Source organism: Vulcaniibacterium gelatinicum (assembly GCF_008033445.1).
Classification (GTDB): Bacteria; Pseudomonadota; Gammaproteobacteria; order Xanthomonadales; family Xanthomonadaceae; genus Vulcaniibacterium_B; species Vulcaniibacterium_B gelatinicum.
This window is the reverse complement of record NZ_VNKO01000022.1, coordinates 1-45,697: the sequence shown is the minus strand read 5'-3', so window position 1 is coordinate 45,697 and position 45,697 is coordinate 1. Positions and strand designations below refer to the sequence as shown.

The 45,697-nt window shown below is 72.8% G+C and carries 49 protein-coding genes, 1 tRNA gene and 1 pseudogene; 21 read left to right on the top strand and 30 right to left on the bottom strand.

Annotation, left to right across the window (positions count from 1 at the left end; all coding sequences use genetic code 11):
• Positions 1-765 (top strand): dihydrolipoamide acetyltransferase family protein (locus tag FPV26_RS11760; RefSeq protein ID WP_147654070.1); only part of this gene is annotated, 765 nt, incomplete at its 5' end.
• A gap of 3 nt (positions 766-768) precedes the next feature.
• Here the strand turns inward: FPV26_RS11760 and FPV26_RS11755 are convergent.
• Complete coding sequence (locus tag FPV26_RS11755; protein WP_147654069.1) at positions 769-2,097, bottom strand: tryptophan--tRNA ligase; 1,329 nt, start codon at positions 2,095-2,097, stop codon at positions 769-771.
• A 104-nt stretch (positions 2,098-2,201) separates the two neighbouring features.
• On the opposite strand from FPV26_RS11755, the gene FPV26_RS11750 reads away from it, so the two are divergent.
• Positions 2,202-2,993, top strand: a complete 792-nt coding sequence (locus tag FPV26_RS11750) for a hypothetical protein (protein WP_147654068.1) — start codon at positions 2,202-2,204, stop codon at positions 2,991-2,993.
• Between the two features lie 73 nt (positions 2,994-3,066).
• Here the strand turns inward: FPV26_RS11750 and FPV26_RS11745 are convergent, their stop codons facing one another.
• The 6 genes from FPV26_RS11745 to birA form a co-directional block, all read right to left on the bottom strand.
• On the bottom strand, positions 3,067-3,204 hold the full coding sequence (locus tag FPV26_RS11745; protein WP_425473099.1) for an entericidin A/B family lipoprotein: 138 nt from the start codon (positions 3,202-3,204) through the stop codon (positions 3,067-3,069).
• 141 nt (positions 3,205-3,345) lie between these two features.
• On the bottom strand, positions 3,346-4,269 hold the full coding sequence (rocF, locus tag FPV26_RS11740; protein ID WP_147654066.1) for an arginase: 924 nt from the start codon (positions 4,267-4,269) through the stop codon (positions 3,346-3,348).
• A 17-nt stretch (positions 4,270-4,286) separates the two neighbouring features.
• Positions 4,287-4,362: transfer RNA gene (locus tag FPV26_RS11735), tRNA-Thr, on the bottom strand.
• A 37-nt stretch (positions 4,363-4,399) separates the two neighbouring features.
• Positions 4,400-5,029: an SPOR domain-containing protein gene (locus FPV26_RS11730; protein ID WP_147654065.1), complete on the bottom strand. Its 630-nt coding sequence runs from the start codon at positions 5,027-5,029 to the stop codon at positions 4,400-4,402.
• 9 nt (positions 5,030-5,038) lie between these two features.
• Positions 5,039-5,785: a type III pantothenate kinase gene (locus FPV26_RS11725; protein WP_147654064.1), complete on the bottom strand. Its 747-nt coding sequence runs from the start codon at positions 5,783-5,785 to the stop codon at positions 5,039-5,041.
• Complete coding sequence (gene birA / locus FPV26_RS11720; RefSeq protein WP_147654063.1) at positions 5,782-6,759, bottom strand: bifunctional biotin--[acetyl-CoA-carboxylase] ligase/biotin operon repressor BirA; 978 nt, start codon at positions 6,757-6,759, stop codon at positions 5,782-5,784. The genes FPV26_RS11725 and birA overlap by 4 nt, the downstream gene beginning before the upstream one ends.
• Before the next feature lie 180 nt (positions 6,760-6,939).
• On the opposite strand from birA, the gene FPV26_RS11715 reads away from it, so the two are divergent.
• A complete protein-coding gene (locus FPV26_RS11715; protein ID WP_147654074.1) occupies positions 6,940-7,236 on the top strand; it encodes a hypothetical protein in 297 nt (98 codons plus the stop codon).
• Positions 7,203-8,003, top strand: a complete 801-nt coding sequence (locus FPV26_RS11710) for a M90 family metallopeptidase (RefSeq protein ID WP_147654073.1) — start codon at positions 7,203-7,205, stop codon at positions 8,001-8,003. The genes FPV26_RS11715 and FPV26_RS11710 overlap by 34 nt, the downstream gene beginning before the upstream one ends.
• A gap of 3 nt (positions 8,004-8,006) precedes the next feature.
• Here FPV26_RS11710 and FPV26_RS11705 read toward each other — a convergent pair whose 3' ends face one another.
• The 6 genes from FPV26_RS11705 to FPV26_RS11680 form a co-directional block, all read right to left on the bottom strand.
• A complete protein-coding gene (locus tag FPV26_RS11705) occupies positions 8,007-9,377 on the bottom strand; it encodes an ATP-binding protein (RefSeq protein ID WP_181952651.1) in 1,371 nt (456 codons plus the stop codon).
• A gap of 81 nt (positions 9,378-9,458) precedes the next feature.
• Positions 9,459-10,142 (bottom strand): response regulator transcription factor, encoded by a 684-nt coding sequence (locus FPV26_RS11700; protein ID WP_147654061.1) that lies wholly within the window; start codon positions 10,140-10,142, stop codon positions 9,459-9,461.
• A gap of 38 nt (positions 10,143-10,180) precedes the next feature.
• Complete coding sequence (locus FPV26_RS11695) at positions 10,181-10,570, bottom strand: PepSY domain-containing protein (RefSeq protein ID WP_147654060.1); 390 nt, start codon at positions 10,568-10,570, stop codon at positions 10,181-10,183.
• Between the two features lie 160 nt (positions 10,571-10,730).
• Positions 10,731-11,657 (bottom strand): arginine deiminase-related protein, encoded by a 927-nt coding sequence (locus tag FPV26_RS11690; protein WP_147654059.1) that lies wholly within the window; start codon positions 11,655-11,657, stop codon positions 10,731-10,733.
• Entirely contained in the window at positions 11,654-12,655 is a 1,002-nt protein-coding gene (gene dusA / locus FPV26_RS11685) for a tRNA dihydrouridine(20/20a) synthase DusA (protein WP_246109281.1), read from the bottom strand. Before dusA ends, FPV26_RS11690 begins: the two co-directional genes overlap by 4 nt.
• A gap of 45 nt (positions 12,656-12,700) precedes the next feature.
• Positions 12,701-13,180 (bottom strand): GNAT family N-acetyltransferase, encoded by a 480-nt coding sequence (locus tag FPV26_RS11680; protein WP_147654057.1) that lies wholly within the window; start codon positions 13,178-13,180, stop codon positions 12,701-12,703.
• Between the two features lie 115 nt (positions 13,181-13,295).
• Between FPV26_RS11680 and FPV26_RS11675 the strand changes: the two genes are divergently transcribed.
• Entirely contained in the window at positions 13,296-14,873 is a 1,578-nt protein-coding gene (locus FPV26_RS11675; RefSeq protein ID WP_147654056.1) for a GGDEF domain-containing protein, read from the top strand.
• A 51-nt stretch (positions 14,874-14,924) separates the two neighbouring features.
• Here FPV26_RS11675 and FPV26_RS11670 read toward each other — a convergent pair whose 3' ends face one another.
• Complete coding sequence (locus FPV26_RS11670) at positions 14,925-15,554, bottom strand: hypothetical protein (RefSeq protein ID WP_147654055.1); 630 nt, start codon at positions 15,552-15,554, stop codon at positions 14,925-14,927.
• Between the two features lie 102 nt (positions 15,555-15,656).
• Positions 15,657-16,091, bottom strand: coding sequence for a copper resistance protein NlpE N-terminal domain-containing protein (locus tag FPV26_RS11665; RefSeq protein ID WP_147654054.1), 435 nt, complete (start codon positions 16,089-16,091; stop codon positions 15,657-15,659).
• A gap of 80 nt (positions 16,092-16,171) precedes the next feature.
• On the opposite strand from FPV26_RS11665, the gene FPV26_RS11660 reads away from it, so the two are divergent.
• Positions 16,172-16,366, top strand: a complete 195-nt coding sequence (locus FPV26_RS11660) for a hypothetical protein (RefSeq protein WP_147654053.1) — start codon at positions 16,172-16,174, stop codon at positions 16,364-16,366.
• A gap of 7 nt (positions 16,367-16,373) precedes the next feature.
• On the opposite strand, the gene FPV26_RS11655 is transcribed toward FPV26_RS11660, so the two are convergent.
• The 10 genes from FPV26_RS11655 to FPV26_RS11610 all read right to left on the bottom strand — a co-directional run bounded on the left by FPV26_RS11655 (position 16,374) and on the right by FPV26_RS11610 (position 26,826).
• Positions 16,374-16,799, bottom strand: coding sequence for a hypothetical protein (locus tag FPV26_RS11655; protein WP_425473101.1), 426 nt, complete (start codon positions 16,797-16,799; stop codon positions 16,374-16,376).
• A gap of 88 nt (positions 16,800-16,887) precedes the next feature.
• Positions 16,888-17,373, bottom strand: coding sequence for a hypothetical protein (locus FPV26_RS11650; protein ID WP_147654051.1), 486 nt, complete (start codon positions 17,371-17,373; stop codon positions 16,888-16,890).
• Between the two features lie 112 nt (positions 17,374-17,485).
• Positions 17,486-19,336 carry an ATP-dependent zinc metalloprotease FtsH gene (ftsH, locus tag FPV26_RS11645; RefSeq protein WP_147654050.1) on the bottom strand — a complete coding sequence of 617 codons (1,851 nt, stop codon included), beginning with the start codon at positions 19,334-19,336 and terminating at the stop codon, positions 17,486-17,488.
• A gap of 189 nt (positions 19,337-19,525) precedes the next feature.
• Positions 19,526-20,251 carry an HAD family hydrolase gene (locus FPV26_RS11640; protein WP_147654049.1) on the bottom strand — a complete coding sequence of 242 codons (726 nt, stop codon included), beginning with the start codon at positions 20,249-20,251 and terminating at the stop codon, positions 19,526-19,528.
• Positions 20,252-20,336: 85 nt separating this feature from the next.
• Positions 20,337-20,819 (bottom strand): EF-hand domain-containing protein, encoded by a 483-nt coding sequence (locus tag FPV26_RS11635; protein WP_147654048.1) that lies wholly within the window; start codon positions 20,817-20,819, stop codon positions 20,337-20,339.
• Positions 20,820-20,980: 161 nt separating this feature from the next.
• Positions 20,981-21,517 carry a YbjN domain-containing protein gene (locus FPV26_RS11630; RefSeq protein ID WP_181952650.1) on the bottom strand — a complete coding sequence of 179 codons (537 nt, stop codon included), beginning with the start codon at positions 21,515-21,517 and terminating at the stop codon, positions 20,981-20,983.
• 110 nt (positions 21,518-21,627) lie between these two features.
• The gene (locus FPV26_RS11625) at positions 21,628-22,074 is read right to left on the bottom strand and encodes a hypothetical protein (RefSeq protein ID WP_181952649.1); all 447 of its coding nucleotides are present in this window, start codon (positions 22,072-22,074) and stop codon (positions 21,628-21,630) included.
• Between the two features lie 52 nt (positions 22,075-22,126).
• On the bottom strand, positions 22,127-22,909 hold the full coding sequence (locus tag FPV26_RS11620) for a TSCPD domain-containing protein (RefSeq protein WP_147654045.1): 783 nt from the start codon (positions 22,907-22,909) through the stop codon (positions 22,127-22,129).
• A 94-nt stretch (positions 22,910-23,003) separates the two neighbouring features.
• The gene (locus FPV26_RS11615) at positions 23,004-23,489 is read right to left on the bottom strand and encodes a hypothetical protein (protein ID WP_147654044.1); all 486 of its coding nucleotides are present in this window, start codon (positions 23,487-23,489) and stop codon (positions 23,004-23,006) included.
• A gap of 67 nt (positions 23,490-23,556) precedes the next feature.
• Positions 23,557-26,826 (bottom strand): LAGLIDADG family homing endonuclease, encoded by a 3,270-nt coding sequence (locus tag FPV26_RS11610; RefSeq protein ID WP_147654043.1) that lies wholly within the window; start codon positions 26,824-26,826, stop codon positions 23,557-23,559.
• Positions 26,827-27,247: 421 nt separating this feature from the next.
• On the opposite strand from FPV26_RS11610, the gene FPV26_RS11605 reads away from it, so the two are divergent.
• From FPV26_RS11605 to FPV26_RS11545, 13 genes are all read left to right on the top strand, one after another.
• Positions 27,248-28,678: a Do family serine endopeptidase gene (locus tag FPV26_RS11605; protein WP_147654042.1), complete on the top strand. Its 1,431-nt coding sequence runs from the start codon at positions 27,248-27,250 to the stop codon at positions 28,676-28,678.
• A 116-nt stretch (positions 28,679-28,794) separates the two neighbouring features.
• The gene (locus tag FPV26_RS11600) at positions 28,795-29,163 is read left to right on the top strand and encodes a hypothetical protein (RefSeq protein ID WP_147654072.1); all 369 of its coding nucleotides are present in this window, start codon (positions 28,795-28,797) and stop codon (positions 29,161-29,163) included.
• A 55-nt stretch (positions 29,164-29,218) separates the two neighbouring features.
• Positions 29,219-29,710, top strand: a complete 492-nt coding sequence (locus tag FPV26_RS11595; RefSeq protein ID WP_147654041.1) for a phage holin family protein — start codon at positions 29,219-29,221, stop codon at positions 29,708-29,710.
• 7 nt (positions 29,711-29,717) lie between these two features.
• Positions 29,718-30,080 carry a hypothetical protein gene (locus FPV26_RS11590; protein WP_147654040.1) on the top strand — a complete coding sequence of 121 codons (363 nt, stop codon included), beginning with the start codon at positions 29,718-29,720 and terminating at the stop codon, positions 30,078-30,080.
• Positions 30,077-31,195 carry an AI-2E family transporter gene (locus FPV26_RS11585; protein ID WP_147654039.1) on the top strand — a complete coding sequence of 373 codons (1,119 nt, stop codon included), beginning with the start codon at positions 30,077-30,079 and terminating at the stop codon, positions 31,193-31,195. The genes FPV26_RS11590 and FPV26_RS11585 overlap by 4 nt, the downstream gene beginning before the upstream one ends.
• Positions 31,196-31,250: 55 nt before the next feature.
• Positions 31,251-31,967 carry an HAD family hydrolase gene (locus tag FPV26_RS11580; RefSeq protein ID WP_147654038.1) on the top strand — a complete coding sequence of 239 codons (717 nt, stop codon included), beginning with the start codon at positions 31,251-31,253 and terminating at the stop codon, positions 31,965-31,967.
• Positions 31,964-33,337 carry a leucyl aminopeptidase family protein gene (locus FPV26_RS11575; RefSeq protein WP_147654037.1) on the top strand — a complete coding sequence of 458 codons (1,374 nt, stop codon included), beginning with the start codon at positions 31,964-31,966 and terminating at the stop codon, positions 33,335-33,337. The genes FPV26_RS11580 and FPV26_RS11575 overlap by 4 nt, the downstream gene beginning before the upstream one ends.
• Positions 33,338-33,485: 148 nt before the next feature.
• The gene (locus FPV26_RS11570) at positions 33,486-34,064 is read left to right on the top strand and encodes a hypothetical protein (RefSeq protein ID WP_147654036.1); all 579 of its coding nucleotides are present in this window, start codon (positions 33,486-33,488) and stop codon (positions 34,062-34,064) included.
• Positions 34,061-34,360, top strand: coding sequence for a winged helix-turn-helix domain-containing protein (locus FPV26_RS11565; RefSeq protein WP_147654035.1), 300 nt, complete (start codon positions 34,061-34,063; stop codon positions 34,358-34,360). Before FPV26_RS11570 ends, FPV26_RS11565 begins: the two co-directional genes overlap by 4 nt.
• A gap of 97 nt (positions 34,361-34,457) precedes the next feature.
• Positions 34,458-35,717 carry an efflux RND transporter periplasmic adaptor subunit gene (locus FPV26_RS11560; protein WP_147654034.1) on the top strand — a complete coding sequence of 420 codons (1,260 nt, stop codon included), beginning with the start codon at positions 34,458-34,460 and terminating at the stop codon, positions 35,715-35,717.
• A 40-nt stretch (positions 35,718-35,757) separates the two neighbouring features.
• Positions 35,758-36,450 carry an ABC transporter ATP-binding protein gene (locus FPV26_RS11555; RefSeq protein WP_147654071.1) on the top strand — a complete coding sequence of 231 codons (693 nt, stop codon included), beginning with the start codon at positions 35,758-35,760 and terminating at the stop codon, positions 36,448-36,450.
• A gap of 19 nt (positions 36,451-36,469) precedes the next feature.
• Positions 36,470-37,627, top strand: a complete 1,158-nt coding sequence (locus FPV26_RS11550) for an ABC transporter permease (RefSeq protein WP_147654033.1) — start codon at positions 36,470-36,472, stop codon at positions 37,625-37,627.
• 12 nt (positions 37,628-37,639) lie between these two features.
• Positions 37,640-38,956, top strand: a complete 1,317-nt coding sequence (locus tag FPV26_RS11545) for an ABC transporter permease (RefSeq protein ID WP_147654032.1) — start codon at positions 37,640-37,642, stop codon at positions 38,954-38,956.
• 13 nt (positions 38,957-38,969) lie between these two features.
• Here FPV26_RS11545 and yedA read toward each other — a convergent pair whose 3' ends face one another.
• From yedA to FPV26_RS11520, 5 genes are all read right to left on the bottom strand, one after another.
• Positions 38,970-39,908 (bottom strand): drug/metabolite exporter YedA, encoded by a 939-nt coding sequence (gene yedA, locus FPV26_RS11540; protein WP_147654031.1) that lies wholly within the window; start codon positions 39,906-39,908, stop codon positions 38,970-38,972.
• A gap of 133 nt (positions 39,909-40,041) precedes the next feature.
• Positions 40,042-42,222: a carboxy terminal-processing peptidase gene (locus FPV26_RS11535; RefSeq protein ID WP_147654030.1), complete on the bottom strand. Its 2,181-nt coding sequence runs from the start codon at positions 42,220-42,222 to the stop codon at positions 40,042-40,044.
• A 199-nt stretch (positions 42,223-42,421) separates the two neighbouring features.
• The gene (gene lipA / locus FPV26_RS11530; RefSeq protein WP_147654029.1) at positions 42,422-43,426 is read right to left on the bottom strand and encodes a lipoyl synthase; all 1,005 of its coding nucleotides are present in this window, start codon (positions 43,424-43,426) and stop codon (positions 42,422-42,424) included.
• Between the two features lie 79 nt (positions 43,427-43,505).
• Positions 43,506-44,225 carry a lipoyl(octanoyl) transferase LipB gene (lipB, locus tag FPV26_RS11525; protein WP_425473100.1) on the bottom strand — a complete coding sequence of 240 codons (720 nt, stop codon included), beginning with the start codon at positions 44,223-44,225 and terminating at the stop codon, positions 43,506-43,508.
• Entirely contained in the window at positions 44,222-44,500 is a 279-nt protein-coding gene (locus FPV26_RS11520) for a DUF493 family protein (protein WP_147654027.1), read from the bottom strand. Before FPV26_RS11520 ends, lipB begins: the two co-directional genes overlap by 4 nt.
• A 308-nt stretch (positions 44,501-44,808) precedes the next feature.
• On the opposite strand from FPV26_RS11520, the gene FPV26_RS11515 reads away from it, so the two are divergent.
• Complete coding sequence (locus FPV26_RS11515) at positions 44,809-45,408, top strand: hypothetical protein (protein ID WP_147654026.1); 600 nt, start codon at positions 44,809-44,811, stop codon at positions 45,406-45,408.
• Positions 45,405-45,697: pseudogene (locus FPV26_RS11510) on the top strand (XVIPCD domain-containing protein); the annotation flags it as partial. The gene FPV26_RS11515 and the pseudogene FPV26_RS11510, both read left to right, overlap by 4 nt.

Genomic DNA, 45,697 nt, shown 5'->3' with positions numbered 1-45,697 from the left:
GGCGCCGCGCCGGCGCCGCGCGTGGCCGCCGTTGCCAACGCGCCCGCGCCCGCCGCGGCGCCGCAGCGCAGCACGCTGTCGCAGGCCGGCCGGCCGATGCGCACCCAGCCGCCGGGCGTGGCCGCCAGCGGCCAGCCCGAGCAGCTCAAGGGCGTGCGCCGCAACATGGCGCGGGTGATGGCCGACGCGCACAGCAAGGTGGTGCCGACCACGCTGGTGGACGACGCCGACCTGCACGCCTGGCTCGGCAAGCAGGACATCACCGCGCGCCTGGTGCGCGCGATCGTCGCCGCGTGCAAGGCCGAGCCGGCGCTGAATGCCTGGTTCGACGGCGAGACCCTGACCCGCACCCTGCACCCGCACGTGGACCTCGGCATCGCCGTGGACACCGAGGACGGCCTGTTCGTGCCCGCGCTGCGCAACGCCGACATGCTCGACGCGCGCGGCATCCGCGAGGGCATCAACCGCCTGCGCGCGCAGGTCCAGGACCGCAGCATCCCGATGTCGGAGCTGTCCGGCTACACCATCTCGCTGTCCAACTTCGGCATGTTCGCCGGCCGCTACGCCACCCCGGTGGTGGTGCCGCCGTGCGTGGCGATCGTCGGCGCGGGCAAGCTCTCGCACGACGTGGTGGCGGTGATCGGCGGCATCGAGGTGCACCGCCGCCTGCCGATCTCGCTCACCTTCGACCACCGCGCCTGCACCGGCGGCGAGGCCGCGCGCTTCCTCAAGGCGCTGCTCGACGACATGGCGCTGCCGACGTAGGCCTCACTCCGCCTCGGCCAGCCGCGCCAGCGCCTGCGCCACCTCGTCCAGCGCCGCGTCCGCCGCGAGTTCGCCGAGCAGGGCCTCGCCCAGGCGCAGGCCCGCGCCGGCCTCGTGCCGCAGCTGCGCGGCCTCGCGCTTGAGCCGGGCGATGAGCTGGCCGGCCTCGCGCGGGGAGTCGAAGCCCACGCTCTGCAGCAGCACGCGCTCGCCCTGCACCAGCTTGAAGTAGAAGCGGCCGTCGGCCTCGCGGTACTGCTTGATCGCCGGCGCGCTCGGCTTCTCCTTCTTCCCGTCCCGGGCCGCGGGCGCGTGCGAAAGGTCGCGCAGGCCCACCGCCTCGCGCAGCCGCGCCAGCAACGGCGTGGCGTAGCGCTCGCGCACCCGGCGCGCGCCCTCGCGCAGGATCGCCTCGATCTGCGCCGGCTGCGCGATCAGCGCCTCGTAGCGCTCGCGCATCGGCGCGATCTCGCGATCGATGCGCTCGAACAGGCGCGCCTTGACCTCGCTCCAGGCGATGCCCTCGGCGTAGGCCCGGCGCATCGCCGCGGTCTCCTCCGCGCTGGCGAAGGCCTGGTAGAGCTGGAACAGGGCCGAGCCTTCGGTGTCCTTGGGCTCGCCCGGCGCGCGCGAATCGGTGACGATGCCGAAGATGAGCTTGCGCAGCTGCTCGCGCGGGGCGAACAGCGGGATCACGTTGTCGTAGCTCTTGCTCATCTTGCGCCCGTCCAGGCCGGGCAGGGTCGCCACGTGCTCCTCGATCGCCGCCTCCGGCAGCACGAAATGCTCGCCGTAGAGGTGGTTGAAGCGCTGGCCGAAGTCGCGCGCCATCTCGATGTGCTGCACCTGGTCGCGGCCCACCGGCACCTTGTGCGCGTTGAACAGCAGGATGTCGGCGGCCATCAGCACCGGGTACATGTACAGCCCGGCGGTGACGCCGGCGTCCTCGTCCTCGCCCGCCTCGCGGTTGCGGTCCACCGCGGCCTTGTAGGCGTGGGCGCGGTTGAGGATGCCCTTGCCGGCCACGCAGGCGAGCAGCCAGGTCAGCTCCGGGATCTCCGGCACGTCGCTCTGGCGGTAGAACCAGACCTTGTCCGGGTCCAGGCCGCAGGCCAGCCAGCTCGCGGCGATCTCCAGGGTCGAGCGCTGCACCCGCGCCGGCTCCTGCACCTTGATCAGGGCGTGGTAGTCGGCCAGGAAGTAGAAGCTCTCCACGCCCGGGTCGCGGCTGGCGGCGATCGCCGGGCGGATCGCGCCGACGTAGTTGCCGAGGTGCGGCGTGCCGGAGGTGGTGATGCCGGTGAGGACGCGGACGCGGGCTTGGGCGGTCATTGCGCTGACGCGGAGCTGAACTGCGGCGGACAAGTGTACCTGCTGCGCCAACCCCGCCCGGGCGCGCGGCGCGTTCACCGGCCCACCCAACGAGGAGAACCGCCATGCTGCGCACCCTGCTGTTCGCCCTGGCCGTGGCCGTGGGCGCCCCCGCCATCGCCAGTCCGCTGGTGGAGCTGGACGTGGTGGACCGCGACACCGGGCAGTGGCTGCCCGAATACCGCCACCGCGGCCGCACCTGGATCGCCGGCACCCCCGGCCACCGCTACGCGGTGCGCCTGACCAACCGCAGCGCCGAGCGCGTGCTGGTGGTGCTGTCGGTGGACGGCGTCAACGCCGTCACCGGCGAAACCGCGCACCCGTCCCAGACCGGCTACGTGCTCGCACCGTGGCAGAGCACCGAGATCACCGGCTGGCGCAAGTCGTACGACGACGTGGCCCAGTTCGTGTTCACCGACCTGCCCGATTCGTACGCCGCGCGCACCGGCCGTCCGGACGATGTCGGGGTGATCGGCATCGCCGTGTTCCGCGAGGCGCGCCCGGCCTACGCGCCGTCGCCGGCGCCGCCGATCGCGCGCGCGGAGTCGCGGCAGGCGCAGGGCGCGGCCAAGGCCGCCGCGCCGGCCGCGGAGGCCTCCGCGGCCGATGCCGTCAGCCACGAGCACGACGCGCAGCGCCTGGGCACCGGCCATGGCGAACGCGAGTGGTCGCCGGTCGGCCGCACCCACTTCGTGCGCGCCAGCCGGCATCCAACCCAGGTCACCCAGCTGCGCTACGACGCACCGGAGCGGCTGATGGCGCTGGGCGTGCTGCCGCGGCCGTGGTTCCCGCGCTGGCCGCGCGAGGACGCACCGCGCGCGTTCCCCGGCGGCTTCGTGCCCGATCCGCGCTGGTGAGACGGCTGCCGATGCGACGACGGGCCGGCGCGCAACCGCCGGCCCGTCGCCTCGGGCCTGCCGGCCCGGGGAATCAGCACTTGCCGTCCTTGCAGTCCTCGGCCTTGTCCTCGATCTTGTCGCCGGCCGCCTCGATGTCGCGGCCGACGCCGGCCATCGTGTTGCACGCGGTCAGCGCGCCGGCGTACAGCACCAGCAAGAGCAAAGCCATCACTCGCTTCATCAGCCTCTCCTTCAGGATCCGGCGCGACGGCGCCGTCGGTGCGGCCATGTCAGCAGGGCGCGGGTGAATCCCGCGTGCAACGCCCCTGCGCGCGCTGGCGACGGTTCAGCGAGGTGTGGCGCGCGTGAATCAGTCGCGCATCAAGGTCGACTTGCCGAACAGGCTCTCGACCAGGTCCACGGCGAGGACCGCGGTCTCGTTGCGGTTGTCGAGCAGCGGATTGAGCTCGACGATGTCGAGCGAGGCCATGCGGCCGGTGTCGGCGATCATCTCCATCACCAGCTGCGCCTCGCGGTAGTTCGGCCCGCCCGGCACGGTGGTGCCCACGCCGGGCGCGATGCCGGGATCGAGGAAATCCACGTCGAAGCTCACGTGCAGGTGGGTGTCCTCGTCCACGCCGTCGAGCGCTTCCTCCATCGCGCGCTTCATCCCGACCTCGTCGATGTAGCGCATGTCGTAGATGTCCAGGCCGTGCTCCTTGACCAGGCGTTTCTCGCCCGGGTCCACCGAACGGATGCCGATCTGGCGGATCTGGTCCGGCCGCAGCACCGGCGCATCGCCGCCGAGGTGGGTCAGCGCGCGCGGGCCCAGGCCGCACAGGCACGCCACCGGCATGCCGTGCACGTTGCCGGACGGGGTGACCTCGCTGGTGTTGAAGTCGGCGTGCGCGTCCAGCCACAGCACGCGCAGGCGCTTGCCGGTGTCGCGGCAGTGGCGCGCGACCGCGGTGATCGAGCCGATGCCCAGGCAATGGTCGCCGCCGAGCAGGATCGGCATGCGCCCGGCGCGCAGTTCGGCCAGCACCGCCTCCATCACCGCGCGGTTCCAGGCCGCGACCTCGGGCAGGTGCCGGTAGCCGTCCTGCGGCGGCTGCCAGGGATTGCGCGGGCCGTCGAGGTTGCCGCGGTCGGCCACCTCGACGCCGCGTGCGGCCAGCGCCTCGGCCAGGCCGGCGATGCGCAGCGCCTCCGGCCCCAGGCGCGCGCCGCGATGGCCGGCACCGATGTCGGTGGGCGCGCCGATCAGGGACACGGGCGGTTGGCGGCGGCTCATGCGGGTGCGGTCTCCGGTGGTGCCGGCTGCCAGACTCGAACTGGCGACCTACCGCTTACAAGGCGGTTGCTCTACCAACTGAGCTAAGCCGGCATGGGCGGGATTCTAGCCTGTGCCGTGCCGGCGCCGGTCAGCGCAGCGTGGCGCAGTCCAGCGCGTGCAGTTCCAGCGCGCGCAGCTCGCCGCGCAGGCGCGCGGCGTCGCTGCCGGGAGGCAGCTGCGCCGCCAGCCAGCGCCGCGGTTCGCCGCCGCCCACCGGCAGCAACTGCGCGTCGAAGCCGGCCGCGCGCAGCGCCTGCTGGCGCCGGCGTGCCGCCGCTTCGCTGCCATAGCGGCCGAGCGCGATGCCGTTGGCCTCCTCGCCGGCGGCGATCACCACCACGTCGTCGAAGCCGGCCGCGCCGATGCGCCCGGCCAGCGCCTGCGCCGCGGCCGCGTCCGCCTGCGGCGGCAGCAGCACGCGCCAGGCCGCCGGCGCGGCCTCGGTGGTCTCCACGCGCACCTGGCGCGCGCGTGCTTCGAGCAGCGTGCGCGCCTGCGCCAGCGCGGGCTCGCTCGCGAACGGACCGAAGCGGAAACACTGCGGCGGCGGGGCCGCCGGCGCGACCGGCGGCGGCGCCTCGTGCAACAGCTTCAGCCGCGCCACGCCGGCGGGCAGTTCCGCTGCCGCCGGCGCAGGCGGCGGCGCGCGCAGCCACCACCAGGCGGCGACGCCGAGATTGAGGGCGGCGAGCAGGACGATCAGCGCGCGGATCAGCATGCGGCGATTCTAGGGGCTGTGCACGGGCGCGCCCCGGCCGTCGAGACGGGCCCAGTGCGCCAGCCCTTCCAGCACCAGCGACGGCGCCGCCTCGGCGCCGTCCAGATGCGGCAGCAACGCCTCGCCGCCGCCGCCGTGCAGCAGCAGGCGCGGACGCACGCCGAGCAGGCGCTGCGCCTGCGCCAGGCTGCGCTCGACCAGCGCCACCGCCGCGCCCTCGCAGCCCGAGGCCAGCGCCGGCTCGGTGTCGTCGGCGAACTCGACGTACTCGCCGCCGACCATCGGCAGGTGCGGCGCACGCGCGTGCAGCGCCTCGCGCATCAGTTGCGGCGACGGCGCGATGCGGCCGCCCAGATGGCGGCCGTCGGCGGCGAGCAGGTCGAGGGTGAGCGCGGTTCCGACGCCGACGATCAGCGCCGGCGCACGCTGCGCGGCATGCACGGCGAGCAGGGCCAGGAAGCGGTCCACGCCGAGCTTGCGCGGGTCGGCATAGGCGATGCGCAAGCCGTCGAGCGCGCGCTCGGTGCGCGCCAGCGAGATCCGCTTGAAGCGCCGGGTGAGCGCCTCCAGCAGCTCGCTGCGCAGCGCCGGGCCGGCGACGCTGGCGACGTAGGCCGCCTCGCCGCGCGGCAGCGCGTCGAACCAGGCGCCGTCCTCGGTGTGCGCGATCGCGCGCACCGCGCCGATGCCGCCGTCGGGCGCGAGCGGCGCGCACTTGAGCCGGGTGTTGCCGAGATCGAACAGCCATGCGCTCATGCGCGCCTCACGCTGACTTCGCCGGAATGGACCTCGCGCTCGCGGCCATCGGCCAGGCGCACGCGCAGCGCACCGTCGGCGGCGAGCCCGAGCGCGGTCGCGGCCACCGCGCCGTCGTGTCCGTGCAGCGTCACCGCCCGTCCGGCGAGCGCGTCGAAGGCGGCGTAGCGCGGCAGCATCGCGGCCAGGCCGTCGCGGTCGAACGCCTCCAGCGCCGGCAGCAGCCGCGCCAGCACCGCGGCGGCGAGCCGGTTGCGGTCGGTCTCGGCGCCGAGAGTGGCCAGGTCGGTCCACGGCTGGTCGATCGCGGCCGCGAACGCCGCCGGCATGCGCACGTTCAGGCCCAGGCCGATCACCGCCCGCACCGGCCCGGCGTGCTCGCCGCCGCCTTCGACCAGCAGCCCGCCGAGCTTGTGCAGCACGCCGCCCTGTTCGACCACCAGGTCGTTGGGCCATTTCAGCCGGATCCGGGCCAGGCCCAGGTCGTGCAGCGCCTCGGCCACGGCCAGGCCGGCCACCAGGCTCAGCCCGCCCAGCCGCGCCAGGCCGCCGCCGAAGCGCCGCGCCAGCGACAGGTACAGGTGCGCCGCCAGCGGCGAGGCCCAGGCGCGCCCCTGGCGGCCGCGGCCGCCGGTCTGGCGCTCGGCCAGCAGCACCGCGCAGCCCTGCGCCGGCGCCGGCCGCCGCAACAGCTCGCTGTTGGTCGAATCCAGGCTCCAGACGACCTCGAGCGCAGCCAGCCGCGCCCGCACGTCCGGGGCCAGCGCGGCCGCGATCGCCTCGGCATCGAGCAGCACCGGCGCATGGCGCAGGACATAGCCCTGGCCCGGCCGCGCCTCGACCTCGACCCCGGCCGCGCGCAGGGCCTGGATCCGCTTCCACACCGCGGCCCGGGTCAGGCCGGCCTCACGGGCCAGGCTATCCCCGGACACCGGGCCGGCACCCAGCCGTCGCAGCAGTTCGTTTTCATTCATGTTGGTGAGTGGGCCCCTGGGCCGCCGCTCCGGCGCGGAATCCCCGGCGCCACGCGAAGTTAGGCGCCGGAAACGGGCATGGTCGCGATTGCGCCGCAACATGCAACCGTCTGCCGGCCTTCGGCATCTCAGGCTATAGTCCGCGCTCGCCGTCCGGGCCACATCCGAAGGGGACCCGCCATGCTCCGACTCGCCTGCCTGCTGTTGCTGGTTCTCGCCAGCGCTGCGTTGCACGCGCGCGAGGTGCGCCTGTCCGGCGCCGGTGGCGACAGCGGCGGCACCTGCCCCGACCTCACCGCGGCGGTGGCCGAGGCCAATGCCCGTACGCCGCGTGCGAGGCCGCAAGCGCAGTCCACCGCGCCGGTGCGCGCCAAGCCGGCCGCCAAGCCGGCGGCCGCGCGCGGCAGCGGCGGCGACGACGACGGGCGCATGCCGGCCCCGCGCTGGCACAGCTTCCTCCCGGGCATGTTCCGCTGATCCGATTGCGGCTGGCACGCCTGTTCGGACGCCTGCGGCGTCCGCCTCCCGACCTCGATCCCGCGCTGTGGCGCCGCGCGCACGACGCGCTGCCGTGGCTGCGTGCGCTCGACCCCGGGCGCCAGGCGCGGCTGCGCGCGCTCGCCGCGCGCTTCCTGCAGGACAAAACCATCACCCCGGTGGCGGGGCTGACGCTCGACGACGCGCAGCGGGTGCAGCTGGCCGCGCTGTGCTGCCTGCCCCTGCTCGAGTTCGGCGCGGAAGGGCTGCACGGCTGGTCGCAACTGATCGTGTACCCGGGCGCGTTCCGGGTCAGCCGCAGCCACATGGACGCCGCCGGCGTGCTGCACGAGTGGGACGACGAACTGATCGGCGAGGCCTGGGAGAGCGGCCCGGTGATCCTGTCCTGGGCCGACGTGCAGGCCGACATCGCTGCGCCGCGCGAAGGTTACTGCGTGGCCGCGCACGAGATCGCGCACAAGCTCGACGCGCTCGACGGCGTGCTCGACGGCACCCCGCCGCTGCCACGCGCCTGGCAGCGGCAGTGGGCGCGCGATTTCCAGCAGGCCTTCGACGCGCTCGCCGCCGCGGTGGATGCCGGGCGCGAGACCGCGATCGACGGCTATGCCGCCGAGGCACCCGAGGAATTCTTCGCCGTGTGCAGCGAATACCACTTCAGCGACCCGGCGCTGCTGCGCGCGGCGATGCCGGCGGTGGCCGCACACCTCGCCCGCTTCTACGGCCCCTCCCCGTTCGCCACCGGCTAGGCGCTACAGGCCCGGCGGCAGCCGCACCTCGAACCGCGCGCCGCCCAGCTCCGGCGCGCGGCCCACCTGCAGCTCGCCGCGATAGCCGCGCACCAGGTCCTGGACGATGGCCAGGCCGATGCCGTGGCCCTGCACCCGCTCGTCGCCGCGCACCCCGCGCTGCAGCAGCAGGCCAACCTTCTCCGGCGGGATGCCGGGGCCGTCGTCGTCCACCGCCAGCCACAGCCCCGGACGCCGGTTTGGCGCGGTCTCGCCCACCCGCACCGTGAGCAGCACCCGCGAGCGCGCCCACTTGAACGCGTTCTCGAGCAGGTTGCCGAGCAGCTCGTGCAGGTCGCCGACCTCGCCGTGGAAGCGCGCCTCGGGCTCGATGTCGAACTCGCACAGCACGCCCTTGGCGGCGTACACCTTCTCCAGCCCGCGCACGATCTGCTCGGCGTGCGGCTCGATCTCGACCGGCGCGGCGAACAACTGGTGGCCGCTGGAAGCGGCGCGTGCCAACTGGTAGGACACCAGGTCGGTCATGCGCTGCACCTGCGTGGCGACCTCCTCGCGCAGCTCCTGCTCGGAGGCGTGGTTGTCCAGGCGCGCGCGCAGCACCGCGAGCGGCGTCTTCAGGCTGTGGGCGAGGTCGGCCAGGGTGTTGCGCTGGCGTTCGAGGTTCTCGCGCTCGCTCTCGATGAAGGCGTTGATGCTCTCGGTCAGCGGCTCGAGCTCGCGCGGATGGCGTTCGCTCATGCGCGCGAGCTGGCCGCGCTGCACGCGCTTGAGCTCGGCGATCACCTGCCGCAGCGGGCGCAGGCTCCAGCGCAGGATCAGCGCCTGCAGCAGCAGCAGCACCAGGCCGGCGCCGCCGAGGTAGCCCCACAGCGCGCGCCGGAACACGCGGATCTGGGCCGCCAGCGCGCCGGCGTCCTCGGCGATGTGGATCGTGTACGGGAACTCGCGCGTGCCGCCCTCCTCGTCCCAGACCAGGCCCAGGCCGTAGCGGTAGATCTCGCCCGGCGCGCCGTTGATCTGGCGGATCGGCAGCGGCCCCTCGAAGCGTTCCTCGCCCGGGGCGAGCATGGCGCCCTCGGGCAGGCGCGGCCCGTGGGCGGAGGGCGAGTCCCAGTGTTCGCCGGGCCGCACCACCTGGGCGTACAGGCCGCTGCCAGGGCGCTCGAAGCGCGGGTCGGGCAGCATCTCCGGCACGTACAGGCTGCCGTCGCGCAGGAACTCGATGTTGTCGGCGTAGGCCAGGGCGTAGCTGCGCAGGCGCTGGCGCAGGCTGTCCTCGGCGGTCTCGAGGAAGGCGCGGTCGAGCGCGTAGCCGGCCAGGGCCAGGAACGCGAGCAGGCCCAGGCTGGCGGCCAGCAGCTGCCGCGTCTGCAGCGAACGCGGGCGCCATCGCAGCGTCCGGCGCGCGGTCGGCATGCGTTCCCCCTCGGCGGCGCGCGGCGCGGGCGGAGGCGCTCAGCCCCCGCTGCGCGGGATCGCGAAGCGGTAGCCGCGGCCGCGCACGGTCTCGATCGGCTTGAGCGTGCCGTCCGGGTCGAGCTTCTTGCGCAGGCGGCCGATGAACACCTCGAGCACGTTCGAGTCGCGGTCGAAATCCTGCTGGTAGATGTGCTCGGTCAGGTCGGCCTTCGACACCAGCTCGCCGGCGTGCATCATCAGGTACTCGAGCACCTTGTACTCGTAGCTGGTCAGGTCCACGTTCTGGCCGCGCACGCTCACGGTCTGCGCGGCGAGGTCGAGCGTGACCGGGCCGCACTCGAGCGTGGGCTTGCTCCAGCCGGCGGCGCGCCGCAGCAGGGCGTTGATGCGGGCGAGCAGCTCCTCGACGTGGAACGGCTTGACCAGGTAGTCGTCGGCGCCGGTCTTCAGGCCCTCGACCTTGTCCTGCCAGCTCGAGCGGGCGGTCAGGATCAGCACCGGGAACTTCTTGCCCTCGTCGCGCAGGGCCTTGATCAGCTCCATGCCCGACATCTTGGGCAGGCCGAGGTCGATGATGCCCACGTCGAACGGCACCTCGCGGCCCATGTACAGCCCTTCCTCGCCATCCTGCGCGGTGTCCACCGCGAAGCCTTCCCGCTTCAGGCGGGCGGCGAGGGTTTCGCGCAGGGGCGCTTCGTCTTCGACCAGGAGTATGCGCATGGGGTCTCCGTCGGCGGCGGCCGCATGCGGCCGGTGGCTCAGAGGGTGGGGTCGTCCCCGTCGTCGTCGCGTGTACGCGGCGGACGCGGCGGCTCGCGTGTCTCGTCGTCCCAGTACATCACACGGACGCGGCCGCGGTCGTCGAGGACCTTCACCCGATTGACGTCGCGGCCATCGTACTGGATGCGCTCGGCGCTGAGCACCTGGCCGCGGGTGGCACGCTCGGCGCGGCGCACCGCGTCGGACAGGCCCCGCGCGTCGTCACGGCGGTGGCCTTCCTCGCGCCGCGGCTCGGGCAGGGTGCGTTCCACCGGCGGCGCCACGTCCCGCACCGGCGGGCCGAGCAGCGCCTGCGCCCACGCCTCGGCCGCGCCGCCGGCGAGCGGCAGAGCCAGGACCAGGGCGAGGGCGGAGCGGAAACGGGGCATCGGTGATCCCGGAACACGAGGGCGCGCCCGGAAGGGCGGCAGCGAGGGGCCATTGTTGGAACCGGGCAGTGAATCCGTTCTGAACCCTTCCTTCACGTTTTTGGCCTCGATTCAGTCCCGGGGGCCGTGGCAGGCGCGCATTGTCGCCGCTTTGCCGCGCTCAGAACACCTCGCCCACGCAGCAGCGCAGGGAGCCCCCGCCGGCCTCGATCGCGTCCAGCTCGACCGCGCGCACGGCAAAGCCCGCGGCGGCGAGCGCGGCGCGGGTGGCCGGGGTGAGCGCCCGTTCCGCGCCCGCGCTCATCCACACCGCGTCCGCCGAGAGCGCGATCGCATTGCCGGCGAAGGCGGCGTGCTCGGCGTCGGAGAGCCGGATCGCGTGCGGGGCGTACAGCGCGGCGAGCGTGTCCACGACGGCCGGGTCGGCGAAGCCGCGCGGACAGACCAGCGCCGCGCGCCCGGCCAGTACCGTCAGCACCACGTTGGTGTGGTACTCGCCCGGCGCCAGCTCGAACAGCAGGGTCGCGCGCAGGCCGAAGGCCGCGTGCATCAGGCGCGCGCCGGCCTCGTCGCAACGCTCGGACAGGCCGCAGAAGCCCAGGCCGCGGGCGCGGTCCAGGACCAACGCGCCGGTCAGCTCGCAGGGGTGTTCCTGCCGCGACAGGTCCGTCTCGGCGTAGCCCAGCACGTCACGGAAGAAGGCGCGGATGTCGGCGCGCTCGGCCTCGCGCCGGCGCACCGGGTGGCGCATGCGGCCGACGATGACGCGCCCGGCGCCGTCCGGGCCGCGCGCGGTGGCGAAGACGTTGTTCGGGTACAGCGCGTCGGGGGTGTCCGGATCGCCGGCGAAGCAGATCGTCGGCAGGTCCTGCGCCAGCGCCCGGTGCAGGGCGCGGTGCTGGCGCGCGGCGCGCTCCGGATCGAAGGCCCCGGCGCCGGCCATGTAGCGGTTGTCCTGCGCCGACTGCGCCGCATGCGCGAAGCCGTCCGGCGCGACCAGGAACGCCGCGCGCGCGGTGGCCGGGCCGAAGTCCGGCGCGAGCGTGCGCGCGTGGGCGAGGAACGCGGCGGGGTCGCGGGTGATCATGCGGCGTCCCGTGTCGGCTCGACGCAGGCCAGCGCGCGCTCGACCAGCGCCCAGCCGGCATCGGCGCGGTGCGCGCCTTCGCTGAGCACCTGGCGGAACGCGCGCCCGCCACGCTCGCCGGCGAACAGGCCGAGCACGTGGCGGACGATGTGCTTGAGCGCCACCCCCTGCGCGAGTTGCGCCTCGACGTAGGGCCGCAGCGCGCGCAGCAGCTCGGTGCGCGGGCGCAGTTCGCCGCCGAACCAGGCCACGTCCAGCCGGTGCAGCAGGTACGGCGTGTGGTAGGCGGCGCGGCCGAGCATGGCGCCGTCGGCATGGGCCAGGTGCGCGGTCGCCTCCTCCAGCGTGGCGATGCCGCCGTTGACGATCACCTGCAGCTGCGGGCGCTCGCGCTTGAGCCGGTAGGCCCAGTCGTAGCGCAGCGGCGGCACCTCGCGGTTCTCCTTCGGCGACAGCCCCTGCAGCCAGGCGTTGCGGGCGTGGATCACGAACATGCGGCAGCCCGCCGCCGCCACGGTGTCGATGAAGCCGACGAAACGCTCCCAGTCGTGGTCGTCGTCCACCCCGAGCCGGCACTTCACCGTCACCGGCACGTGCGCCGGCACCGCCGCGAGCATCGCCGCCACGCTCTCGGCCACGAGTGCCGGTTCGCGCATCAGGCAGGCGCCGAAGCGCCCCGCCTGCACCCGGTCGGACGGGCAGCCGCAGTTGAGGTTGATCTCGTCGAAGCCGTGCTCGGCGCCGATCCGCGCCGCCTGCGCCAGCAACGCCGGCTCGCTGCCGCCGAGCTGCAGCGCCACCGGATGCTCGACCGGATCCAGCGCCAGCAGCTTGGCCCGCTCCCCGTGCAGCACCGCGTTGGCGTGCACCATCTCGGTATACAGCCGCGCGTGCGGCGCGAGCAGGCGATGGAACACGCGGCAATGCGTGTCGGTCCAGTCCATCATCGGGGCGACGGACAGGCGCAATTGCGCGGCGGGGACGAGGGGCGCGGCCATGGGAGGGCGCATTGTACGGGCCGGCCGGATCCGGGCCGGCGATGCTCAGGCGTCGGGTTCGTACACCATGTACACGTCGGCGCGGGCGTAGTGCGAGCCGGGACGCGGGGCGGAACGGTGGCGGAAGCCGGCGCTTTCGTACAGCGCCAGGGCCGGGCCGAGCTTGCGGCTGGACTCCAGGAACAGCTCGCGGCCGCCGAGCGCGTGCCAGGCGTCCACCGCCGCCTGCAGCAGCTGCCGGCCGATGCCGCGGCCGCGCGCCTGCGGGTCCACCGCCATCTTGGTCAGCTCGTACACGCCCTGGCCCTCGTGCCGCAGCGCGACCGTGCCCAGCGCGCGGCCCGCCGCATCCACGGCGAACAGCACCCGGCCGCCGTCGGCCAGGATGTGCCGCTCGGGATCGCCCAGCACCTCGCGGTCCACCGGCTCGACCGTGAACCAGCGCTCCAGCCATTCGAGGTTGAGGCGGGCGAAATCGGCGCGCCAGCGGGGATCGTAGGGGACGATGCGGATCGGCTCGGGCATGGCGGCAGGATAGCCGGAGGACTCGGGCCGCCGCGCCATGCCGGGCATGCACGAGCCGTTCACGCCCGCCGTGCCCGACTGCGCGCCGGATGCGGCTCCGCAAGGGACGAGGCCGATGAGCGAACCGCCAGGCAGCGCTGCGACATCCACGGACGGAGCCGCCCCCTGCTCCGTCGCGGATGCCGGCCCCGACCACGCCCGCCCGACGGCGCTGCCCGACCCGCGCCTGCAGGCCGCCCGCCGCGCCGCGCTGCTGTTCGCCGTGGCCGGGGCGCTGGCGATCGTGCAGTCGCTGTTCCTGCCCAGTGCCGACGTAGGCCCCGAATACATCCTGCTCGGGCTGCTCGACCTGGCGGTCGCGGCCGCGATCGCGGCCCTGCCCTGGCAGCGCTGGCCGGCCGGCGCGCTGGCCGCGGTGATCCCGGTGGCGCTGGCGATGGTGGCCTCGTTCGAACTGTTCGCGCCGGGCATGCCGCCCGAACTGGCGCTGCTGTTCTACCTGGTGGTCGCGCTCTGGATCGGGCTGTCGCTGCCGCGCTGGACCGTGCTCAAGGCCGCGCCGCTGTTCCTCGCCGCCGATCTGGCGCCCGAGGCCTGGCACGGCACCCTCGCCGACGGCGTGAGCGCGGCGGTGACCCACGTGGTGATCGTGGTGACGACCGGCGAGGTGGTGGCGCGCGTGATCGCCGACCTGCGCCGCGCCCAGGCCGAATCCGAGCGCCGCGCGCGGATCCTGCGCACCCTCGTGCTCGCGGCACACGGCTTCAACACCCTGCGCTCGGGCGAGGTGGTGGCGCAGGTGGTGCAGAGCGTGCGCGAGCTCGGCTTCGACGCCGCTGCGCTGAGTTTCGTGGAGCCGGAGCGCAACGCCTACCGGGTCGCGTTCGTCAGCGGTTTCCCCGAGGCCTTCGCCAGCGGCGTGCACCCGCTCGACCAGGGCATCACCGGGATGGTCTGGCGTGAACCGCGGACCACGGTGATCGAGCGCTACCGCGAACATCCCGCCGCGGTGCCCAGCCTGCGCGAGAGCGGCTTCGACTATTTCGTCGCCACCCCGGTGCGCGAGGACGGCCGCACGCGGGCGGTGCTGGTGGCGGCGCGGCGCACGCCGATGGCGCTCACCGACGAGGTCCGCGACGCGTTCGAGCTGCTGGCTTCGCACGCCGCGATCGCGCTGCGCAACGCGCGCAGCTTCGAGGCGGAGGAGGCCCGCGCCCGCACGTTCCTGGAACGCGCGCTGCACGACGAACTGACCGGGCTGGGCAACCGCCGCCACGCCGACGCGCTGCTCACCGCACTGGGCGATGGCGACGGCCTGCTGCTGCTCGACCTGGACCACTTCAAGCAGGTCAACGACGCCGACGGCCATGCCGCAGGCGACGCCCTGCTGCGCGAACTCGGCGAGTTCCTGCGCCAGTCGCTGCGCGACGGCGACGCGGCGGCGCGCTACGGCGGCGAGGAGTTCCTGGTCGTGGTCCCCTGCGGCGGCCCGGCCGCGGCGCAGGTGGCCGAGCGCCTGCTCGCGGCCTGGCGGGCGCGCCGGCCGCGCACGACCATGAGCATCGGCTGGGCGGTGCACCGTGGCGGCGAGCCGTGGCAACGCACCTTCGACCGCGCCGATGCGGCGCTGTACCGGAGCAAGCGCGAGGGGCGCGACCGGGTCAGCGGCGAATCGGCGATGGATCCCGCGTGAGGCGCAGGCGCCGCGCACTCCCGCGGTGGCTGCGCCAGCGCCGCGGCACGCTCAATCCTTGCCGCCGTGCTTGCCCTTGCCCTTGGCTTGCTCGCCGCCCTTGCCCTTGCCGCCGCCGGGGTGGTCGTCGTGGCCGTGGTGCGCGGGCCGGTCCGGCCCGCCCTGGGCCTTGGGCGGGCCGCCCCTGCCTTTGCCGCGGCCGGGGAAGGCGCGCTCGAGCTCGGCATCGAGCACGATCGGACGGCCCCAGCGGTCATAGGTGGGCACGAAGCCCTGCTTGAGGCGGTGGAACTCGGGTGAACCCGGCTTGATCCCGAGCCGCTTGGCGACCTCGCCCCAGCCAAGGCCGCGGTCGCGTTCCCAGATGTCCACCACGTAGCGGCACGGGCGGCCGACGATCCGGGCCAGCGCACAGGCGAAATAGACATCGCCCGGGGCCCAGCGGCGGTCCACCAGCAGTTCCACCACCAGGTCGCGCGGGGCGCCGTGGTAGCGCACCAGCTCGTCCACGAACGGATCGCGGTAGCGCGACCCGTAGCGGTTCATGTCGCCGAGCCAGGTGTCCACCCAGACGTCGCCGGTGCGCGGGTTCCAGCCCACGGTGACATCCTGCGCCGCGGCGCCGCCCGCACATGCCAGCGCGAGGGCGAGGACGAAGGTCTTGAGCGTCGTGCGTGACATCGGTGTGCCCCCTCGGAAACGGGATGGGTCGGTGCCGGGATGGCAGTGTCGGAAATCGGGGTGAACGGCTTCTGAAACCGGCGTCACGCTTCGACGCGGCGTTCAGTCGGGAGCCGGCGCCGGCAGCAGCCGCGGAGCGCCGTCGGCGGGCAGGCGGCCGGTGCGGTCGCGCAGGGACAGCGCGCCGTCCGGCTCGAGTGCGAACACGCGCTCGCCGCCGTGCTCGGAGCGCAGCCGCAGCAGGCGGCCGTCGCGCCGCCACCGCCCCCGCTCCTCGAAATGCTCGCCGCTGCGGCCGGTGAGATACACCTCGATCAGGCGGTAGCGCGCGGGGTCGCCGTCGCGCTCGAGCAGCAGGCGCATGCGGATGCCGTCGCAATCGGCGCAGGCCAGCAGTCCTTCCCACACCGCGACCTGCGCGTCGGGCGCGCCGACCGGCGGCAGATCCGCGTCGGCGGACGGCGCGCCTTCGCGCCGGCAGGCAGCCAGCATCAGCAAGGCGGCGAGCACCACGATCTGGCGCGCGAGCGGAGGCATGCCGCGATTGTGCCGCAAGCGCCCGCACGCCGCGCACGCGCCATGGCCGCCACCACCCTCGCCGGTGCGTTTGTTCGGGCATGGACACCCTGCACGACGCCCCGCACCCTTCCCGCCGCCGGACGCGGCGCTGGCTGATCGCCGGCGCGGCGATCGCGATCCTGCTCGCGGCCTACGCCGCCGGCCTGCGCTGGGCCGCCGAGCGCCTGGCCACCGACCTGACCGCCACCATCCGCCCCGCGGAGACGCAGGACACCCGCCACCGCACGCCGTGAGCGTGGCTCAGCGCGGCTCGATCACGAACTTGCCGAAGGCCACGCCGACGTCCCAGCCGCGGCCGGTGCCGGCGAGCGCGAGCGAGACCTCGCCCTTGGTCATCACCTGCGCCTTGCTCGAGCGCACCGCGCCGGCGTGGGCCTCGGCGGTGGCGTAGGTGCCGAGCACCTCGCGGATGTGGTGCACGCCGGAGAACTCGCCGGTGCCGTTCTCGATCCTGGACTTGCCGAAGCTCAGGCCGCCGCCCTTGGCGCGGATCCGCACCGCCATGCGCTGGCCGTTGTCGCAGCTCACGGTGCCGGTGCCGGAGGCGGTCTTGTAGAACGCCGACCAGCCCGACATGGTGAACGTGAGCCGGCAATCGATCGGCCCGCCGGCCCGGGCCGGCAGCGAGGCGGCGATGAGCGCGCAGGCGGCAAGGAAGGGGGTGATCCGGCGCATCGTCGGGGTCCTCCGTGGAATCCGGAATGCAGGCTAGCCAGTGCGAGCGCCGCCGACAACGGCGCCGCTGCGGCCGCGGTCAGTCGTCGCAGTCGCCGCGCCAGCGCCGGCCGTCCCACCAGCACCGGTCGTGGTCACGCCAGCGGCGGTCGTCCCAGCGGCGATGGTCGTCGTAGCGTGTCGAGTAGTGGCGGCGGTCGTAACGCGGATCGTAGTAGCGCACGGTGCAGTTGCCGCGCGCGTCGCAGCGCACCACGCGGCTGCCCGGGCCATTGCGCCAGTAGCCGTAGGCCTTGCCGTAGGGCGGGCCGGAGTAGGCGCGCGGCACCAGCCGGTAATACACCGGGCGGCCCCAGCGGTCGTATTCCACGACCAGGCGATCGCGTGGACCGAACGAGCCGTGGCGGTAATAGGGTTGACCGCCGTGGATCACCACGTCGGCGATGTCCACCAGCACGCGCACCAGGTCGTCGTCGGCCCGGGCCGGGGCCGGTGCGGCCATCGCGCCGAGGCCGACACCACAGGCGAGCGCGACAGGGGCGAGCCAGCGGGTCAGGGTGTTCATGTCGTCCTCCTTCTCGGCCCGCCTCTGCGCGGGTCACGGGCGGACGATGCGCCGGCCGCGGTGAACCGGTTTTTAATCCGGCCGACGGGCGGGCGCGGAGTTCAGGCGGCGCTTAGGACGCCGCCGCAACCGGCGCACAGGCCGGCGTCGGCTCGGGCTGCAGGTCGCGCACCAGTGCGCGCAGCGCCTCCTCTTCCAGGGTCTCGCGCTCGAGCAGCGTGCGGGCACTGCGTTCGAGCACCTGCCGGTTGCGCTGCAGGATGGCGCAGGCGCGGTCGAAGGCGCGATGCACGATGCGCCGGATCGCCTCGTCGATGCGCGCCTGGGTGGCCTCCGACACGCGGCAACCGCCGCGCGCCATCTCCGGCACGTCGAGGAAGCGCGGACGCTGCGGCTCGAACGCGATGTAACCCAGCTCCTCGTCCATGCCGTAGCGGGTGATCATGTCGCGGGCGATGTCGGTGGCCTTGGCCAGGTCGTCGGCGGCGCCGGTGGACAGGTGGCCGAACACCAGCTTCTCCGCCGCGCGCCCGCCGAGCAGCACCGCGATCTTGTTCTCCAGTTCCTCGCGCGTCATCAGGTAGCGGTCCTCGGTCGGGCGCTGGATGGTGTAGCCGAGCGCGCCGATGCCGCGCGGGATGATCGAGACCTTGTGCACCGGATCGGTGCCCGGCAGCGCCAGCGCCACCAGCGCGTGGCCCATCTCGTGGTAGGCCACGGTCTCGCGCTCGCGCGGGTTGAGCACGCGGTTCTTCTTCTCCAGCCCGGCGACGATGCGCTCGATCGCGCGGGTGAAGTCCGCCAGCCCCACCGCGTCGGCGCCGCGGCGGGTGGCGGCGAGCGCGGCCTCGTTGACCAGGTTGGCGAGGTCGGCGCCGGCGAAGCCCGCGGTCAGCGCCGCGACCTGCTCCAGGTCGGCATCCGGCGCGAGCTTCACCTTGCGCGCATGCACGCGCAGGATCGCCAGCCGGCCGGCCTTGTCCGGCCGGTCCACCAGCACCTGGCGGTCGAAGCGGCCGGCGCGCAGCAGCGCCGGATCGAGCACCTCCGGGCGGTTGGTGGCGGCCAGGATCACCAGCCCCACCGAGGCGTCGAACCCGTCCATCTCCACCAGAAGCTGGTTCAGGGTCTGCTCGCGCTCGTCATGGCCACCGAAGTGGCCGGCGCCGCGCGCGCGGCCGAGCGCGTCGAGCTCGTCGATGAAGATGATCGCCGGCGCCATCCTGCGCGCCTGCTCGAACAGGTCGCGCACGCGCGCGGCGCCCACGCCGACGAACATCTCCACGAACTCGGAACCGGAGATGGAGAAGAACGGCACCCCGGCCTCGCCGGCCACGGCCTTGGCCAGCAGGGTCTTGCCTGTGCCGGGCGGGCCGACCAGCAGCACGCCCTTGGGGATGCGCGCGCCCAGGCGCCCGTACTGGCGCGGATCCTTGAGGAATTCGACGATCTCGCGCAGCTCCTCCTTCGCCTCCTCGACACCAGCCACATCCTGGAAGCCCACTCCGGTGCGCTGCTCGACATACACCTTGGCCCGGCTGCGGCCGATGCTCAGGAATCCACCCATGCCCTGGCGTTCGGCGAAGCGGCGGAACAGGAAGAACCAGACCGCGACGAACACCAGCGCCGGCAGCACCCACGACAACAGGTCGCGCAGCAGGGTCGGCTCGTACACGCGCGCGTAGGGCACGCCGAAGCGCGACAGGCGCTCGGCGAGCTCGGGCTCGACCCGGGTGGCGACCAGCATGGTGCGGCCACGCGCATCGGGGAACTTGAGCTTGCCGGTGACGGTGCGGTCGGACACCACCACTTCGGCGATCCGCCCCTGCGCCAGCGCCCGTTCGAACTCGCTGTAGGGCACCGAGTCCATGCGCAGCGTGGTCTGCCACAGGCCCTGCAGCGCCAGCAGCGCCGCCAGTGCCACGATCCAGTAGCCGAGGTTCCAGCGGTTCCTGGCTTCCATTGCAACCCCTCCACAGGCGCCGGGCGGGAAGCCGCGCGACGGAGGCGCCGCGACGGGCGCGCCGGCGCCGGAACGCCCGCCGCGTCCAGATGGGGACGCTGCGGCGCGAATTCCAGCATCGCCACGGGCCTGTGCGGACGCGGCTTCAGGCCGGTTTCAGGACCTTTCCGCGCACGTGCCGGGGCAACCTCAGGCCGGCACGGCCGCCGACAGCGCGCGCACCGCCTCGGGCAGCTCGTGCGCGCCGCTGACGGTGCGCAGGCGCGGGCTGTCGGGCGCGACCTCGGCCTCGGTCTCGTGCGCCCAGGTGGTGTGGTAGGGCATGTGCACGCCGGCGCCGCCGAGCGCGAGCACCGGGGCGATGTCCGAGCGCAGCGAATTGCCGATCATCGCGAATTGCTGCGGCGGCAGGCCGAACTCGGCCAGCACGCGCGCGTAGGTGGGCGGATCCTTCTCGCTGACGACCTCGATGCGGTGGAACAGGTCGGCCAGGCCGCTGTGCCGGACCTTGGCCTCCTGGTGGAACAGGTCGCCCTTGGTGATCAGCACCACCTCGTGCTCGCGCGCGATCTCGGCCACCGCCTCGGGGATGCCGGGCAGCAGCTCGACCGGATGCTGCAGCAGCTCCTTGCCCATCTCGACGATGCGGTGCAGCTCGGCCGCGCCGATGCGCGCGCCGGTGAGCGCCACCGCGGTCTCGATCATGGACAGGACCATGCCCTTCACGCCGTAACCGAACACGGCGATGTTGCGCTTCTCGGTCTCGTACAGGCGCTCCTGCACGCGCGCGTCGTTCAGGTCCACCCAGGCGCCGAGCAGGCGCTCGAACTCGGCCTGGGCCGCGTCGAAATAATCCTGGCTGCGCCAGAGGGTGTCGTCGCCGTCGAAGCCGACCAGGCGGATGGCATGGGTCATGGACGCAGTGTAGCGGACGCGAAACGGGGGCGGCCTGCGCCGCCCCCGTGCCTCGATCGTCCTGGTTGTGGTTGCGTACGGACGATCACTGCTCCTTCGCGCCGGCCTTGCCCCTGGCCTGGCCGCGTGCGGCGAGGTGGGCCTTGTATTCCTCGGCGGTGAGCTGGCCGTCGGCGTTGGCGTCGGCCTCGGCGAACACCTTGCCCAGGCTCTGCACCGCGGCTGCCTCGCTGGCGCTGAGCGTGCCGTTGCCGTCGAGGTCGAGCTGGCTCCAGCTCTTCTTCTCCGGCGTGGCGGGTGTGGCCGGGGTCGCCGGCGTGGCGGCGGTGGCCTGGCCCTGGGCGCCGACCTGGGCCGGTGTGGCCGGCGTCGCAGGCACCGCCGGCGTGGCCGCCTGCGCGGCGGCGTCGGTGCGGGTCTGCGCCTGCACCGTGGCGGCCGGCGTAGTCGTCTTCACCTCGGCCTGGGTGCCGACGCCGACACCGAGCGACTGCGCCATGGCGAACGGGACCGCGAACACGGCGGCGAGCGCCGCGGACAGGGGAACGATGCGATGCGGATGCTTCATGCGGTTCTCTCCATCGGGGGAATGTGAGCGCGCGGCCTGGGCCGCAGCGGGAACATGCCGCCTCGCATCTGAATCGTGCCCGTGGCGCAAGCTGAATCTCGACGCGGCCTTAACCACGCCGGAAGCGAAACCGGTTATCGGCGCGCCACGACTGTGGCCGGTCAGTCGGTCAACGCCACGCTGCCGGGATCGGACACGCTGCGGCCACCGCCCTCCGGCGCCTCGTCCTCATCCTCGGCCTCGTCGCGGAAGCCGGTGGCATCGAGGAATTCGCCGAGCAACTGCTCCCACAGCTCGATCTGGCTGGCGACGTGCGCGGCGTGGTCGGTGTGCAGCACCTCGAAGTCGTATTCGAGGAACGGATCGCGCTCGTCGTCGAGGTAGGCGCGGGTGTAGCGGAACTCGCGGTTGAAGGCGTTCACCACCTCCAGCGTACTGCCCTGCTCCAGGTCGAGCCCGACGCTGAACTGCAGCGAGCCGCAGCGGCCGCGTTCGCAGTCGTAGAAATGCACGAACACGTTGACCCCGGACATCCGCGTCTCGATCTGCGGATCGCCGTCGCGGTCGGCCACCAGCCGGGCCCGGTAGCCCTCGTCCTGCAGGATCTCCACCATCTCGGCGCCGGTGATGCCGCGTCCGCGCTCGGCCGCACCGGCAACCGCGATGCCGCCGAGCACCGCCGCCAGGGCCGATGCCATGCGCCATGCCCGCATCTCTCGCCTCCCCTGCCCCCGAGCCCACACCCGGCCCTGGCGGCAGCGTAAGCCGCGGGCCGTCGGCGGGCAATGCGTCGGCACCGCCGCCGCGCTCAGTGCGGGAACACGCGCTCCAGCACCGGCTCCAGCGCCAGCACGTGCCAGCTGCCGAACACCACCGCGACCCGGTCGTGCTCGCGCAAGGCGCGTTCGATCGCCGCGAGCAGGTGCCGGTCCCGGATCTCCATCGAGCTGCGCGCCAGCGCGTTCAGGCGCCCGCCGCGGCGCAACGGGCTGATCAGTTCCGGCCGCCACGCCGCGGCCGAGAACGGCCGCCCCGTGACCCGGCGCCAGGCGTGCAGGTGGCGCGTGCCAAGCACGACCAGGTGCTTCGCCCCCACGCGGCGCTCCCACACGTAGGGATAGCGATCAAGGGTGCCGCCTCCGGGCAGCGCGAGATAGCTGCGTGGTTGCGGTGGCGGATCGGCCGTGGCCGCCGGCGCGTTGCCGGCGCCGGCGCAGATCATCGCCAGCACCGCCGGCAGGGCGCCCCGAAGCAACAGGCTCCTCATGCGGTCGCTTGCACGGGGCGTCCGCTCTGTCCGCGCGCCCTCACCCGCACTTGCTGTAGCCGCAGTTCAGGCACGTCGCGCAGCCGTCCATGATCACCACGGCCTTGGTGCTGCACTTGTGGCACATGGTGGCCGAGGGCGGGAACGAGGCGCCCTCGCCGGTGACGGCGATGTCCTCGGCGGACTCGCCCTGCCCCGCCGCGGGGGCGCTCATTTCGGGGTTTTTTTTTGAGCGGTCCTCGTAGGCGCGGCGCTTCTCGGCGATCAGCGCGCGCTGTGCGGGGCTCATGTCGGGGTCGTGGATCAGGCCGATGGACTTCAGGTGCTGCTCGACGATCGCGCCGAGCTCGGCCACCAGCGAGGGCATGTACACGCCGCCGGCCTTGAAGTAGCCGCCGCGCGGGTCGAACACCGCCTTCATCTCCTCGACCAGGAAGGTGACGTCGCCGCCCTTGCGGAACACCGCGGACATGATCCGGGTGAGCGCGACGATCCACTGGAAGTGCTCCATGGACTTGGAGTTGATGAAGATCTCGAACGGCCGGCGCAGCTCGTGCTCGGTGCCGGGGTTGAGCACGATGTCGTTGATGGTCACGTACATCGCGTGCTCGACCAGCGGCGACTTGATCTTGTAGGTGCTGCCCACCAGCACGTCCGGGCGCTCGATGCGCTCGTGCATCTGGATCACGTCGGCCGTGGGCCGCGCGGCCCCCGCCACCGGCGCAGCCGGAGCCGCCGGTTCGGCCGGCGCGGTTTCCTTCGCGCGCTCCTCGGGGGTGACGACGGCGTAGCCCTTGATTTTCTTCTCGATCTTGACGGCCATTGGGGGAATCCGGGACGGGTGCGGTAATCGGGGTCGAAATCTGGAATCGGGGCCGTCCCCCGGCGCGGCGCGCCCGGAGGACGGCGGGAACGGATCAGCGCCTGCGCGCGGCCTTCTTCGCGGCCTTGCGCGGGGCGGCCTTGCGGGCGGCCTTCTTCGCCGGCGCCTTGCGGGCGGTTTTCTTCGCCGCCTTGCGCACGGCCTTGCGGGCGGCCTTCTTCACCGCCTTCTTGGCCGTCTTCTTCGCCGGCGCCGCCTTCTTCACGGCCTTCCTGGCGGTCTTCTTCGCGGCCTTCTTTGCCGCCTTTTTCGCGACCTTCTTCGCCGTCTTCCCGGCCGCGCCCTTGCGCTGCAGCGCGGCGGCCTCCTTCTTCGCCGCGGCGCTGGCGGCGGCGAGGGTCTTCTTGGCCGTGCGCACGGCCCTGGCGGCGGTCTTGCGGGCCTTGCGCGCCACTTCCTTGGCGCCCTCGACCGCGGCGCCGGCCTTCTCGGCCACCGCGCTGCCGACTTCCTGCGCCTTCTCGACCACCGTTTCCGCGGCGTTGGTCAGGGTCGCCGTCACCCCATTGCCGTTGGTCATATGCCCTCCCGGGGCGTCATCAGGGAACCACGCATGCGTTATACGCCGAAATCGCGGCGCCGGCGCCTCAGAACTTGCCGTAATAGCCCTCTTTCAGCGCGTCGAACAGGTTGGCGGCGGTGTGCACCTCGCCGTCGTATTCGATCTCCTCGTTGCCCTTCACCTCGATCACGCTGCCGTCCTCGAGCTCGAAGCGGTAGAGCGTGTTCTCCAGGTCCTTCTCCTTGACCAGCACGCCCTGGAACGCGGCCGGGTTGAAGCGGAAGGTGGTGCAGCCCTTCAGCCCCTGCTGGTAGGCGTAGCGGTAGATGTCCTTGAAGTCCTCGTACGGGTAGTCGGTGGGGACGTTCGCGGTCTTGGAGATCGAGGAATCCACCCACTTCTGCGCCGCGGCCTGCACGTCCACGTGCTCCTTCGGGGTGATGTCGTCGGCGCTGATGAAGTAGTCGGGCAGCCTGGCTTCCGGGTCGTCGGAGAACGGCATCGCCTTCGGGTTGACCAGGTGGCGGTAGGCAAGCAGCTCGTAGCTGTACACGTCCACCTTCTCCTTGGTCTTCTTGCCCTCGCGGATCACGTTGCGGCTGTAGTGGTGCGCGAACGAGGGCTCGATGCCGTTGGAGGCGTTGTTGGCGAGCGAGAGCGAGATCGTGCCGGTGGGCGCGATCGAGCTGTGGTGGGTGAAGCGGGCGCCCTGCTCGGCCAGCTTCGCGACCAGCTCCGGGGCGACGCCGGCGATGCGCTGCATGTAGCGCGAGTACTTCGCGTGCAGCACCTTGCCCTTGATCCTCTGCCCGACCTTCCAGCCGTCGCGCTTCATCTCCGGGCGCTTGCGCAGCATCTCGGCGGTGACCTCGAACTCCTCCTCCATGATCGGCGCCGGGCCCTTTTCCTCCGACAGCGACAGGGCCACCTCCCAGCCGGCCAGCGCCATCTCGCGGGCCACGCGCTCGGTGAACTCGCACGACTCCTTCGAGCCGTACTTCATGCGCAGCATGGTCATGGTGCTGCCCAGGCCGAGGAAGCCCATGCCGTGGCGACGCTTGCGCAGGATCTCGGCGCGCTGCTGTTCCAGCGGCAGGCCGTTGACCTCGACCACGTTGTCGAGCATGCGCGTGAACACGCGCACGACCTCCTTGTACTCCTCCCAGTCGAAGGACGCCTCCGCGGTGAACGGCCTGCGCACGAACTTGGTCAGGTTGACCGAGCCGAGCAGGCAGGCGCCGTAGGGCGGCAGCGGCTGCTCGCCGCAGTTGTGGGCATGCAGGCCGTTGGCGTCGAAGGTATTGATCCCCGGCACCTGGACGTCGAACACGTCCTCGATGCCGTCGTTTACCACCGCGTGCACAGTGGCGACGAAGCGCTCACGGTTGAGGTTGCGGCGATAGTTCGTGAGCACAGCCTTCAGGCGTGCGGCCTTGGCTGCATCGGCGAAACCCACGCGCTCGGCAAAAACGGCCACGTTGTCGCCAGCGATCACCAGCTCATGCTGGGCGGCCGTGGGATAAGCGCGCCGAGCGCCGTGCCCGTCGGGAAGCACGGCTTCACCTGGCTGACGACGGTTGCGATAGATCGCCGAGGCGATACCCAGGCGCAGCAACATGCGCTGCACGGCCTCGAGGCGCGGCAGGTCGGACTGCGACAGGCGCACGCTGACACCCTTGTCCTGGCGGCCCTGCACGCTGCCGTCGGCATCGAACAGGCCGCGCAGGAATCCGCGATGGAAATCGCTCGAAGTCTTCTCGAGCGCGGGAGTGATCGTCTTGTTGCCTGGCTTCATGCCGAACGCGAACGCGAGGTCGCGCAGCGCGGCGGACTTGAGGCGGAACTCGTTGCGTCCGGCCACCTCGGTCCAGCCGACGAAGTCGCTGCGGTGCGGCAAGCGCTTGGCGCACCGCAGCGCCTCGTCCATCAGGGCGACCGGCGCCGGCGTGCCGACGTTCGCCGCCACTGCCGGAGCCCACACCGACAGCACGCCCGCGTCGGCCTTGAGTGTGCCGTCGCCGACCAGCAGGCCCAGCAGGAAGCCTTCCTCGAAGGTGTGAGCTCCTTGCCACTCGGCGCCGTCACGATGGTTGTTGAGAAGAACGCGGTCGCCCGGCTGCAGTCGCCCCGCCTCACACCATTCCGTGCGCACCGACCAGCGAGTCAACTGCGTGACGCGCCGCACGCGATGGTCTGCAGTGAGCCGCAGCGCATGGCCCTCGACGGTCTGCAGGCGCACGACCGGCTTTGTCGCGGTGCGGAAGAAGCCTGCGGCGCCAGTGGCATGGTCGCGCCCGTCCACACGCGCGAGGAACGGCGTGCCGAGCAAATCGGCGACTTGACGCGGGCCCTCGCCGGTCTGGACCCAAGTTTCGGCCGTCACGCAGGGGTTGGTGGCGCGGATGTTCTCGCACCACCAGTTGTTGTTCATCTCGTTGACGCGGTCGATCAGGATGAAGCCGGGCTCGGCGTAGTCGTACGTCGAGACCATGATCATGTCCCACAGGTGGCGGGCCCTGACGTGGCCGTAGACCTTGCAGGCGACCATGCCGTCGTCGCGGACGATGTAGTTGCGCTTGCTCGGCCACTCGCGCCAGACCACCTGGGCGGGGTCGGAGAGGTCGTACTCGGCGGCCTCCTGCTCGCTGAGCGGGAACACCAGCGGCCAGTCGGCGTCGGCCTCGACCGCGCGCATGAAGTCGTCGGTGATCAGCAGCGAGAGGTTGAACTGGCGCAGGCGGCCGTCCTCGCGCTTGGCGCGGATGAAGTCGCGCACGTCCGGATGGGAGACGTCGAAGGTGCCCATCTGCGCGCCGCGGCGGCCGCCGGCGGAGGAGACGGTGAAGCACATCTTGTCGTAGATGTCCATGAAGGACATCGGGCCGGAGGTGTAGGCGCCGGCGCCGGCGACGAAGGCGCCCCTGGGGCGCAGGGTCGAGAACTCGTAGCCGATGCCGCAGCCGGCCTTCAGGGTCAGGCCGGCCTCGTGCACCTTCTGCAGGATGCCGTCCATCGAGTCCTCGATGGTGCCGGAGACGGTGCAGTTGATGGTGCTGGTGGCAGGCTTGTGCTCCTGGGCGCCGGCGTTGGAGGTGATGCGGCCGGCGGGGATGGCGCCGCGGCGCAGGGCCCACAGGAAGCGCTCGTACCAGTACTTGCGCTTCTCCGGGGTGGGCTCGGCCTCGGCCAGGGCGCGGGCCACGCGCTGGTAGGTGCCGTCGATGTCGGCATCCAGCGGCACGCCCTGCTTGGTCTTGAGCCGGTACTTCTTGTCCCAGATGTCGAGCGACGCGGGCTGCATCGGGATCTCGGGGGCCGTGTCCATCTTCACCGCCTCTAGCCGCACCGTGCTCATCTTGTGCCTGTCTCCTGTTCGGTGGCGCGAAGGGCCGCGCCGAGGGTGGATCCATCGAAGCCCTGGCCGGCCGGCGACGGCGACGCGCCCGCGCGCGGGCGCCGTCGCGGCGCCGCGTCAGGGGGTCTTGCTCGGCCGTTCGGCTGGCCCTGCTCCGGTCATGCGCGCCTCCCCGCCGGGCGCCTGATCCATGCAGAAAACCCCTAGTCCTGGGTTCCCGTCATGGCACCACCACAAGATCTTGTGGCAGTGGCGGGAGGTCACGCTACTCCCGACCCGCGGGGGTGTCAACGGCGGGAGCGCGCGGGCGAGGACAGCCGCGGCGCAAGATGGCCGTCCACGTGGGCGCGGGCTTGGACTGCGCCGGCCGCGCCACCATTTCACATTGCCGCCACCTGCGTCCCCGAGACTGAGGACCCCGATGCGTCCACGCACCACCACCCTGCTCGCCCTGACCCTGGCCGCCGCGTTCGGCGGCTTCGCCGCGACCTGGCTGCGCGACGGCGTGGAGACCCCGGCCGTGGCCGCGCCGGCCGCCGGCGTCGAGACCCGGGTGGTGGCCGCACTGCCAGGCGCAGTCGAAGGCCAGCCGCTGCCCTCGCTGGCGCCGATGCTGCAGCGGGTGATCCCGGCGGTGGTCAGCGTGCACACCCGGCAGCGGGTGCGGGTGAGCCCGTTCGGCAACGACCCCATCTTCCGCCGCATGTTCCCGGAGCTGATCCAGGAACGGATCAACCAGTCGCTCGGCTCGGGCGTGATCGTGGACGCGCAGCGCGGGCTGGTGCTGACCAACCACCACGTGATCGAGGGCGCCGACGAGGTTTCGGTGACGCTGGCTGACGGTCGCGAACTGCGCGCCGAGTTCGTCGGCTCCGACCCCGACACCGACATCGCGGTGATGCGGATCCCGGCGCAGGACCTGACCGCGCTGCCGCTGGCCAACTCCGACCAGCTCAAGGTCGGCGACTTCGTGGTCGCGGTCGGCAACCCGTTCGGGTTCTCGCAGACGGTGACCTCGGGCATCGTCTCGGCGGTCGGCCGCAGCGGGATTCCGGGCCTGGGCTACCAGAACTTCATCCAGACCGACGCCTCGATCAACCCGGGCAACTCCGGCGGCGCGCTGGTCAACCTGCGCGGCGAGCTGGTCGGGATCAACACCGCCACCTTCAACCCGCAGGGCAGCCGCGCCGGCGCGATCGGCCTGGGCTTCGCCATCCCCTCGAACCTGGCCGGCAACGTGATGCGGCAGCTGGTCAGCACCGGCGAGGTGCGGCGCGGCGCGCTCGGCGTGGAGACGCAGTCGGTGGACGCGCGGCTGGCGCAGGCGCTCGGACTGGAGGTGCCGCGCGGGGCGGTGGTCACGCGCGTGTACCCGGGCTCGGCCGCGGCCGCGGCCGGGCTGCAGCCGGGCGACGTGATCCTGGCCGCGAACGGCCAGCGCATCGACGACGCCGGCGCGCTGCACAACTTCGAGGGCCTGCAGCCGGTCGGCACCCGGGTGGCGCTGGAGCTGCGCCGCGACGGCCGGCCACTGACCCTGCAGGCCACCTTGCGCGAGCAGCCGCGCAGCTACCCGGGCGAAGCGCTCGATCCGCGCCTGGCCGGCGCCACCTTCGCCGAGCTGCCCGAACGCCTGCGCCAGGCCGGGTTGCGCGGCGTGCTGGTGGCGGAGGTGGAACGCAGCAGCCGCGCCGCACGCAACGGGCTGCGCGCCAACGACGTGGTACTGGCCGCGAGCAGCGGCCCGTTCGCCGACCTGGCCGGCTTCCGCGCCGGCTTCGCCCGCCCGCCGGAGCTGCTGGTGCTGCGCGTGCTGCGCGGCAACGTGCGCGGCGACCTCACGATGCAGTAACCGGCCGCAGCGCAGGCTGCGGATCATGGCCCCCCAGCGAAGGTAAGGAGCACGCGATGAACCCCGATACGCCCCGTGGTACCCCGTCCGGCACCGGCGTTCCCGCCGCGGAAGGCATGGGCGCGCCGACGCCCCCGGCGGAGGCCCTGAAGAGCCACCTCGGCGAGGCCGGCAGCCACCTGCGCCAGGCCGCCAGCGCGGCCGGCAGCGCCCTGCGCGAGGCCGCCACCGCCGCCGGCGACGAACTGCGCCTGGGCAAGGCGCAGGTGAAGTCCGAACTCGCCGACGGCGCGGTCGCCGGCCTGTCCGCCGCCGAGGATCTGGGCGCGGTCGGCCGCGAACAGTTCGACCGCCTCGCGCACAAGGGCCGCGACCTGCTCGACAGCGCCGCCGAGCTGATCCGCGAGCGGCCGCTGGCCGCGTTCGGCGTGGCCTTCGCCGCCGGCTGGTTGATCGCGCGGCTCTCGCGCGGCAGCCGGGAGTAGCGCGCGGGCCCCGCGCCGGCAATGATGCGCAGATCCCCCTGCGCGGAGGCCGAGCATGGCGCATCGCAACGGCGACCCCGGACCCGCGCCGGAGGCCGCGCCCGACTTCGCCGAATCACTGCGCCAGGTCGGCGCAGCCGGACGTGCCAGCGCGGGCGCGGCCCAGGACGCGCTGAAGGCGCTGCGCGCGCTGGTCGCGGCGGATCTCGCCCTGGCCCGCAGCGCGTTCGGGCGCAGCCTCGCCTGCACCGGCCTGGCGATCGCGTTCGGCGGCTCGGCCTGGCTGCTGCTGGTGACCGCACTGATGGCCTGGCTGGCCCAGGACCTGGGCTGGCCGTGGTCGCGCGCGTTGCTGCTGGCCGCGGGCCTGAGCCTGGTGGTCACCGGCCTGGCCGCGTGGCGCGCGGTGCGCTATTTCGACCACACCCGGCTCGCCGCCACCCGCCGCCAGCTGGCGCGGCTCGGCCGGGGCGAGCCGGAACCGGCAGCGGAACCGGCGAGCGCGTCCGCCGCGGCGCCCGACACCGACTCCACGCCGCCGCCGTGAACCGCCGATGCGCTTCGAACAGCTGATCGCCAAGGTGCAGCAGGCCGAACGCGCGCTCGAGGCGCAGCAGCGGTGCGCGGCCGCGGACTGGCGCCAGTTGCGCGGCGCATGGCGCACGCTGTGGACGCCATGGCGCATCGTGCTGGCCGGCTTCGCCGCCGGTTTCGTCGCCGGCCGCCGCCGGCCCTCGCCGGCGGCGATGGACGGGCTGATGCGCCTGCTGACCACGCTGGCCGGCCTGTTCGCCGGCACCCAGGCGCGGGCCGCGGCCGCGGAGGCCGAACAGGCCGCGCAGCACGCGGAAACCGCCGCCGCGCACGCACCGCCGGCCGACACGCCCGCGCCGGCGACGGAATCCACCCAGGCATGAACGACCACGGGGCCACGTCTTCCGCCGCGTCCGCGTCCGCGCCGGCCGCCGAACCGCACGAGGCGCCGCCGCCGCGCCCGCGCGCGCCGGCCGCGGTGGTGGTGCTGGCGGTGCTCGCGGTCGGCTACACCCTGTGGCTGGCCCAGGACCTGCTGCTGCCGGTGCTGCTGGCGATGTTCTTCGCCCTGGTCGGCAATCCGATCATCCGCCTGCTGCAGAAGCTGTGGCTGCCGCGGTTCCTCGCCGCGCTGCTGGTGCTCGGGCTCGGCATCGCCGGCGCCGGCCTGCTCGGCGCGCAGCTGGCGCAGCCGGCCGGCGAGTGGCTGCGCCAGGCGCCGCGCGAGTTGCGCGACCTGGCCCCGCGCCTGCGCAAGCTGACCGCGCCGGTGCAGGAGGCCAACCGCGCCGCCGAGAACATCGCCCGCGCCGCCGGCGGCGAATCCGCCCGCCAGGTGCCGGTGGTGCGCGCCGAGACCCGCGACCCGTGGCGCGCGCTGGTCGCCACGCCGAAGCTGCTGGCCTCGGTGTTCGCGGTGGTGCTGCTGACCTTCTTCTTCATGGTCTACGGCGAGAGCCTGCAGCGGAACGCGATCGCGCTGCTGCCGGGCCGGCAGCAGAAGAAGCTCACGGTCGAGATCCTGCAGGCGATCGAGCGCGAAATCTCGCGCTACGTGCTCACCATCAGCGTGATCAACGCGGTGGTGGGGCTGGTGTACGCGGCGCTGCTGCGGTTCGTGCTGCAGGTGCCGCTGGACGAGGCGCTGCTGTGGGGCACGATGGTGGCGCTGCTCAACTTCGCGCCCTACGTCGGCCCGCTGATCGGCCTGAGCGTGATGCTGCTGATGGGTTTTTTGAGCTACGACGCGCTCGGCCAGTCGCTGCTGCCGGCGCTGCTGTACCTGGGCCTGCACACGCTCGAGGGCCAGATCGTCACCCCGATCGTGCTCGGCCGGCGCATGGCGCTCTCGCCGCTGGTGCTGATCCTGGCGCTGATGCTGTTCGGCACCCTGTGGGGGATCGTCGGCCTGCTGCTGGCGGTGCCGCTGCTGGTGTGCGTGAAGCTGGTGCTGGTGCGGCTGGAGGGGATGGAGGGCTGGGCGAGGCTGCTGGAATGACGGCCCGCCGCCCGCGCCCGGGCCCGGGCCGGCGCGCCCCGGTAGAATCGCCCCCGTGAGCTTCCCGCTGCGCGCCATCACCCTCGACCTCGACGACACCCTGTGGCCGTTCCCGCCGGTCGGGGCGCGCGCCGAGGCGGCCATGCACGCCTGGCTGCTGGAGCATTGCCCGCGCACCGCCGCGCGCTTCCCGCCCGAGGCGATGCGCGCGCTGCGCATGGAGCTCAACGCCGAGCATCCCGAGCGCATGCACGACCTCAGCTTCATGCGCAAGCTCACCCTGGCCCACGCGCTGCGCCTGGCCGGCGACGACCCGGCGCACGCCGAGCCCGCGTTCGCGGTGTTCTTCGCCGCGCGCAACCAGGTCGAGTGCTATCCCGACACCCACGCCGCGCTGGCGCGGCTGTCGGCGCGGCTGCCGCTGTTCGCGCTCAGCAACGGCAACGCCGACCTCGAGCGGATCGGCCTGGCCGTGCATTTCCGCGGCGGCCTGAGCGCCTGCGAGCACGGCCGGCCGAAACCCTCGCCCTGCATCTTCCACGCCGCCTGCATGCGCCTCGAAGCCGAGCCGCACCAGGTGCTGCACGTGGGCGACAGCGTCGAGCTCGACGTGCTCGGCGCGCAGCGCGCCGGCCTGCGCAGCTGCTGGCTCAACCGCGAGGGCGAGCCCTGGCCCGACGGGCACCCGCGCCCGGACCTCGAATTCCCCACCCTCGCCGCGCTGGCCGACTGGCTCGACGCGCACGCCTTCCGCAACGAGCTCGCCGCATGAGCCTGCCGCCCGGATTCACCGCCGCCGCCACCTCCAGCCGCCCCCTGCACTGCCTCGACCGCGCCAGCTTCGACGCCTGGTGCGCGCGCCAGCCTGCCGCCGTGCGCGCCTGGCTGCAGGCGCAGGGCTTCGCCGCCGCGCCGGGCAGCTGCGCGCTGCTGCCGGGCGCGGACGGCCTGGCCGGCGCGGTGCTCGGCATCGGCGACCCGCTCGATCCGTTCGCCTACGCGCACGCGCCGGCCGCGCTGCCGGCGGGCGACTGGCACCTGGCCGAAGCACCCGCCGCCGACACCCTGCGCGCGCTGCAGCTCGGCTGGGGCCTGGGCAGCTACCGCTTCGACCGTTACAAGCGCGCCGCGCGCGAGCCGGCGCGGCTGGTCCTGGCCACGCCCGACGCCGAGACGCTGGCGGTGCTCGCCGCCTGCACCCGCGTGCGCGACCTGGTCAACACCCCGACCGAGCACATGGGCCCCGAGCAGCTCGAGCAGGTGGTGCGCGCGATCGGCGAGCGCCACGGCGCACAGGTGGAGGTGGTCGCGGGCGATGCGCTGCTGGCGCAGAACTACCCGGCGATCCACGCCGTCGGCCGCGCCTCGCACCGCGCGCCGCGCCTGCTCGCGCTGCACTGGGGCGAGGCCGCGCATCCGCACGTGGCGATCGTCGGCAAGGGCGTGTGCTTCGACACCGGCGGCCTGGACCTCAAGCCGGCCGACGGCATGCGCAACATGAAGAAGGACATGGGCGGCGCCGCGCACGCGATCGCGCTGGCCGAGCTGGTGATGGCGCGCGCGCTGCCGCTGCGCATCACCCTGCTGGTGCCCGCGGTCGAGAACGCGCTCGGCCCGGACGCATACCGCCCCGGCGAGGTGATCGCCACCCGCGCCGGGGTCAGCGTCGAGATCGACAACACCGACGCCGAAGGGCGGGTGGTGCTGTGCGATGCGCTCACCCGCGCGGGCGAACTCGGCCCGGCGCTGATCCTCGACTTCGCCACCCTCACCGGCGCCGCGCGCGTGGCGCTCGGCCCCGACCTGCCGGCGCTGTACGGCAACGACGACGCCCTGGCCCAGGCCTGGCTCGAGGCCGGCACGCGCGAGCGCGACCCGCTGTGGCGGATGCCGCTGTGGCGGCCGTACCTGCGCTACCTCACCAGCCACATCGCCGACCTGGCCAACGCCGGCGCCTCGAAGATGGCCGGCAGCATCACCGCCGCGCTGTACCTCGAACGCTTCGTGCCCGAGGGCCTGCCGTGGGCGCACCTGGACGTGTACGCCTGGAACGACAGCGACCGCCCCGGCCGCCCCGCCGGCGGCGAAGCCCAGGGCCTGCGTGCGGCGTATGCGATGTTGAAGGCGCGCTGCGCGGGGTGAGTCGCAAGCGCGGGTTCCCGCGCGCAGGCGGCGCCAGCGGCGCCCGAGCACCACGATCGTGACCAGAGACAGGACGGCGATGGCTCGCAGCGGGTTGACAACTCTATTTTTCAGAGTACTCTGCTGACATCAATCCCGGAGCGCCGCCATGTCTCCCAGCGACCGCCTGCAGCAGGACCTGGCCTACGTCGCCAGCGCCGTGCGCCACCACGAGCGCACGGCCGGCGTGCCTGCGATCTATTTCCTGTGGGCCGCGGTCATCGCGGTCGGCTTCGCCCTGCCCGACGTCGCCCCGCGCCAGGCCGGCCCGTTCTGGCTGGTCGCCGGGCCCGGCGGCGGGCTGCTGAGCTGGTGGCTGGCCGCGCGCGCCGAGCGCCGGCGCGGCGTCAACGACGTGGCCACCGGCCGCCGCCACGGTCTGCACTGGCTGATCGGCGGCGCGGGCTTCCTGCTCGTGGCTCTGCCGGCACTCGCCGGCCGCGTGTCCGGCGCCGACGCCGCGCCGGGCTTCCTGCTCGTGGCCGGCCTGCTGTACGCGCTGGCCGGCGTGCACCTGGAGCGGCCGCTGCTGTGGAGCGGGCTGCTGATGCTCGTCGCCTATGCGGTGCTGGTGCTGTTCGCGCCGCCCTACGCCTGGACGCTCACCGGCGCGACCATCGCCCTCGCCCTGGCCTGGGCCGGCCTGTGGGCGCGCCGCGTGCGCGTCGCGGAGGCGGCGGCGCCGTGAAAGCGCTCGACGGCCTCGACCCGGCGCTCGAACACCGCGTGCGGCTGGCGATCTGCGTGCTACTCGCGCGCCACGGCGAGATCAGCTTCGCCGCGTTCAAGCAGCAACTCGACCTCACCGACGGCAACCTCGGCGCGCAGCTGCGCCGGCTCGAGGACGCGGGCTACCTCGCCCTGCGCCGCGATTTCGTCGAGCGCAAGCCGGTCACCTGGTACCGGCTGACCGCGGCCGGCCGCAAGGCCCTGGACCGCCACCTGCGCGCGCTGCGCGAGGTGATCGGCGCGGCCGGCGGATGAGCGCGCCGGGACCGCGGCAAGTGTTGACTTCCGGCAGGATGGCAATGGCTGCGGAGGCCGGTCACACTGGGCGCCCCGATCACGTCACGGAAGCGAGATGAGCGAACAGGCCGAACTCCTGCGCCAGCTGCGCATAGACCGCAACGCCGCGCCGCCGCCGGACCGGCGGCGCTGGCTGTGGGCGGGCGGGATCGCCGCCGGCGCGCTGCTGCTGGCGGTGGGCGGCTGGCTTGCGTTCGGCCGCGACCGCGCGGTCACGGTGCGCACCGCGGAGGCGATCGCGATCGGCGAGGGCGGCGGCAACGCGGCGGTGCTCGATGCCACCGGCTACGTGGTCGCGCGGCGCATGGCCACGGTCTCGGCCAAGGTCACCGGGCGCGTGCGCGAGGTGCTGATCGAGGAAGGCCATCAGGTCGCCGCCGGCCAGGTGCTGGCCACGCTCGACCCGGTGGACGCCGACGCCCAGCGCGACCTCGCCGCCGCGCAACTCGCCGCCGCGCGCAGCCAGATCGCGAGCGTGCAGGCGCAACTGCGCGAGGCCGAGGCCAACGCCGCGCGCCTGAGCGGGCTGGTGCGGCAGCAGCTGGTGTCGCAGGCGCAGTACGACCAGGCGGTGGCGCAGCGCGACGCGCTGCGCGCGCAGCGGTCCGCCGCGCAGCGCAACGCCCAGGTCGCCGCGGCGCAGCTGCGCCTGGCCGACCAGGGCGTGGACAACACCGTGGTGCGCGCGCCGTTCGCCGGCGTGGTGATCGCCAAGGCCGCGCAGCCGGGCGAGATCGTCTCGCCGCTGTCGGCCGGCGGCGGCTTCACCCGCACCGGCATCGGCACGATCGTGGACATGGACTCGCTCGAGGTCGAGGTGGACGTGGGCGAGGCCTACATCGGCCGGGTCAAGCCGGAGATGCCGGTCGAGGCCGTCCTGAACGCCTATCCGCAGTGGAAGATCCCGGGCCGGGTGATCGCGATCATCCCCGCCGCCGACCGCAGCAAGGCCACGGTCAAGGTGCGCATCGCGCTCGACGTGCGCGATCCGCGCATCGTGCCCGACATGGGCGTGCGGGTGAGCTTCCTGGAGCAGCGCCCGGCGCGGCAGGCGCAACGGCCGGCCGGGGTGCTGGTGCCGGCGGCGGCGCTCGCCCGCCGCGACGGCCGCGACGTGGCCTTCGTCGTGGCCGAAGGCCGTGCGCGGCAGCGCGCGGTGACGCCCGGGCGCGAGCTCGGCGAGGACCGCGAGGTGCTCGCCGGCATCGCCGGCGGCGAGCGCGTGGTCCTGGATCCGCCCGAGACGCTGGCCGACGGCGCGCGTGTGCGCACCGCCGACGAAGACGCAGACGCAACCCCCGAGCGCGGGGAATGAGGAGCGAAGCATGAGCGCGTACGAACCCGAGATGTCCGGCATGGCGCCGCTGGTCAGCATCCGCGACCTGCACAAGACCTACCGCCGCGGCCCGGAGACGGTGGACGTGCTGCACGGCCTGGACCTGGACATCGCCGAGGGCGATTTCGTGGCCCTGATGGGCCCGTCGGGCTCGGGCAAGACCACGCTGCTGAACCTGATCGGCGGGCTCGACACGCCCACCGGCGGCACGATCGAAGTCGCCGGCCAGCGCATCGACCAGCTCGGCTCCGGCCAGCTCGCGCAGTGGCGCAGCCGCAACGTCGGCTTCGTGTTCCAGTTCTACAACCTGATGCCGACCCTGACCGCGCTCAAGAACGTGGAGCTGCCGCTGCTGCTCACGCCGCTGTCGGCCGCGCACCGCCGCCGCAACGCCGAGATCGCGCTGGAGCTGGTGGGGCTCAAGGACCGCATCAAGCACCGGCCGTCGGAACTGTCCGGCGGCCAGCAGCAGCGCGTGGCGATCGCGCGCGCGATCGTCTCCGACCCGCGCCTGCTGATCTGCGACGAGCCCACCGGCGACCTCGACCGGGCCTCGGCCGAGGAGATCCTGACCCTGCTGCAGCGGCTCAACCGCGAGCACGGCAAGACCATCGTGATGGTCACCCACGACCCGAAGGCGGCCGAGTACGCCACCCACACCCTGCACCTCGACAAGGGCACGCTGGTCGAGCAGGTGCGACGCGCGGCCTGACCCGGCCACGGAGGCAGCCATGAAATACCTTCCGCTGATCTGGGCCGCGCTGTTCCGCAGCAGAACGCGCACCATCCTGACCCTGCTCTCGGTGGTCACCGCGTTCCTGCTGTTCGGCCTGCTCGACGCGGTGCGGGTGGCGTTCAATTCCAGCGCCAACGTCGCCGGCTACGACCGCCTGATCGTGGCCTCGCGCCTGTCCATCACCCAGATGCTGCCCTACAGCCTGTCCTCCAGGATCGAGCAGGTGCCGGGGGTGAAGCAGGTGGTGCACGCGGCCTGGTTCGGCGGCATCTACCGCGACGCGCGCGGCTTCTTCCCCAACTTCTCGGTCGGCCCGGGCTTCTTCCAGATCTACCCCGAGTACGAGATCTCCCCCGCGCACCTGAAGGCGTTCGAGAACACCCGGAACGGTGCCGTGGTCGGCGCCTCGCTGGCCGAGCGCAACGGCTGGAAGATCGGCGACACCATCCCGCTGCAGGCCACCATCTTCCCGACCCGCGGCAGCAACACCTGGGAGTTCAAGCTGGTCGGCACGTTCCGGCTCAAGGAGCACAAGCGCCGCGGCGAGGAGAACCAGCTGATGTTCCGCTGGGACTACTTCGACGAGGCCAACGACTTCGTCAAGGGCCGGGTCGGCTGGTACGTCGTCAAGCTCGAGGATCCGAACCGCGCCGACCAGGTCGCGCGCGCGATCGACGCGCTCAGCGAGAACTCCGACCACGAGACCAAGACCCAGAGCGAGCAGGCGTTCAACCAGGCCTTCGTCAGGCAGTTCGCCGACGTGGGCATGATCGTCAGCGCGATCATGGGCGCGGTGTTCTTCACCCTGCTGCTGCTGACCGGCAACACCATGGCGCAGGCGGTGCGCGAGCGCATCCCGGAGCTGGCGGTGCTCAAGACGATCGGCTTTTCCAACCGCGCGGTGCTGTGCCTGGTGCTGGCCGAGTCGGTGCTGCTGGTCGCGCTCGGCGGCCTGGCCGGGCTGCTGCTCGCGGCGCTGGTGATCCCGGCGATCGCGGCCGCCAGCGGCGGCGTGGTCCAGCTCGACACGGTGCCGACGGAGACCTGGGCGATCGGCGTGGCGGTGATGCTGGCGATCGGCGTGGCGGTGGGGCTGCTGCCGGCGTTGCGCGCGATGCGGCTGAGCATCGTGGACGCGCTGGCCGGACGCTGAGGAGGACAGGACATGAAGCGGATCGGGAAGTGGCTGGGCAACCTCGGCGCGACGCTGGCGCTGGTCGCCGGCCTGGTGGCGTGGATCCGGTTGCCATGGTGGGGCGTGCTCGCGGCCGCGGTCGCGCTCGTGCTGTGGCTGCTGCTGACCCGGCGCGGGCAGCAGGCGCTGGCGGTGGCCGACGTCGGCGTGCGCAGCCTGCCGCAGCGCTGGGGCGCCTCGAGCGTGGTGGTGATCGGCATCGCCGGCGTGGTCGGCGTGCTGGTGGCGATGCTGGCGATGGGCGCCGGCTTCGAGCAGACGCTCAAGCAGACCGGTGACGAGGCCACCGCGATCGTGCTGCGCGGCGGCTCGCAGGCCGAGACCAACTCGGTCATCACCCGCGACCAGGTGCCGCTGATCGGCAGCCTGCCCGGGATCGCGCGCAATGCCGACGGCACCCCGGCGCTCTCGCCCGAGCTGTCGCAGGTGGTCAACCTGGTCACCCGCGCCGACGGCACCGACGCCAACGCCCAGTTCCGCGGCGTGGGCGAGGCGGCGTGGCGGATCCGGCCGCAGATCCGGATCGTCGAGGGCCGCCGCTTCACCCCGGGCAAGCGCGAGATCGTGGTCGGGCGCGGCGCGCAGCGGCAGTACGTGGGCCTGGACGTGGGCAGCCGGATCGAGCTGGCCAACCAGGAGTGGACCGTGGTCGGCGCGTTCGTCTCCGGCGATTCGCACGAATCGGAACTGTGGGCCGACGCCGAGACACTGGCCTCGACCTACCAGCGCCAGTCCTACCAGTCGGTGACCGCGCGCCTTCTCGGCAAGGACGGACTCAAGCGGCTGAAGGCGGCGATGGCGGCCGACCCGCGCCTGAAGCTGGACGTGATGACCACGCGCGACTACTACGCGCGCCAGTCCGAGGGCCTGACCCGGCTGATCCGCATCCTCGGCATCGTGATCGGCGCGATCATGGCGGTGGGCGCGGTGTTCGGCGCGCTCAACACCATGTACGCCGCGGTCGCCACCCGCGCGCGCGAGATCGCCACGCTGCGCGCGCTCGGCTTCCGCGGCCTGCCGGTGGTGGTGGCGGTGATGCTGGAGACGATGCTGCTGGCGCTGCTCGGCGGCCTGCTCGGCGGCGCGCTCGCCTGGCTGCTGTTCAACGGCTACAGCGTGTCCACCCTCAGCGGCAACTTCAGCCAGGTCGTGTTCCAGTTCCGGGTCTCGCCGGAACTGCTGTGGACCGGGCTGAAGTGGGCGCTCGGCATCGGCCTGGTCGGCGGCCTGTTCCCGGCCCTGCGCGCGGCGCGGCTGCCGGTGACCGAGGCGTTGCGCGCGGCCTGACGCGCGCGGCGGCTCAGGCCGTTTCCTCCGCGGGCTTGGCGTCGGCCCGCGCCGGCTTCGGCGCGCGCGTCTTGGCCAGCGTGATCAGCACCACCCCGGCCAGGATCACCACCATCGCGCCCAGGTCGGCGGCGCTGAAGCGCTCGCGCGCGAGCCAGGCGCCGAGCACGACCGCGATCGCGGGATTGACGTAGGCGTAGCTGCCGGCCAGCGCCGGGCGCACGTGGTGCAGCAGCCAGACGTAGGCGGAAAAGCCGACGATCGAGCCGAACACCACCAGGTAACCGACCGCGAACAGGCCCTTCGCCGTCGGCCACGCATCCAGGTGCTCGCCGAACGCCACGCCGGCGGCGAGCATCAGCACGCCGGCACACAGCATCTGCGCGGCCGAGGTCATGAACGGCGAGGGCAGGTCGCGGCCGCGGCTCCAGATCGAACCGAACGCCCACGCCAGCGGCGCGATCAGCAGTGCGACCAGGCCCTGCGGGCTCGCGCTCAGGGTGCCGCCGGCGTTGAGCCAGAGCACGCCGGCGAAACCGACCACCAGCCCGGACCATTCGAGCCGGTTCGGGCGCTGCCCGCGCATGGTCGCAAACAGGCCCATCCACAGCGGCGCGGAGGCGACCGCGACCGCGGCGATCCCGGAAGACACCGATTGCTGGGCGATGGTGACCATGCCGTTGCCCAGGCCGAGCAGCAGCGCACCCATGATCGCGGTGTTGCGCCACTGCGCGCCGCTCGGCGCCGGCTCGCCGCGCAGGCGCAGCGCGGCGTACATCAGGCCGCCGGCGAGCAGGAAGCGAACCCCCGCCATCAGCAGCGGCGGCCAGCCGCCCTCGAGGCCGAAGCGGATGCCGAGGTAGGTCGAGCCCCAGATCAGGTAGACCGCGGCCAGCGCGAGCGCGACGGCCAGGCCGCGCACGGGCGGGGAGGGGGGAAGGCGGGACGACATGGGGACCGCGATGACGGGGCGGTGGGGAGCGCCCTCGCTGTGGCCAGCCTAGCAGCCTGCTGAAAAACGCACATCCCGTGCGTGTCGCCGCTTCGTTGCCCCCACCCCGACCGTCCGGCCACGCCGGATCGGATCACTCGGCCCAATGGATCGCGTCGCGCGTGGCCGGCAACACTTGCGCGGTGAGCTTGCGGTCGGCCTCGAGCAGGTTGACCGCATCGGCCAGGATCGCCGCGGTCTCGCGCAGCAGCGGGTCGGGGCGCTGTTCGGCGAGCTTCTCGCGCGCCGCGTCCTCGGCCACGTTGCGCTCGCCGGCCTGCAGCCCGTCGTCGGCCTCGGCGTCGGCCAGCGGATCGAGCGCCAGGCCCAGCGCCTTGCGCGCTTCCTGCCGCGCCTTGCGCTTGGCCTCGAACGCATCGCGCTCGGCGCGGCGCGCGGCCTCGTTGAGCGTGACCCACTTGCGCTCGCGTTCCTCGCGGTACTGCGCCACGTCCTCGGCCCACCACTGGAACTCCTTGTCCTTCGCCACCCGCGCCTCGTGCAGCGCCTCGAGCCTGGGCACCAGCGGTGCGAAATTGCCGTAACGCATGTGGGGCACCGCCGCGATCCGCGTCCATGGCAGCGCATTCTCGTAGGTGCTCTCGCCGAACTCGCTCGCATCCACCGTCACCGGGAAGCGGATGTCGGGCACCACGCCCTTGTGCTGGGTGGAACCGCCGGCGACACGGAAGAACTGGGCCACGGTCAGCTTGAGCTGGCCATAGCGCGGCTGCTCGTTGGCCGGCCAGCGGTCGAGCGGCAGCAGGTTCTGCACCGTGCCCTTGCCGAAGCTGGGCTCGCCGATCACCAGGCCGCGGCCGTAATCCTGGATCGCGCCGGCGAAGATCTCCGAGGCCGAGGCCGAACCGCGGTTGATCAGCACCGCCAGCGGCCCGTCCCAGGCCACGCCGGGGTCGCGGTCGCTCTCCACCTGCACCCGGCCGCCGGACTCGCGCACCTGCACCACCGGGCCCTGATCGATGAACAGGCCGGTGAGCTCCACCGCCTCGGTCAGCGAGCCGCCGCCGTTGTTGCGCAGGTCCATCACCACCCCGTCCACCCGCTGCGCCTTGAACTGGCGCAGCAGCCGCGCCACGTCGCGCGTGGCCGAGGCGTAGTCGGCGCGGTTGAAGCGGCGGCCGTCGAAGTCCTGGTAGAAGGTGGGCAGCTTGATCACGCCGATGGTGCGCGCGGGCTGGTTGCCGCTGGCCGGGAGGCGGATGGTCTCGGCCTTGGCCGCCTGCTCCTCGAGCTTGATCTTGGCCCGGGTGAGCACGATCCGCACCGGCTTGGAGTCGAGCATGGCCTCGGCCGGCACCACGTCCAGCCGCACCTTGGTGTCCTTGGGGCCGCGGATCAGCGCGACCACGTCGTCGATGCGCCAGCCGACCACGTCCTTCATCTCGCCGGAGGCGCCCTGCCCCACAGCGACGATCCGGTCGCCGGTCTTGAGTTTGCCGCTGAGCGCGGCCGGGCCGCCCGGCACGATCTCGCGGATCACCACCACCTCGTCCTGCTTCTGCAGCACCGCGCCGATGCCCTCCAGCGACAGCGACATGGCCAGGTTGAAGTTCTCCGCGGTGCGCGGGGTGAAGTAGTCGGTGTGCGGATCGATCGAGCCGGCGTAGGCGTTCAGAAACACCTGGAACACGTCCTCGCCCTTGAGCTCGTCCACGCTGCGGGCCAGGTTGGCGTAGCGCTTGTCGAGGGTGGTGCGGATCTCGTCCGGCTTCTTGCCGGCGAGCTTGAGCCGCAGCCAGTCGTTGCGCACCGATTGCCGCCAGAGCGCGTCGAGCTCGGCACTGGTGGCGGCCCAGGGCGCGTCCTCGCGGTCGAACTCGTAGCGGTCGTCGCCGCCGAAGTCGAACATGTCCTGCTTGAGCAGCGCGCGCGCCCAGGCCACGCGCTCGTGCACGCGCTGCTTGTACAGGGCGAAGATCGCGTAGGCGGGCTCCAGCTCGCCGTTCTTGATCGCATCGTCGAGCGCGGTGCGGTACTGGGCGAAGCGGGCCACGTCCTGCGCGGTCAGGAACTGCTTGCCCGGATCGAGCGCCTCCAGGTAGCGGTCGAACACCTCCTGCGACAGGGCGTCGTCGAGCGGACGCGGGCGGTAGGCGAAGCGGCTGTCGGACAGGTACCCGTGCACCAGGCGCGCGGTGGTGGCCTGGTCGGCGGTGGGGCCGGCGGGCAGCGCGTCGCCGCGCGCGAGCAGCGCGAGCGGGGCGGTGAGGGCGAGGGCCAGCGACAGGGCCGGCAGGGTGTGGCTGAGCTTCATCGTCACTTCCGCGGCCGTGGGGGCCGTTCAGACAGGCTCGGGGGGAGGTCGGTTCCGCGACAGTGCCGGAAGTCCGGCCGCCGCGCGAGACGCCGCCACTGTACCGCGCGGCCGTGCGCCGAGGTGAACGCGAGCCGCCCGGCGGCGCAGCCGCGGGCGCGGACGGCGCCCCGTTCAGCCTGCGCCGGGCGCGCCGCGCTCAGGCGACGCCGGCCTCCATCGCCTGGCGGTCGGCGTGGTAGGAGCTGCGCACCAGCGGCCCGGAGGCGACGTGAGTGAAGCCGAGCGCGTAGCCGTAGGCCTCCAGCGCCTGGAACTCCTCCGGCGTCCAGTAACGCAGCACCGGATGATGGTGCGGGCTCGGCTGCAGGTACTGGCCGATGGTGACCATGTCCACGTCGTGCGCGCGCAGGTCCCGCAGGGTGGCCTGCACCTGCTCCAGGGTCTCGCCCAGGCCGAGCATGATGCCGCTCTTGGTCGGCAGCTGCGGGTGCTGGGCCTTGAACTTCTGCAGCAGGGTCAGCGACCACTGGTAGTCCGCGCCCGGGCGCACGTTGCGGTACAGGTCCGGCACGGTCTCGACGTTGTGGTTGAACACGTCGGGCGGGTTGGTCGCCAGGATCTCCAGCGCGCGCTCCATCCGGCCCTTGCCGCGGAAGTCGGGGGTCAGGATCTCGATCTTCGTGCCCGGGCTGAATTCGCGGATCTTCGCGATGCAGTCCACGAAGTGCCGGGCGCCGCCGTCGCGCAGGTCGTCGCGGTCCACCGAGGTGACCACCACGTAGCGCAGGCCCATGTCGGCGATGGTGCGCGCCAGGTTCAGCGGTTCCTCGGGGTCCGGCGGCTTGGGCCGGCCGTGGGCGACGTCGCAGAACGAGCAGCGCCGGGTGCACACGTCGCCCAGGATCATGAACGTGGCGGTGCCGTGGCCGAAGCACTCGTGGATGTTCGGGCAGCTCGCCTCCTCGCACACCGTCACCAGCCGGTTCTCGCGCAACCGGGCCTTGAGCCGCTGCACCGAGTTGTCGGCCGGGATCCGCACCCGGATCCAGGACGGCTTGCGCAGCACCGGCGCCTCCGCGAACTGCACCGGCGAACGCGCGATCTTGTCGCCGGCCAGCTGCTTGGCGCCGGGCTGCAGCGACGCGGGCGCCGGATCGCCGACGACGGCGAGCGGGATGGTCTTGCTGGCGATATCGGTCATGGTTTCTTTGCCACGGATGGACACGGCGGATGAACGCGGATAAAGCTTCCTTCCGTGCTTTGATCCGTGTGAATCGGTGTCAATCCGTGGCCTGATCGGGCGTTGGAGAGGCCAGCGTGGCCGCCACTGCCGGCCGGAGATCGAGAGCGAACTGGCGGGCGAGGTGGCCGACCAGGGCCGGCTTCACCGCCTCCAGGCTGGACGGGCCGCCCAAGTCTAGCATCGCGGTCACCTCCAGCCCGGCGTAGCCGCAGGGGTTGATGCGCCGGAACGGCTCCAGGTCCATGGCGATGTTGAAGGCCAGGCCGTGGAAGGCGCGGCCGCGGCGGACCCGGATCCCGAGCGCGGCGATCTTGGCCCCGTTCACGTAGACCCCCGGGGCGCCCTCGCGCCGCTCGCCGAGGATGTTCCAGTCGGCCAGGGTGTCGATCACCGCCTGCTCGATGCCGTGCACGTAGTCGCGCACGCCGATCCCGAGCCGGCGCAGGTCCAGCAGCGGATAGGCCACGATCTGGCCGGGGCCGTGGTAGGTGACCTGCCCGCCGCGGTCCACGTGCAGCACCGGGATCTCCCCCGGCAGCAGCACGTGCTCGCTGCGCCCGGCCTGGCCGAGGGTGAACACCGGCTCGTGCTCGACCAGCCACAGCTCGTCGAGCGTGTCGTCGTCGCGCGCGTCGGTGAAGCGCTGCATCGCCCGCCACACCGGCTCGTAGGGCTGGCAGCCGAGGTCGCGCAGCAGGCACGGGCGCAAGGCGCCCTTGCCCGGGGCCGCGGCAGGCGCGGGCCGGTCGGCGATCACAGCGTCCACTTCACGTCCGGATGCTCGCGCAGCAAACGGTGCGCGCGCTCGTATTCGGCCCGGCTCACCGCGCGGAAGCTGATCCGCACCGAGACGTAGCGGCCGTTGCTGGAGTAGCGCCAGTTCACCTGCCCCTCCAGCACCTCGATCCCGGCCCCGGCCAGCAGCGCCGGCAGCGCGGTTTCCAGGCCCACGCCGGCCGCGCCCATCGCCGACAGCTCGAACGTGCCGGGAAACTGGAAGCCGTGCTCGGGGTTGTCGGAACGGATCTGCATCGCGCGATTATGGGTTCGCTCCGGGGCGAACCCAAGGGCGCGGAGGGAATACGACGGCACGCGCCAGTCGCCTTGACAGGGCTGAATGGCCGCCGGTAAATGGCGGCGCGGGCCGCGGCCCCGCCGCTTGAAGGATTCGAGCCCGCCCGGAGCGACATGGATGTTGCCACTGCCCCACGCCCTCGCCGTGCCCCGCCGGCCAGCTCCGGCCCGCCCCATTCCGCCCGCACCCTCCGCCGCGCGCCGCACGGCACGGACGCGCGCGGCCACACCCTCGCCGCCCTGCCCGCCCTTCGCCCGTCACCGCCATGACCCCGCGCATCCCCCTCGTCCTCTGCCTGACCACGGCCCTGTCCGCCTCCGCCTGCGGCGCCACGTCCATGTCCACGCCCGAATACAAGCGCAACCCGGCTCCGCGCGAGCGGTACGAGATCACCGTGACGGTCGCGGATGCACCGGGGGCGTTCGAGGATGTCGAGGGGGTCATGCATTTCGAAGTCGGTGACGACTCCTGCGTTCCAAAGGATCCTGTCAGCGGAGTCAGGGTCAACCCCACCCAGCGCGTTCCTTTCCTGCTCTCCAGGATTGATGGCGACACTTACCGCGGCGTGATCCACACCGACTTGATGCAGGACGAGGACTATCACGGCCTGGGCCTGTGCAAATGGTCGCTCGATGCGGTGCAGGCCATGTTCAAGCATGGACAAACGTCGTTCCATGCGACCGCTCCGCTGGAACGGATCGAACGCGAACAGGCTGTGACCGCGACCTATTGGAGCGGGGACTATTTCCAGACAAGCCTCCCCGGCTACGCCGCCCTCGGCAAGCCGGACGGAACACACTACAGGCGTGACATCCAGGATGAACTCTTCACCATCACGATCCAAGCCAGGAAGGCGCAAGAATGACCATGACATCCAAGGACTATGCCCATCTCTCGGAAGATGCCTATGAAGACCGTCGCGCGGGGAAGGAACTGACGCTCAATGGTGTCGAGTACCGAGTGCTGGAGCACATCAACCGCCAATCCGGTTATCAGGGCACCATTTACTTGCGCACCGACACCAAACAGATCATCGTCGCCCATCGCGGCACGGAAGTGTCGGTCCGGGACGTCGTGGGCGCGGACGCCGGCATGGTACTCACCGGATTCAATGTCCAGGCGGGTGACGCGATCGCCTTCACCCGCCATGCGCT

Excerpts from the sequence above, each read along its gene's own strand:
- FPV26_RS11595 (WP_147654041.1), top strand. The coding sequence starts at position 29,219 with ATGGCGCATCGCAACGGCGACCCCGGACCCGCGCCGGAGGCCGCGCCC.
- lipA (WP_147654029.1), bottom strand. The coding sequence starts at position 43,426 with ATGACCGATATCGCCAGCAAGACCATCCCGCTCGCCGTCGTCGGCGAT.
- FPV26_RS11545 (WP_147654032.1), top strand. The coding sequence starts at position 37,640 with ATGAAGCGGATCGGGAAGTGGCTGGGCAACCTCGGCGCGACGCTGGCG.
- FPV26_RS11675 (WP_147654056.1), top strand. The coding sequence starts at position 13,296 with ATGAGCGAACCGCCAGGCAGCGCTGCGACATCCACGGACGGAGCCGCC.
- FPV26_RS11695 (WP_147654060.1), bottom strand. The coding sequence starts at position 10,570 with ATGCCCCGTTTCCGCTCCGCCCTCGCCCTGGTCCTGGCTCTGCCGCTC.
- FPV26_RS11600 (WP_147654072.1), top strand. The coding sequence starts at position 28,795 with ATGGGCGCGCCGACGCCCCCGGCGGAGGCCCTGAAGAGCCACCTCGGC.
- FPV26_RS11690 (WP_147654059.1), bottom strand. The coding sequence starts at position 11,657 with ATGATCACCCGCGACCCCGCCGCGTTCCTCGCCCACGCGCGCACGCTC.
- FPV26_RS11650 (WP_147654051.1), bottom strand. The coding sequence starts at position 17,373 with ATGAACACCCTGACCCGCTGGCTCGCCCCTGTCGCGCTCGCCTGTGGT.
- FPV26_RS11630 (WP_181952650.1), bottom strand. The coding sequence starts at position 21,517 with ATGGCATCGGCCCTGGCGGCGGTGCTCGGCGGCATCGCGGTTGCCGGT.
- FPV26_RS11715 (WP_147654074.1), top strand. The coding sequence starts at position 6,940 with ATGCTCCGACTCGCCTGCCTGCTGTTGCTGGTTCTCGCCAGCGCTGCG.
- rocF (WP_147654066.1), bottom strand. The coding sequence starts at position 4,269 with ATGAGCCGCCGCCAACCGCCCGTGTCCCTGATCGGCGCGCCCACCGAC.
- FPV26_RS11515 (WP_147654026.1), top strand. The coding sequence starts at position 44,809 with ATGACCCCGCGCATCCCCCTCGTCCTCTGCCTGACCACGGCCCTGTCC.
- FPV26_RS11670 (WP_147654055.1), bottom strand. The coding sequence starts at position 15,554 with ATGTCACGCACGACGCTCAAGACCTTCGTCCTCGCCCTCGCGCTGGCA.
- FPV26_RS11680 (WP_147654057.1), bottom strand. The coding sequence starts at position 13,180 with ATGCCCGAGCCGATCCGCATCGTCCCCTACGATCCCCGCTGGCGCGCC.
- FPV26_RS11725 (WP_147654064.1), bottom strand. The coding sequence starts at position 5,785 with ATGAGCGCATGGCTGTTCGATCTCGGCAACACCCGGCTCAAGTGCGCG.
- FPV26_RS11750 (WP_147654068.1), top strand. The coding sequence starts at position 2,202 with ATGCTGCGCACCCTGCTGTTCGCCCTGGCCGTGGCCGTGGGCGCCCCC.
- FPV26_RS11605 (WP_147654042.1), top strand. The coding sequence starts at position 27,248 with ATGCGTCCACGCACCACCACCCTGCTCGCCCTGACCCTGGCCGCCGCG.
- FPV26_RS11620 (WP_147654045.1), bottom strand. The coding sequence starts at position 22,909 with ATGGCCGTCAAGATCGAGAAGAAAATCAAGGGCTACGCCGTCGTCACC.
- birA (WP_147654063.1), bottom strand. The coding sequence starts at position 6,759 with ATGAATGAAAACGAACTGCTGCGACGGCTGGGTGCCGGCCCGGTGTCC.
- FPV26_RS11610 (WP_147654043.1), bottom strand. The coding sequence starts at position 26,826 with ATGAGCACGGTGCGGCTAGAGGCGGTGAAGATGGACACGGCCCCCGAG.
- FPV26_RS11575 (WP_147654037.1), top strand. The coding sequence starts at position 31,964 with ATGAGCCTGCCGCCCGGATTCACCGCCGCCGCCACCTCCAGCCGCCCC.
- FPV26_RS11550 (WP_147654033.1), top strand. The coding sequence starts at position 36,470 with ATGAAATACCTTCCGCTGATCTGGGCCGCGCTGTTCCGCAGCAGAACG.
- FPV26_RS11635 (WP_147654048.1), bottom strand. The coding sequence starts at position 20,819 with ATGAAGCATCCGCATCGCATCGTTCCCCTGTCCGCGGCGCTCGCCGCC.
- FPV26_RS11730 (WP_147654065.1), bottom strand. The coding sequence starts at position 5,029 with ATGCTGATCCGCGCGCTGATCGTCCTGCTCGCCGCCCTCAATCTCGGC.
- FPV26_RS11570 (WP_147654036.1), top strand. The coding sequence starts at position 33,486 with ATGTCTCCCAGCGACCGCCTGCAGCAGGACCTGGCCTACGTCGCCAGC.
- FPV26_RS11615 (WP_147654044.1), bottom strand. The coding sequence starts at position 23,489 with ATGACCAACGGCAATGGGGTGACGGCGACCCTGACCAACGCCGCGGAA.
- FPV26_RS11520 (WP_147654027.1), bottom strand. The coding sequence starts at position 44,500 with ATGCAGATCCGTTCCGACAACCCCGAGCACGGCTTCCAGTTTCCCGGC.
- dusA (WP_246109281.1), bottom strand. The coding sequence starts at position 12,655 with ATGGCCGCGCCCCTCGTCCCCGCCGCGCAATTGCGCCTGTCCGTCGCC.
- FPV26_RS11700 (WP_147654061.1), bottom strand. The coding sequence starts at position 10,142 with ATGCGCATACTCCTGGTCGAAGACGAAGCGCCCCTGCGCGAAACCCTC.
- FPV26_RS11535 (WP_147654030.1), bottom strand. The coding sequence starts at position 42,222 with ATGAAGCTCAGCCACACCCTGCCGGCCCTGTCGCTGGCCCTCGCCCTC.
- yedA (WP_147654031.1), bottom strand. The coding sequence starts at position 39,908 with ATGTCGTCCCGCCTTCCCCCCTCCCCGCCCGTGCGCGGCCTGGCCGTC.
- FPV26_RS11755 (WP_147654069.1), bottom strand. The coding sequence starts at position 2,097 with ATGACCGCCCAAGCCCGCGTCCGCGTCCTCACCGGCATCACCACCTCC.
- FPV26_RS11555 (WP_147654071.1), top strand. The coding sequence starts at position 35,758 with ATGGCGCCGCTGGTCAGCATCCGCGACCTGCACAAGACCTACCGCCGC.
- FPV26_RS11665 (WP_147654054.1), bottom strand. The coding sequence starts at position 16,091 with ATGCCTCCGCTCGCGCGCCAGATCGTGGTGCTCGCCGCCTTGCTGATG.
- FPV26_RS11745 (WP_425473099.1), bottom strand. The coding sequence starts at position 3,204 with ATGGCTTTGCTCTTGCTGGTGCTGTACGCCGGCGCGCTGACCGCGTGC.
- FPV26_RS11590 (WP_147654040.1), top strand. The coding sequence starts at position 29,718 with ATGCGCTTCGAACAGCTGATCGCCAAGGTGCAGCAGGCCGAACGCGCG.
- FPV26_RS11640 (WP_147654049.1), bottom strand. The coding sequence starts at position 20,251 with ATGACCCATGCCATCCGCCTGGTCGGCTTCGACGGCGACGACACCCTC.
- FPV26_RS11660 (WP_147654053.1), top strand. The coding sequence starts at position 16,172 with ATGGACACCCTGCACGACGCCCCGCACCCTTCCCGCCGCCGGACGCGG.
- FPV26_RS11560 (WP_147654034.1), top strand. The coding sequence starts at position 34,458 with ATGAGCGAACAGGCCGAACTCCTGCGCCAGCTGCGCATAGACCGCAAC.
- ftsH (WP_147654050.1), bottom strand. The coding sequence starts at position 19,336 with ATGGAAGCCAGGAACCGCTGGAACCTCGGCTACTGGATCGTGGCACTG.
- FPV26_RS11585 (WP_147654039.1), top strand. The coding sequence starts at position 30,077 with ATGAACGACCACGGGGCCACGTCTTCCGCCGCGTCCGCGTCCGCGCCG.